Raw genomic sequence first — 55,585 nt, 5'->3', positions numbered from 1 at the left:
GTCAACGGCCGCGACCAGGAAGTCTATTTCGCGCGTCCGACCCTGCGTCTGGTCATCAACCAGCCGTTCGGGATCACCGATCGTGCCGGCCAGTATGACATCATCGCCACCGTCAAGGGCGGCGGTCTGTCGGGCCAGGCCGGCGCGGTGCTGCACGGCATCGCCCAGGCGCTGTCGCGCTACGAGCCGATCCTGCGCACCACGGTAAAGCGGGCCGGTTTCCTGACCCGCGATTCGCGCGTCGTCGAGCGCAAGAAGTACGGCAAGGCGAAGGCCCGCCGCAGCTTCCAGTTCTCGAAGCGCTAAGCGTCTCCCATCCTCATGCCGGAAAGGGCGTCCCGTTCGCGCGGGGCGCCCTTTTCTTTTGGTGGCGTCAGCGCTCGGCCTTGGCCCAGCGCTCCTGCAGGGCCGGATATTCGTCGCTGCGGGTCTCCGGCAGACCTTCGGTGTTGAGCCAGGGGCGGTGTATGCTCTCGGCACCGAAGTGATAGTGCGGCGTGAAGACGCTCGGGTCGTCGAACGAGGCGACGGTCAGGTCCATCTTCTCAGGCGAATCGATGTAGCGAAATCCGAGGCTGGTGCCGCAGGTGGCGCAGAACGGACGCTCGGCGATGGCGCTGCTGCGGTACCAGTCGGGCTCGCCGTCCCATTTGATCGTCGCGGTGGGGAGGACGACCATCGCGATGCTGACGTTGCCGGTGGCGCGCTGGCACAGTCGGCAATGGCAGAGATAGGCCTTTTCCTCGCCCACCTCGGCCGTGAAGCGTTTAGCACCGCACAGGCAGCCGCCGGTCATGGTTGTCATCTCTTGCTCCTTCCGACGAGCGACAGCGTGGCCAGCGCCAGGATGTTGCCGGCCAAGGCCAGCGCCATATCCTTTTGCGCGTCGAAGCCGTCGCCCTGCTGGCCATTGTAAGCCTCGGCGGACTCAGGTGCCATGAGGAGAGCGAGGCTCCACTCGAATATCTCGTAGACGGCGCTGACCGATTGCACGGCAAGGAAAGCGAACAGCAGCGCCTTTCCCGCCAAATAGCCGGCATGGCGCCGCGCAGCCTCGGCCAGTGGTAACGTCCACAGCAGACCGAACAGGAAATGGATCAACCGGTCGAAGTGGTTGCGCCCCTCCTCCGCCAGCCCAAGCCATTCGCGATAGGGCACGAAACTGTAGCTCCACCGCGCCGCCAGCAGGTGGAGGCCGATGAACAGCGCCAGGCAAGCCACCGAGGCTGTCGACAATGGCCAGCGCCGCAACGCCGCCCAAGCAGCCGGCAGGAACAAGGCGACCGGCCCGACCTGCAGCCAAGTGTTCTGGGGATAGAGCGCTCCCCAGGCGCTCAGCGGAATGCCGAGCGCGAGAAGAGCCAGTAACGCTTGCTGAGAACGCGGGAGGGTCAGGCTCAGCCCTTCTGCAGGTGCTTGCGGCCCAGCAGCTCGGCGATCTGCACCGCGTTCAGCGCGGCACCTTTGCGCAGGTTGTCGCTGACGCACCACAGGTTGAGGCCGTTCTCGACCGTCGGATCCTCGCGGACGCGGGACACGAACGTGGCATAGTCGCCGACGCACTCGACCGGGGTGATGTAGCCGCCGGGCTCGCGCTTATCGATCACCATGACGCCGGGCGATTCGCGCAGGATGTCCTGCGCTTCCTGGGCGCCGATCTCGCGCTCGAACTCGATGTTGATGCTTTCCGAGTGCCCGACGAACACCGGGACACGGACGCAGGTCGCCGTGACCTTGATCCTGGGATCGAGGATCTTCTTGGTTTCGACCACCATCTTCCATTCCTCCTTGGTCGACCCGTCATCGAGGAAATCGTCGATGTGGGGGATGACGTTGAAGGCGATCTGCTTGGGATAGAAGGCGGACTCGGCGCTGTCGCCGACGAAGATGTTGCGCGACTGGTTGAACAGCTCGTCCATGCCCTGCTTGCCGCTGCCCGACACCGATTGGTAGGTCGAGACGACCACCCGCTTGATCCCGGCAGCATCGTGCAGCGGCTTCAGGGCCACCACCATCTGCGCGGTGGAGCAATTGGGATTGGCGATGATGTTGCGGGCCTTGTAGCCGGCCAGCGCCTCGGGGTTCACCTCGGGCACGATCAGCGGGACGTCGGGGTCCATCCGGTAGAGCGAGCTGTTGTCGATCACCGTGCAGCCCGCCGCCGCTGCACGCGGAGCATGGGCCTTGCTGGCAGCCGATCCGGCGGCGAACAGGGCGATGTCCCAACCGGTGAAGTCGAAGTTGTCGATGTTGACGACCTTCAGCTCCTCGCCGCTGTCGCCGAAATCGATGATGTCGCCCTGGCTACGGCTGGAGGCGACGGCCGCGACCTCGTCCAGCGGGAATTGCCGCTCGGACAGGATCTGCAGCATTTCGCGCCCGACATTGCCCGTCGCGCCGACCACGACGACCCGATAACCCATGCTTGTTCTCCTTGGGGGCGGCCTTATCCTGAGCGCTGGCATGTGGCGAGGGGTGACGGATGCGCAAGATCTGGTTGCTGGCGCTGATCGTCACCGGATTGCTGCTGGGGATGGCGGCGACCCGCTGGCTGAGCCTCCCGCCTCCGCTCCGCACCGAAGCCGCCGCCGGCCAGTTCGACGCGGTGCGGGCAAAGGCGCGGCTGGCGCGGGTGCTGGGGAACGAAGCGCCCCACCCCGCCGACAGCGCCGCGAGCGACGGCGTCCGTGAGCGGCTGGCCGCCGAGATCCGCGCGCTGGGGCTGGAGCCGAGGGTCGCCGACCGGTTCGCCTGTAACAATCTCCAGAAGTCGAGCGGCGTATCCTGTTCCAGGGTGCGCAACGTCCTGGTGACGATCGGCGGTGGGCTTCCAGGCAAGCACCTGCTGGTCAACTCGCATTACGACAGCTCGACGGTCGGCCCGGGCGCAAGCGATGCCGGGCTCGGGGTCGCCTCGATGCTGGAGGTGGCGGCGCTGCTGAAGGACCGCCCGCTGCGGCGCCCGGTCACCTTTCTCTTCAACGAGGGCGAGGAACTCGGGTTGATCGGTGCCCGTGCCTTTCTCGATGCCGATCCGCTGAGCCGCAACGTCGATACCCTGATCAACCTCGAAGCACGCGGCACCACCGGGCCGGTCAACATGTTCGAGACGTCGGAGCCCAATGCAGGGGCGGTGGCGCTGTACCGGAACGCCGTTCGGAGCCCCGTAGCCAACAGCCTGGCGGTCAGCGCCTATCGGCTGATCCCCAATTCGACCGACGTCAGCACCTTTGCCGAGGACCGGCAGTGGCTGACCCTGAACTTCGCCCCGATCGGCAACGAGACGCGCTATCATTCGCCTGGCGACGACCTGGCGGCGATGGATCCGGCGACGTTGCAGCACATGGGGGACCAGGTGCTGCAGGTCGCGAGCGCGGTGGCGGGACAGGATGGCGTCGACATGAGGAAACGAGACGGTGAGCGTCTCTTCATGAACGTCGGCACGCGTTGGCTGATCAGCTTTGCGCCGCCATCCTTGTTCAGCCTCGCGGCGCTGGTCCTGCTGGTCGCCAGCACCTCCCTGCCGGGGCGCGGGGAGAATGGCCGCGGGGTGCTGCGCGGTGTGTTGACCGCCCTTCCGCTGCTGCTGATCGCGCCGCTCGCCGGCGCGGCGGTCGCCTGGATCGGCGTGACATTGGTCGGAAGCGTCCGCGAGGGACAGTTCTGGCGGGCCCACCAGCCGCTGAGCGAGCTGGCGATCTACGCCGGGGTCATCGCCGCCGGAATCGCCCTGCTTGCAGCCATGCGCGGCTGGACGGTGCCGCAGCTGCGCCGAGCCTGGTGGCTGCTGTTCGTCCTCGTCGGAATCCTGTTCAGTGTGTTTGCGCCGGGGGCGATGGTCTATTTCATCATCCCGCCCGTGATCTTCTCGCTCGGAAGCCTGCTCGGTCGTCGCTGGCCCGGGGTCGAGACTGGGGTGGCCGTGCTCGCCGCGCTGGCCCTGTTCGTGACGATGGGCGCCGCGCTGGGACTGATCCAGGATCTGGTCAACTCGGGACCGCTGTGGATCCTCGCGCTGTTCGGCGGGATGGTGCTGATGCCGTGGCTGATCGAGGCGAAGCCGTTGCTCGGAAGCGCGCGCTGGTCGCGGGTGGCGGCCGTGGCGGCCGCTTTTGCCGCGCTGGCGTGGTTGCCGGCAGCGCTTGCTCCTGCCTACAGCGCCGACCGGCAGCAGCAATGGACGCTGCAATATGTCGTCGGCGCCGGGCCGGACCAGCCGTTCTGGTCGGTGGTCAACGACCGTAAGCCCTTGCCCGAAGCGTGGAGAGAATTTGGCCAATGGCGGCTCGGCACGCTGCCACTCGGCACGCGCCAGCGCTGGCTGTCCCCGGCTCGGCCAGTCGAGGGATTTGTCCCGGCTCGCGCGCTGCCCGCGGAAGCGGTGGCGCGACCGGGTGGGCGGCGGGTGCGGCTGCGGCTTCAGGCCAACGGTGCCGACAGCATCGTCCTGCTCGCGCCCGAGGGGGCGGCGATCGCCGGGCTCGGCATTCCAGGACAGGTCCGCGCAATCGACTCCAAGGGCACCAAGGGCCCTTACACCCTCAGTTGCACCGGTCGTTCCTGCGACGGCCAGGTGGTCGAGCTGCTGGTCGGGCCGCAGCCCGTGAAGCTGCAGGTGACGGGCACGCGCTGGGCGCTGCCCGCCGCCGCTGCGCCGCTGATGGCCGCGCGGCCAGCCCACGCCCGGCCGCAATATCAACCGGATGCCACCATCACCATCGAACGCATCCGGATCTGACGCGCACAAGAAAAAGGGCCCGGCCATGCGGCCGAGCCCCTGTTTCTTGCCTTGAGCGGCGCCTTACTCGGCGGCTTCGGCAGCCTTCTTGGCCGGACGCGGATCGCGGCGCTCGGCGATACGGGCCGACTTACCGGTGCGGCCACGCAGGTAGTAAAGCTTGGCGCGGCGCACGACACCGCGGCGAACGACGGCGATCTCTTCGATCGACGGCGAGTAGAGCGGGAACACGCGCTCGACACCTTCGCCGAAGCTGATCTTGCGAACGGTGAAGTTGGAGCCGATGCCCTTGTTCGAACGGGCGATGCAGACGCCCTCGTAGTTCTGGACGCGGGTGCGCTCGCCTTCGACGACGCGGACGCCGACGCGGAGCGTGTCGCCCGGGCGGAATTCCGGAATGGCGCGCTTGGCGGTGAGCTCGTCGATCTGCTCACGCTCGAGGGTCTGAATAAGGTTCACTTCGATCTACCTTCGTCTCGTTGCCGCGCACCAGAGGGCGACGCCTGCGAGACGCCCCCATGGCGCTCGTACAGGTCCGGCCGCCGTAGCCGTGTATCCTCGATTGCCCGGGCCTTACGCCATGCGGCAATCTTCGCATGATCCCCCGATCGCAGCACTTCGGGGATCGTGCGCCCTTCCCACTCTTGCGGTCGGGTATAATGCGGATGTTCGAGCAGCCCCGTTTCGAAGCTCTCGTCCACACCGCTGTCGGGGGCGCCCATTACGCCGGGAAGCAGCCGAACGCAAGCATCGAGCAGCACCATCGCGCCGAGTTCGCCGCCCGACAGGATGTAGTCGCCGATCGAGACGGGTTCGACGGCACGGGCCTCGAAGATGCGCTCGTCGAAGCCTTCGAACCGCCCGCACAGGATGATCGCGCCTTCGCCCGCCACGAAGTCACGGACGCGGCCTTGCGTCAGCGGGGCGCCGCGCGGGCTCATCGCGAGGATCGGGCGGCCGTCTGCCACGCTGTCGATCGCGGCCGCGAGCACGTCGCAGCGCAGCACCATCCCCGCCCCGCCGCCGGCCGGCGTGTCATCGACGGTGCGATGCTTGTCGATCGCGAAGTCGCGGATGTTGGTGGTGTCGAGGCTCCACTTGCCCGTGTCCAGCGCGCGGCCGGCAAGGCTGGTCCCGAGCGGCCCGGGAAACATGTCGGGGTAGAGGGTGAGGACCGAGGCGCGGAAGGTCACCGGCGAATCCCTGCGACGACCAGCGACGCCGATATTGCCCCCGCGATAAGCGTGAAGGCGGTGCCGAGCAGGCCGACTGTCAGCAAAACGGCCTCGAGCAGCGAATCGTCCCAAGGCGAAACCAGGAGCAACGTCGTCGTCGCGATCGCGCAGAGGAGCGGGAGCGGCAGGGTGGCGGCAAGAACCAGGCGTTTGGCCGACCAGCCCGCCCGCCTGCGCTCCATGAAGGCAGCGAGCAGGCCCGCGAGGATGACCGCAAGCGCGACCACAGTCAGGCCGAACGGATGCGTCAGAAAGAGGCGGATGGGCTCGATCACGCGACGCTACTAGACATCGCCTAAGGAACCGCCAAGGCATGCCGCTCATTGCGGCGCTCATGGCATCCCAAGAACCTCACGACGTCCTGATCATCGGCGGCGGCCCGGCCGGTCTGACCGCCGCCATCTACCTTGCCCGCTTCCACCTCGACATCGTGGTGGTTGACGAGGGCAAGAGCCGGGCGAGCTGGATCCCCTGCTCCCACAACCATGCCGGCTATCCCGACGGGATCAACGGCAAGGAACTGCTCGAGCTGATGCGCACCCAGGCGCAGAAATATGGGACGAAGATCGAGACCGGGCGGGTGCACCGGCTGGACAAGGACGAGGACGGGCTGTTCACCGCCGATTGCGGCGGCGGGCCGCAACGGGCGCGCGCGGTTTTGCTGGCGACTGGGCTGACCAACCGCAAGCCGCCGATGGACCCCGAATTGCACGACGAGGCGATGGCCCGCGGCCTGATCCGCTATTGCCCGATCTGCGACGGCTTCGAGGTCACTGACAAGAAGGTCGGCGTGATCGGATCGGGCAAGGGCGGGGTTGGCGAGGCGATCTTCCTGCGTTCCTACACCGCCGACGTGACGTTGATCGCCCCCGACAAGAAGCTCGAGATCAGCGCCGAGGACCGCGACAAGCTCGAACAGGCCGGAGTGACCCTCGTCGACGGCCCGGCCGAAGCGATCGGCTGCATCGAGGAGTGCATCACGGTCGACACCGCCGAGGGGTTGCTGAGCTTCGACAGCATCTATCCGGCGCTGGGGTCCGACACCCATACCGGCCTGGCGGAAATGGTCGGGGCGAAGATCAACCCGGAGGATTGCTGCCTGGTATGTGACGAGAAGATGCGGACCAGCGTCGAGGGGCTGTATGCCGCCGGCGACGTGGTCCACGGTCTCGACCAGATCAGCCACGCGATGGGCGAAGGCGGGCAAGCCGCCACCACCATCCGCAACGACCTTGCCGCCAAGCGCCCCATGTTGCGCCAGCCGGTGGTGCCGGCCGACAGCGATACAAAGCGGGAAATGGCCGAAACCGGAGAGGGCTGACCGCCCTAGAAGGAAGCGCCGATCATCAGCACCGGGCTGTCGGCTGGCGAGATCTGCAACTTGCCGCCCGCTTCGCTGATCAGCGCATGGGCGAGCCACGCACCGGCGGCCCGCGGCTCGACCGTGCCGGCGGCCCCGCGCTCCAGCGTGGCGCGGAGGTTAGGGTCGAGCAGCAGGCGCGGGCCTTCGGCGCGGATCACGATCTCGGTCCCGCTGGCGCTCTTCTCGGCACCGATGTCGAGCTGACCGCCGCGGACCAGCGCATCGCCGGCGACCAGCGCAAGGTTGAGCAGCACCTTGACCGCTTCCTTGGGCAATTTGTCGGCGGCGACCATCCAGCCAAGTTCGATCTTCTTCTCGGCCCCGAACAGGCCTTCGAGCGCGGTGCGCGCCTCGCGGGTGTCAATCTCTTCTCCGAAGCCGCCCGCCGCACCGAAGGCGAGGCGGAAGAACTTGAGCTTCGAGGCGCTGGCCTTGGCGCTCTCCGCGAGCAGCTCGAGGCAACGTTCCCGCATCTCCGGGTCCTGCTCGTCGGCCATCAGCTCGAGGCCATTGTTGAGCGCCCCGACCGGACTGAGCAGATCGTGGCACAAGCGGGAGCAGAGCAGACTGGCGAGTTCGATCGCGTTCATGGGCGCGTGTCGTGGCTGATGACGGTCATTTGTTCAACCCAATGCGTGGCGACCTTGAAAGTAGCGGGGCGGTTCCTAATTTATCCTATCCAATGACCGGGGGGTCCGACATCATCGACGTGGCGCTGGACGCCGGACACGCGGGCTGGCGCCTCGACCGCGCGCTTGCCGACGCCCTTCCGACGATGAGCCGCGAGCGACTGAAAAGCCTGGTCAAGGCTGGCGCGCTCGACCGTGGCGGGGCCCTGGTTCGCGATCCCGCGCTCAAGGTCGACGGCTCCGAACAGTTTCGCCTGACCGTGCCCCAGCCTGAACAGGCGAGCGCTCCGGCGCAGGACATTCCGCTGGTCATCGTCCACGAGGACGATCACCTGCTGGTGGTCGACAAGCCCGCCGGGCTGGTGGTGCACCCTGCCGCCGGCAATCTCGACGGGACGTTGGTCAATGCCCTCCTTCACCATTGCGCCGGCCGGCTCAGCGGCATCGGCGGGGTGGCGCGGCCGGGGATCGTCCACCGCATCGACAAGGATACGACCGGCCTCCTGGTAGTGGCGAAGACCGATGTCGCCCACGAGGGGCTGGCGCGGCAATTCCAGGCGCACACCATCGACCGGCGCTACCTGGCCGCGGTCGGCGGCCGTCCGGCCAGGATGGAAGGCAGCGTCGATGCCGCCCTCGCCCGCTCGCCGCATGACCGCAAGAAGATGGCAATCGTCGATGCGGATCGCGGCAAGCGCGCGGTGACCCACTATAAGGTCCTGGGGGTGAACAACGTCGCGGCGAGGATCGAATGCCGGCTGGAAACCGGGCGGACGCACCAGGTGCGCGTCCACATGGCCAGTATCGGCCATCCGCTGCTCGGCGATCCGGTCTACGGCCGCGCCCCGGCGCAGAAGCTGCGTGAATTATTGAACAGGCTCAACTTCCGGCGCCAGGCGTTGCACGCTGCACGGCTTGGCTTCGTTCACCCGGTGACGAAGGACCGTCTGTCGTTCGAGAGCGCCGTTCCGCAGGATATGCAGGAACTGTTCAGAGCGCTTGGGGTATAGGATTTCAGGTGTCAGAGTGGTGGGGAAAGCCGCTCCGACAGGCAAGGACGTGATTTCAAGATGGCACAAGCAAAGGCATTATCGATCCCAGCGGGCGCCGGCGAAGTCGGACTCAACCGCTATCTGTCTGAGATCAAGAAATTTCCGATCCTTGCCCCGGAAGAAGAATATATGCTCGCCAAGCGCTGGCGGGAGCATAACGACACCGACGCCGCGGCCAAGCTGGTGAACAGCCACCTGCGACTCGTGGCCAAGATCGCCATGGGCTATCGCGGCTACGGCCTGCCGGTCAGCGAACTGATCAGCGAGGGCAACATCGGCCTGATGCAGGGCGTCAAGAAGTTCGAGCCCGACCGGGGCTTCCGCCTGGCGACCTACGCCATGTGGTGGATCCGCGCGAGCATCCAGGAATTCATCCTGCGCTCGTGGTCCCTGGTGAAGATGGGCACCACCGCCGCGCAGAAGAAATTGTTCTTCAACCTGCGCCGGATGAAGAACCAGATCGACGCGTTCGAGGAGGGCGACCTCAAGCCTGCCGACGTGACCAAGATCGCGACCGATCTCGGAGTCACCGAGGAAGAGGTCATCTCGATGAACCGCCGCATGTCGATGGGCGGCGACACCAGCCTCAACGCGCCGCTCAAGGGCGACGAGGGTGCCGAGAGCCAGTGGCAGGACTTCCTGGTCGACAACGGCCCGCTGCAGGACGAGCTGGTCGCCGACGAAGAGGAAAAGCAGGTCCGGCACATGCTGCTGACCAATGCGATGGAATCGCTCAACGAACGCGAGAAGTTCATCCTCACCGAACGCCGTCTGGCCGACGATCCCAAGACGCTGGAGGAATTGAGCCAGGTCTATGGCGTCAGCCGCGAGCGGATTCGCCAGATCGAGGTCCGGGCGTTCGAGAAGCTGCAGGCCGCGCTGATGAAGAGCGCGACCGAGCAGCGGCTGCTTCCCGCCGAATAGTCACCACTCGCTAACCATGATGGAGTAGTGGAGCGCCTCATGGGCATCCACACTCCGTTCTGCCGCTTTCTCTACACGCTGGAAGTGCCGCGCCTCGGCGGCAAGCCGGCCCAGGCCGGTGCGCTGTGCTGGCGCCGCCACGAAGGGCGGCTCGAAGTCCTGCTGGTCAAGGCCAAGTCGTCGGGGCGATGGGTCCTCCCGGCGGGCTGGGCCCTGCGTGGCCGACCCCTTGCCGCCACCGCGGAACGTGAGGCCTGGGAGGAGGCCGGGGTCAGCGGCACCGTCGCCAACACCGTCCTGACGGTGGTCCCCAAGCGCAAGCGCTACCGGCTGGCGGGCGAGATCGAGTGGCAGATGGCGGTGTTTCCGCTGCGTGTCGAAAGCGTGGCCGAGGATTATCCCGAAGCCGACGAACGGCAGCGCGGCTGGTTCGCGCCCGAGGAAGCCGCCAAGCTGGTCCATCCCTCCTCGCTCGGCCCCGTCCTGCGCGACATCGCCGCGGGGCGCTAGCGGCGGTTCAGCAGCGCAAGTCCGGCAGCGGTCACCAGCAGCAGCGCACCGGCCTTTTCCGACCCGCGCTTCCTGAGGAACCCGAGGCCAAGCGTCGCCAGCCCCGAACTCAGCATCGAGATCCTGCGTGCGCCGGCCAGCTGTCCGGTGCGTGAGGCGAGGCGGCTGGCGAGATAGGGATGGCCCCTGTCGTCTTCCCGCTGCGGTGCAACGACTTCAATCGGGCGGGCGTCGACCGGCGGCCGCTCTTCATTTTCCTTCTGGACGACGTGATCGGCGCCAAAGGTCCCGCGCGCACCCGGCGATTGCTCGCCCGGTTTTGCGAATGTGTCTCTGGCGGTCTGGTGCTCGACCTCGCTGTTGAGCTCGGCACCGAAGATCAGGACATAGCTCGAGAGGTAGAGCCAGGTCAGCAGCACCACCACGCTCGACAGGGCGCCATAGGTCGCTCCGTAGCTGGCGAAGTTGCGGACGTAGAAACCGAACCCCAACGTGAGCAGCAGCCACACCACCGCAAAGAATAGCGAACCCGGGGTAAGCCAGGTCCAGCGGGCACGCTGGCGGCTCGGCCCGTAGCGATAGAGCGTCGCCGCGGCCGCCGCGGCCATGGCGCCCAGCATCGCATAAGTGACGGCCGAGAACAGGAAGCGCCCGACCGGTCCGGCGGCGGGAAGCAGCCTTTCGACCGCCGCCAGAATAGCGATCGCGACGCCGACCACCCCCACCATGATGATCGCGCCAAGCGTCATCGCCAGCGCCAGCATGGTCGATTTGACGATGCCGCGCTTCTCCTCCGCCCCGTAAGCAATGTTGAGGGCGGTGACGATCGCGCCCGCGGCGTTGCGCGCCCCCCAAAAGGCGACCGCGATGGCGAGGAGGAGGCCGAGGCCCTTCTTCTCTCCCGACGTCTCGACGACGTTCAGCATCTGCTCGCCGATCAGCTTGGCGGCTCCGCCCGGCAGGAAGGCGGTCAGCCCCTGCGCCTGTCGGACCACCGCCTCCGGCGTCGTGAACAATCCGTAGGTCAGCACCGTCGCGCCGAGCAGCGGGACCAGCGCCAGGAAGAAATAGAAGCCGACTCCCGCCGCGACGATCCCGACATTGTCCTTGCCGACCTGACTCCACGTCCGCTTGGCGATCTCGATCCAGCCCTGCGAGGGAATGTCGGTCGGCGATGTCGCGGATCGGCCCTTGTCGCGGGCTGCGGCGGCACTGGCCATGAGGGGCGGAACTCCGGGGGGTCAGAAACGAAAATACGATAATCGCCCAACCGCCGGTTTGCGGCGACCGTTCCCCTTGCCATCCATGTCCAACAGGCAGACCCTTGCCCTCCCCTGGCGCGTGAGGCGCCCACAGCGACTCAGCGCGCCGCAACCCGGACGCAAGGAGAGTTGCAACCATGCATGAGGCCATCACAGGCACGAGAGCCATCGCGCTGGTCGGTCCGGCGGGCGCAGGCAAGACCTGCCTTGCCGAGGCGATGCTGTACGCCAGCGGCACGATCGACCGGCAAGGCGACACCGCCGCCCGGAACAGCGTCGGCGACTGGAGCCCGGAAGCTCGGGCGCGGGGCGGATCGACCGAACTCAACCTGATGGGGTTCGACTGGCTGGGCGAGCATTTCGCGCTGATCGACGTACCGGGCGGAACCGGCTTCCAGGCCGATGGCGCCCGCGCACTGGCGCTGGCCGATCTGGCAGTGGTGGTGGTCGATCCCGATCCCGCCCGCGCACCGCTTGCAGCGCCGATGCTCCGGCTGCTCGACGAGCTTGGCCTGCCCCACCTCATCTTCGTCAACCGGATCGACGGCGCGCGGGCCTCGATCGGCGAGCTGCTGGAAGCGCTGCAGCCGCTGAGCGTGTCGCCGCTGATCGCTCGTCAGGTGCCGATCACCACCGGCGACAAGGTCACCGGTTTCATCGACGTCGCGCTGGAACGCGCCTTTCATTACCGCCCGGGCAAGCCGTCCGAGCCGATCCCGATGCCGGCCGAACTGGACGCGGTCGAGGCCCAGGCCCGCACCCGCCTGCTCGAACAGCTTGCCGACCATGACGATGCCCTGCTCGAGCAGGTGCTGATGGACGAGGTGCCGGAGCCTGCCCGCGTGTTGGACGACCTTGCCCGCGAAACCAGCGAAAACCTTGGCGTGTCGGTGCTGTTCGGGTCCGCCTCGAGCAGTTTCGGAGTGCGGCGGCTGATGAAGGCGCTGCGCCATGAGGCACCCGCTCCGTCGGCGACTGCCGACCGGTTGGGAGTGGATCGGCCCGCCGTCCATGCAGTCAAGGTCAGCCATGCCCACCAGCTTGGCCGGCTGGTCATCGGCCGGCTGCTCGGCGGCCCCTTGAGGGAGGGGCAGGAACTGGCCACCGCCGACGGCCGGACGCTCAAGGCAAGCGCGATGTTCGCGCTGCAGGGCGAGCGCAACCAGCGCCTGGGCGAAGCGCCCGAGGGCGCGGTCGTGGCGTTTGCCAAGGCCGACTCCCTGCACGCCGGCGACTGGGCCGGAACCGGGCCGCTGCCCCCTGCCCTCGATGTGCCGCTGCCCTCGCGCAACATGCGGGCCGCGATCCAGCCGGCCGACCGCAAGGACGACGTCAAGCTGTCGGGCGCACTCCACAAGCTGGCGGAGGAGGATCCCACCCTCCATGTCGACCATGACGAAGAGGATCACGCTTTGGTCCTGTCGGGGGTCAACGAGGAGCAGCTGGGCGTCGTCCTGGCCCGGCTCAAGCGGCGGCACGGGGTCGAGGTCACCCAACGCACGCCGCGGGTCCGTTACCGCGAATCGATCCGCCGCGGCGTGACCCAGCGCGGACGGCACAAGAAGCAGTCTGGTGGCCATGGTCAGTTCGGCGACGTGGTGATCGATCTGTCCCCCCGCCAGCGCGGCGAGGGCTTTGCCTTTGCCGAGCAAATCCACGGCGGCGCCATTCCCCGCCAATATGTCCCGGCGGTCGAGCAGGGTGTTCGCGACGCCTGCGGCAAGGGCCCGCTCGGCTTTCCGGTGGTCGACGTTGCGGTGACCCTGACCGACGGCAGCTATCATAGCGTGGATTCAAGCGAGCTCGCGTTCCGTACCGCCGGCAGGATCGCGATGCAGGAGGCGCTTTCCGCCGCCCAGCCGCATCTCCTCGAACCGGTGCACAAGGTGATCGTGACGACGCCCTCCACCGCCGCAAGCAAGGTCGGAAGCGCGCTTGCCGCGCGGCGCGGGCAATTGCTTGGCATGGTCCCGCGCGACGGCTGGTCCGGGTGGGACCGGATCGAGGCGCTGGTGCCCGAAGCTGAACTGCAGGGGCTCGAGGGCGAACTGCGCAGCCTAAGCCACGGCCTTGCCACCTATGAGGCGGGCTTCGATCATCTCGCGGAGCTCAACGGCCCGCTCGCCGAGAAAGTGGTCAGGAACGGGCAGGTCGAATTGGCCTGAGGTTCGAAGGCGGGGGCCCGGGACGAACCGCTCCGGGCTCCCGCACCGGCCTCAGCCCTTGCGTTCGCCAGCTTTGGGCTTCAATCCCGGGCCAACTGTCGTTGCAAGGACTTTCCCGCGTGGCCAAACGCCTGACCTGGTACATCCTCTTCGCCCTCGTTCTCGGCCTGATTACCGGCTGGGCGATCAATGCGGGGGTCGGCGACGCCACGCCCGAGGGCAAGGCGCAGCTTGAAGCGATCGCCGGCTACTTCGGGATCATCACCACCCTGTTCCTGCGCCTGATCAAGATGATCATCGCGCCGCTGGTGTTCGCAACGCTGGTCGCGGGCGTGGCGCATATGGGCGATACCGCGGCGCTTGGCCGGGTCGGGGCGCGGACCATGGCCTGGTTCATCACCGCCAGCCTGATTTCGCTGACGCTCGGCCTGATCCTGGTCAATACGCTGCAACCGGGCGTCGGGCTCAACCTGCCCTTGCCGCCGGTCAATGCGGCGAGCGGCGTCGACACCTCCAACTTCGACCTCGCCAAGTTCGTCACCCACGTGGTGCCGGCGTCGGGCATCGAGGCCATGGCCTCGAACGAGATCCTGCAGATCGTGGTCTTCTCGCTGTTCATCGGCGTCGCGATCACCGCGGTCGGCGAAAAGGCCAAGCCGCTGGTCCGCGCGGTCGAGGGCCTGGTCGAGGTCATGCTGGTCGTCACCGGCTATGTCATGCGCCTGGCCCCGTTCGCGGTGTTCGCCGCGGTCGCCGCCTCCATCGCCGAAAACGGACCGGGGGTGATCATCACCTTTGGCCAGTTCATCGGCAGCTTCTACCTTGGCCTGGTCATCCTGTGGCTGCTGCTGTTTGGCGTGGCGTTCGTCGCGGTTGGCAGCCGGGTCACCCATCTCGCGCGGTACATTCGCGATCCGCTGGTCCTGGCCTTTTCCACCGCCTCGTCGGAAGCCGCCTACCCGCGCACCTTGGAAGCGCTCGACAAGTTCGGCGTACCGCCGCGCATCGCGAGCTTCGTCCTGCCGCTGGGCTACTCGTTCAACCTCGACGGCTCGATGATGTACATGACCTTCGCGACGATCTTCATCGCGCAGGCCTATGGGATCGATCTGTCGATCGGACAGGAGATCCTTCTGCTGCTGACCCTGATGGTCACCAGCAAGGGCATCGCCGGGGTTCCGCGCGCGAGCCTGGTGGTGATCGCGGGCAGCCTGGCGATGTTCAACATCCCGGAGGCCGGCCTGCTGCTGATCCTGGCGGTCGACCATTTCCTCGACATGGGCCGCTCGGCTACCAACGTCGTCGGCAATGCCGTGGCGAGCGTGCTGGTCGCCAAGTGGGAAGGCCCGCTCGACGTCGAGGAATCGCCGATCATCGAGCATCCGGCGGCGCCGAGCCACATGCCGCCGCCACCACCCGAAACCTGACCGCCGGTGGACCTCAACGCGCTGCCGGACCGCTACCGGCTGATCCTGTGCGACCTGTGGGGCTGCGTCCATGACGGCTTCGCCATCTTCCCCGGCGTGGCAGACGTGCTGGCCGCATGGAAGCAGCAGGGACGGACGGTGCTGTTCGTCACCAATGCGCCGCGCAGCGCCGACGCGATCCGGGACCAGCTGCTCCGCCTCGGGCTCGATCCGGCGCGTAACGACGGAATCGTCACGGCGGGCGAAGCCGGACTTGCCGCGGTACGGGGGCGCCCGGTGGGATTTTGCGGGACGGCGGCCGATCTCGCCGACCTTACCGCGCGCGGGCTGGTCGTCGCCGATGGCGGATTCGCCGAACTGGCCTGTGCCGGCCTGGATGTCGGCGAAACGGTGGAGGATTATGCCGGCCGCCTTGCCGAATGGCGGGCGGCGGACGTCCTGATGCACTGCCTCAACCCCGACCGCATCGTGCATCACATGGGCGAGGTGATGGTCTGCGCCGGTGCGCTGGCAGACGCCTACGAGGCCTTGGGCGGGCGGGTGATCTGGTACGGCAAGCCCTATCCCGCCATCTACCAGCACGCGCTGAAGCTGGGCGGCGACCCTGACCGGGGCGCGGTGCTGGCCATCGGCGACGGGCTCCAGACCGACATGGCGGGCGCCGCGGCATTCGGGATCGACGCAATATTCATCGCGGGCGGCATCCATGCCGGCGAGGAAGCCCGCTTCGCCGATGGCTGGCGGCCGATCTCCACGGTGCCGAGCCTTGGAACCAGCACCCCCGGCGGCGCGTAGAGCAGCCTTCCCAATGGTCTCCCTTCATCACCCCTCCCCGCTCGGCTCCGGGCCCCGTCCCGGCGCGCGCGAGACGATCGCGCTGCTCGCCGCGCTGATGGCGCTCAATGCGGTGGCGATCGATTCGATGATCCCGGCGCTGGAGGATATCGCCAGCCACCTTGGCGTGACCGACGCGAACCGCCGCCAGCTGGTGCTGATCGTCTACACCTTCGGGTTCGGTGTCGGGCAGCTGTTCTGGGGCCCGCTCGCCGACCGCTTCGGGCGCAAGCCGATGCTGACCATCGGCATTTCAATCTACGTCGTCTTCGCCTTCCTCTGTTCGGCCGCGCCGACGTTCGAGATCCTGATCCTCGCCCGGGTGTTCCAGGGCGCCGCCGCGGCCGCCACGCGGGTGATCGTGCTCGCCATGGTCCGCGACCTGTTCGAAGGCGAGGCGATGGCCCGGGTGATGAGCCTGGTCGCGATGGTGTTCATGGTCATCCCCGTGCTTGCGCCGAGCATCGGGCAGCTGATCCTGACCGTCGGCCCGTGGCAGGCGATCTTCTGGGCGCTCGGGTTGTTCGGCATCGTCGTCGGGGTGTGGGCCTTCCTGCGCATCCCCGAGACGCTGAAGGACGAGCATCGCCGGACGCTTGGGCTCGGCGACCTGCTGGAGGGCGCCCGCGCGGTCGTCACCGATCGCCAGTCGCTTGGCTACACCCTGGCCCAGACCGCCCTCTTCTCGGGCCTGATCGCCTACATCGCTTCGATCCAGCAGATCGTCTTCGACGTCTTCCGTCGTCCCGAACTGATCGGCATCGTATTCGGCGCGGTCGCGGCCCCGATGGCACTGGCGAGCTTCACCAACAGCAAGCTGGTCGGCCGCTACGGGCTGCGGCGCGTGGCGCACACCGGCACGGTGGCCTTTTCCCTGTTCGCGCTCGGCCATGCCACGATCGCCACCTTCTACGGCGAGGACCTCACCGGCTTCGTGATCGGCCAGGCGCTGGTGCTGGCCAGCTTCTCCTTCTGCGCGGCGAACATGAACACGCTGGCGATGGAGCGAATGGCGCCGCAGGCGGGCATGGCTTCGTCGATCCAGGGGGTCGTCAGCACCGTGCTTGCCGCGCTTGCGGGCTTTGCCATCGGCCAGGCCTTCAACGGCACCCAGATCCCCTACCTGTGGGGACTGGCGATTTGCGGGGCGAGCGGGCTTACCCTTGTCCTGCTGACCGATCCGCGTCGTCTGTTCGAGCGGTTGCAGCCCGCGCGTGATCAAGCAGGGCGTGGCCCAGCCCATCAAGCTGGCTGAGGTCGCGCGGGCGTTCGAGGCTGAAGACCGGGACCGAGGCCGCGATGCGCGCCACGGCCTGCCAATGCCCCGCCGCGCCGCCGACCTGTTCGACATAAGCACCGCGATAAGTGTGGTCGAACAAGGCTCCGGCCGCGGCCGCGCCGCCCAGGCGGTGGATCGCGATGCCCGGCCCGTCGCTCAGGACATAGATGCACCCCAGCGGCAATTCGTCCGCTTCATGGTCGCTGAGCGGGACCGGCAGGTCCCACTTGTCGAAACCGGGATCGACGTAGCTAGGCTCAAGGCCCTCGCTGCCCAGCCCGAAGGTGTCGAGCGACTGGCGCCACAGGCGAACCCGCGGCGGCCCGGGCAGCGCGACCATTCCTTCGCCGGTCGGCTTGAGGGCGATCACGTCGTCCCCGACCAGCCCGAGCCCCTGCCGCGAGAACCAGGCGGCAAGGGTCGACTTGCCCGCCCCCGTCGCACCGGCGACCGCAATCGCCCGGCCGTCTAATGCCACGGCATTGGCGTGAAGCGGGAACAGCCCGCGCTGATGCAGCAGCAGCCCCATTGCGCTGCCAAGCAGGAACAGGCGCACGTTGCGCTCGGGAATGCCGGGCAGCGCATCGACGATGATCTCCCGCCCGGCGCGGACCACGAACGAGCCGGCCTCGGGGATGACGAGGTCGGCCTCGGCTCCGACCGAGCCGCGGCAGATGGTCACGTCGACCGCCGAGCCCTCGGGCGCGGCGACCAGCCCCGGTAGCGGCAGTTCGCTGGACAGGGTCAGTCCGAACAAGCGAACGAGACTTACCATGCACGGCCCCGGTGGCTTTCGCCCGCGCCGCCGCTAAGGACTGCGGCATGGAGCCGATGCTCGCCCTTCTTGCCGATTGCTGCCGCCCCGGGCTGAGCGATGCCGACCTTGCACTGCTCGGACCCCGGCTGGCCGCTGCGGACGGCGCCCGGCTGGCGACGCTCGCCAGGCGTCACCGTGTCGAAGGGCTGGTTTGGAAAACGCTGACCCGGGCAGGTATCGTGCCGCTGGGTGCCCAGCCGATCGGCGCTGCGGCGCGGCGGATCGCGGCGGACGGTTTCGCGATGGTGGTGGAGAGCGGGCGCGTTCATCACGCCTTCGCCAGCGCCTCGCTGCCGCATCTTTTCGTCAAGGGCCAGACGCTCGGCGCGCTGGCGTGGGGCGATCCCCTGATCAAGCAGCAGCTCGACATCGACCTGCTGGTGCCGCCAGGCGCCATTGGCAAGGCGGCCCGGCTGCTCGATGCGCTGGGCTACGTCCAGCAGGTGCCCGACCCCTCGGTCGATCCGGTCGACTGGCATCGCGCCCGCAAGGAAAGCCAGTGGCGCAGCGACGATGGAATCCTGCTCGACCTGCACAGCCGCCTCGGCGACCATCCGTCGCTGCTGCCGGGCGCGGTGGCGACGGTCACCCCGCGAATGGTGGAAGTGCGCGGCAGGCTCACGCTGCCGACCCTGCCCGAGCGGCTGCTGCTGCCCTATCTGGCGGTGCATGGCGCTTCCAGCGCCTGGTTCCGCCTCAAGTGGCTGGCCGACTTCGCCGCCCTGGCAGCGCGGACCCCGCCCGAACAGCTTGCGGCGATCGCCGACCAGGCTCCGCGCCTCGGCGCCGGTCGGACGGTGGCGGCCGGCCTGATCCTCGCCAATCGGCTGCTCGGGACCAGGCTTCCCGACGGGCTCGAGGGCGATGGCGCAACGCTGCGACTGGTTCGGATCGCGCTGGGGGCGATCACCAATCCCGGGGAGCCGACCGCACAGCGCTTCGGCACAATCCCGATCCATCGCTCGCAACTGCTGATGGTCCCGGGATCGCATTACTTCCTCAGCGAACTCACCCGCAAGTTCGGGCTCCTGCTTACCCGCTGAGAGGGCCATCGTCGTCCAGCGTCAGATGGCGGGGCGCACGGTCCTGCCCACGAGAGCGCGACCGGCTTTCGCTCGAATGGCTGCGCGGCTCCGCCATGAAGGCGAGCGACAGGGCAAACACCGCCTGGATCGCCGCATCGCGGAGCGGATAGTCAACCAGGCTGTGGGCCAGGATCGCGCCCGACGCGATGGTCGCCGCCAGCGCCGTGAGGTCGGGCTTGGGCGCCCGCCACAGGCGAAGCGCACGGGTCCCCCACCACAGCAAAAGCGCGCCGAGCAGAAGCGCCCCGAGCAGGCCGGTTTCGAGGATCCATTCCAGCGGATCGCTGTGGGCGTGGTTGATGAAGAAGGAATCCACCAGCGCCGGATTTTCGTACAGGCGATAATAAGTCTGGAAGCTGCCCAGCCCGGTCCCGGCCGGGAAGGTATCGCCGATCGCGGCAAGCGTGATGCGGTAGATGTCGGACCGGGTGGCAAGCGAGGTCGCATTGCTTCCGGCGTCCGTCAGGACCCCGATCCCGACCATCGCCGCCAGCATCAGCAGCAGCGCGACCCCGGCGAGCAGCCGCGGGACCTTGCCGGTGTTGGGCAAGGCGACCGCAAGGCTGGCGAGCCCCACCGGCAGCAGCAGGCCAAGCCCGGCCATCGACCCATTGAGGATGATGCCAAGGAGGATCACCGCCACCGCGCCCAGCGCGATCACGATCCGGCCAAGCGCCGCGGACTGGCGCTTGCGGCCCTCCTGCTGCTGCTGGCCGATCAGCGCGCCGAGGAACGGCAGGGTGGCGAGCAGGAGGGTCGCCTGGTGGTTGCTGTTGGCGAACAGCCCGGTTGCCCGCTCGGTATTGTAATTGTCGAACAGGTAGGGCCCGCCCTGGCTGAGCTGGACCGCGCCGAGCAGGACCGAGACACAGGTCCCGCTGACCAGCGCCGCCACTGCCCAGCGCGAACGATAGGCACCGAGCACGACCACCGCCGCGATCACGCCGAGGGGGACCGCAAGCAACGGGAGGGTCGACAACGTCTGGGCCGGAGCGAGCGACAGCGGAAGCCACGGCAAGGGCTCGCCGCGCAGCACGAAGCCTTCCACCGCCGGGGCGCGGCCCGGCAGCACGCTCCACCATTGCGGGGGAAGCGGTATGAGCTGGAGAAGGACCAGGGCGAACCATAATCCGCCCAGCCACAGCAGGAGGCGACCGGCGCTGGTCGGATGGCTCCGCCGGCTCGACAGCAGGGCCCAGGCGATCAGCGACAGGCCGCCGACCTGCAGGATCAGGTTACGCCAGATCCCCTGCGGACTGCCGCCAAGCAGCAGGCAGGCGATCAGGAACAGCGGCACCGCCAGGTGGCGAACGGTCATGCTCATGGCGTGGCCATCACCGGATTGAGGGCGACCCGGACAAGTTCTGCGGAGGTCGTGCGCGGGAATTCGCCGAGACGTCCCCACAATGCCACGCGCTGCGCCGGGCAATCGGCGGGAACGTCCAGAAGTTGTGCGCTCGCGGGCGCGGAGACCGGCCAGGTGGCAAGCGGGCGCGCGCCCTGCAGGCAGGTCACGCGCCATTCGAACGTGCCGGGCGGGGGCGTCCCGGCGAACTGGGCCTCGAAGCGATAGCGGCCAGCCGGCAGCAATAGCAGGTGGTCGGCAAGCGAAGCATCGGCCCGGCCATAGAAGACCAGCCGCAGCGGACCGCCCGAGACCGGCTCGACCACCCCGTCCGACGTCGCGGGCAGGCGCCAGGACAGCGGCCCGGCCTCGTCGCCGGCGGACCAGGGCGTGAGCGCCGTGCCGCCGCCGCGAACCCGCGCGGCGGCGAGCAAGGCGCGTGCCCCGCCGACGTTGCCACCCGCGAGTTGCCGCTCGAAGGCGTTCCGGAACCACTCCTCCCCGCTGTCCCCGCGCCCGGTCAGCAGGCGCAGCGAGGTGGCCGCGGAGGGGTCTTGCGAGAGGTTGATCATGACCGACTTGCGAAGCGCCGCATTGCCTTGCAGCATCGGGCGCACCTCGGCGATCTTCGAAGGATCGCGCAGGTAGATCGCAAGCGCCGCCGCGAACGGCTCGGCACCGCCGCCGCGGATCCGGCGGCCGAGCACCCCGACATGGACCAGCGCGTCGCCGACCCGCTGCTCGCGGACGTAGAGGTCGGCCAACAGGAAGTGGGCGGCGGACGAGCGCGGCTCGCGGTGGAGCGCGGCCTTCAACAGCTTTTCGCCCTCCTGCCGGTCGCCGGCAGCAAGACGCGCGGTCGCCGTCACCAGCAGCGGATCTACGGCAAGTGGATCGGCCCGCCCGACGCTGCGGATCTGCTCCAAAGCCTGCGCGTCCGGCGCCCGGCCTTCGCGGGCCGCGGCACCGATGCTGGCAAGGGCGAGGGTCGCTTGCGGCACGGGATGCGAGGGCCACACGGCGTGCGCCGCAGCCGGACGTCGCTCACCTTCGGCGGCGACGAACGCCGAACGGCCGGCCTGCACCGCAAGCAGCAGGACCGCTGCGAGCCCCAGCCATTCCAAACATGATCGCCGAGCCGACGCGGCCCCCTCTCCCCGCATCACCCTTCCTGATGATGGGGAATAAGGGCGATCCGCTCCCGCTTGTCGGCAAGCTCGCCGTAGCGATAATTATAGTAGCTGTAGTTGCCATTGGCCTCGCTGGCCTTGGTCAGCAGACCGCCCAGCAGGTGGGCGCCGGAAGCCTCGAGGTTGTTGAGCGCCTCGGCCGCCTGCCGGGTGCGGGTGCGGGCGCTTTCGACCACGAACAGCACATTGCGGCAGGTGTGGGCGATCAGCGGCGCATCGGCGAGGCCCATCACCGGCGGTGAATCGACCAGCACCATCTGGAAGTGCTGCAGCGCTTCCTCGATGATCATTCCGAACCGCGCGGTGGCGAGAAGGTCGGCCGGGTTGGGCGGCAGTGTTCCGCACGGCAGCAGCGACAGATTGTCGAACTGGGTCGGCGCGACGTGGCCGAGCAGTTCCTCCTCGTTGGTAAGGAGCTTGGTCAGCCCGATCTCGTCATTGGCGGCACGGAAGGCCGGCTTGCGAAGATCGGCATCGATCAGCAGCACGTTCACCCCGCGGCGGGCGAAGTTCTGCGCCAGCGCAAGCGCCGACGACGACTTGCCTTCGGCCGGCGAGGTCGACGTGACCATCATCACCCGCGGCGCGCCATGTTCGGTGGTAAAGCGAAGCGCCGCAGCAGTGGCGCTATAGGCTTCGGACACCAATGAACCCGGATCCTTGAGGTCCTCGACGAAATCGCCCTTGGTCTGGCGCTTGGGGATCTGGCCGATGCAGGCGAGCCCAAGCTTGGACCGCATGTCCTCACGGGTGCGGATGGTGTCGCGCAGGAGATCGAGGCCAACCGCTGCCCCAAGCCCGCCGATCAGGCCAAGCGCAAGGCCGGCCAGCAGGTTCTTGGGGAGGTTCGGCTTGAACGGCGAGCCTGCCGGCTCGGCCCGATCGACGATCGAGATCGGCGAGGTGCCGATGCCGCCGGCGACGCCGATTTCCTTGTAGCGGCCAAGCAGCGCATCATAGAGGCTGCGGTTGGTATCGACCTCGCGCTGCAGGATCCCGTAGCGGACGCTGCGGCCGCGCAGGTCGAGGACCTGGCCCTTCAAGGAATTGACCCGCGCCTGAAGTGCCCGCTCGGCGGCTGCCGCGCCGCGATATTCGGCCGCCAGCGTGTTGTTGACGCCGGCACTGGCCTGCGCGCCTTCGCGGGCAATCTGCTGGTTCAGTTCGGCGATCCGTTCGCGCAGGCTGATCATCTCGGGGTGATCGGGCTGAAGCGACGCGCGCTTTTCGCTATATTCCGCCTCGACCTGGGCGCGGCTGGCGCGGAGGGCCTGGGTCGAGGCCGTGACCGCGCTGCCCGGACCGGATGCCGCGGAGGCGCGATAGGCACCCTCGGCCGCTACCCGGCGTGCAGTCGCTTGCGCCAAAGCGGCGTTGATTGCGGCCAGGCTGTCCCCCTGCAACGAGTTGCCGGCCTCTGGCGAACCCGAACTGCCCTGCCCGCCGCCGCTGAGCGTGATGATCCCCTCCGCCTGCGCATAGCGGGCAAGCGACTGCTCGCTCCGCTCGAGGTCGCCGCGGGTCTTGGTGATCTGCCGCTCGAGGAACTGGCGAGCATAGGCCGAGCTTTCAAACCGGCGCTGGAGGCCGGCGTTGATGAAACTGTCGGCAACGCCATTGGCAATGGTCGCAGCAAGCTGCGGATCGGTCGAGGTGTAGGTGTAGCGGATCAGCGTGCCTTCTTCGGGCATGGTGACGTTGAGGCCGCCGGCCACCACGCTGGTGGCGCGGGCCAGTCGGTCCTGCAGCGAACCCTCGGTTCCGGCGACGGCCGGATTGGCCGCGAGGTTCAGGTCCTGCGCGGTGCGCTCGGCCACGGCGCGGCTTTGCAGCAGGCCGACCTGGGTCGCGATGAAGTCCCAGCTCTGGAAAGACTGGCTCTGCGAATCGTCCTTGTCGAGCACCTGCACCTGCGGCGGATTGACCTCCAGCGTCGCCACCGCCCGGTAGAGCGGCGTGGTCAGCATGGTGAGGATGATCCCGCCGGCCAGCCCGAGCACCATCGCGGCAAGGATCAGCCAGCGCCATTCGCGGACGATGCGAAGCAGGCTCGCCAGGTCCAGCTGGTTGTGATGCACGGCGGTGCGGGCGCGGTTGACCGGCGCCGCGGCGCCCGGCGGAAGGTCGCCAGGAGCCGCCGGAAGGCGCCCGTTGGGACTGAAGGCGAGATCACGATTCAAGATTGCTGTTCCTTTGCGGCAGCCCGACCCCGGTGGGTCAGAACGGCCGGAAAATGGAGAGGATCGGGATGTTATTGAGGATCCGCTTCTGCGTGTCCTTCACGCCCGACCCGTCGACCACCACGATATCGCCCGCATAGATGGGCGGATCGACCGCCTGTCCACGGCGGATCTGCTGGAGATCGAAGGCGGCCGCCTGACGCTGGCCCGACACGGTCCGGAACACCGCCACCCGGCGCAAATTGGCGTCTTCCGACGCTCCGCCGGAAAGGGCGATCGCCTGCAGCAGGGTCAGGGGGCCGTTGATCGGGTAGGAACCGCTGGACTTCACCGCGCCATCGACGGTGACAGCGCGCCGGGTCGACGACTTGACCCCGACCGCGACGTCCGGATTGACCAGATATTTCTTGGCGTAGGCGGCGGTGACCTTCTGGTCGAGCTGGGCGGTGGTAAGGTCCACTGCTTCGATCGATCCGATCAGCGGCATGCTGATCCGGCCGGTCAGATCGACCTCGTAATCGCCCGACAGGTCCTTCTGGCGGAACACGTTCACCGTCACCGTGTCGAGCGGCGCGATGCGATAATTCTCTTCCAGGCTGAGGGCGCGCGGCTGGTCCGGCGGCGCAAGCGTCACGTTGTACGGGATTGGGCCACCCGGCTTGTCGGCGCAGGCGCCGAGCGCCAGGGCAAGAGAGCCGGCCGCAAAGACGGGCAATTTCAACGTTGAACGCATGTTCGGACCTTTTTTACTCCAAACTCGCCATGACCTTAAAGCATCGGCCGGGCAAGCAACAGGCTCAATCCCGCTTCCCGGCCGCCTGCGCCAGGTACCAGGGTAACGCCTCGGCAAGGCCCGCAGCGATGTCATGGGTGGGGGCATAGCCGATAACCCGCGCCGCCTTGCCGATATCGGCTTCGCTGTGGCGGACGTCGCCCGCCCGGAACGGCCCGTAGCTCGCTTCGCCCAGCGCATTGCGGCCGTGCCGCGCTAGTCCGTCCGTCAGCAAGGCGAACAGCTGGTTGAGGCTGGTCCGCTCTCCGACGGCGACGTTGAAGACCTCGCCCTGCGCCTCGTCGGGGGCAAGCGCGGCAAGCAGGTTCGCCTGCACGGCATTCGCCACGAAGCAGAAATCGCGGCTCGTCTCGCCATCGCCATTGATCACGATCCCCTCCCCCAACAACAGGGAATCGACCCAGCGCGGGATCACCGCGGCATAGGGGCCATGGGGGTCCTGACGCGGACCGAAGACGTTGAAATAACGCAGGCCGGTCGCCTTGAAGCCGTAGCTGCGTGCATAGACGGCGGCGTACAGCTCGTTGACCAGCTTGGTCACCGCATAGGGTGACAAGGGGTTGCCGATCCGCTCCTCGCGCTTGGGCAGATTGGGCTCGTCGCCGTAGGTGCTGGACGAAGCGGCATAAACGAAGCGGGACACTCCGGCGTGGCGAGCGGCGTCGAGCATCTGGACGAAGCCGGTGACATTCACCTCGTGGCTGGTCAGCGGATCGGCGATCGAGCGCGGGACCGACCCCAGGGCGGCCTGGTGGAGCACCACCTCCGCCCCGGCACAGGCCTCGGCGCAGGTGCGCGCATCGCGGATGTCGCTGACCATCATGCGGAATCGCGCGGCCTGGTTCGGGCTGACCGCTCCCAGCAATTCGTCGAGATTGCGCTGGTGGCCAGTGGCGAAATTGTCGAGCCCGACGACCTCTTGGTCGAGCCGCAGCAACGCCTCGACGAGGTTGGAGCCGATGAACCCCGCCGCACCGGTGACCAGCCAGCGGCGCGGGCGGGCCCGCATCTCGGCCACGTGAGGCGCGAGGCCGGGGGCGGAAAACAGCGCGTCAAACAAGGCTCTTCTCCGTTTCGTGCAAGCCGTCCACCGTATCGATCAGCCAGCGCCGGTCGCCCTCGATGGCCAGCGCCGTCAGCCGACCGGTGGCATAGGCACCGGTGTCGATCCCGATCCGCGAACCGACGGCCTCGACCCGTTCGCTGATGGTGTGGCCGTGGACCACGACCATCCCATGGTCGCGGGTATCGGTAAGGAAAGGTTCGCGGATCCAGCGCAAGTCGCGCAGGCTTTGCTGTTCGGGCGGGACGCCTGGGCGGATGCCGGCGTGGACCAGCAGGAAGTCACCGAACCGCATCGAATCCGCCAGTTGCTCGAGGAAATGACGGTCCTGCCGCGGCACGGCCTCGGCGATCCGCCGCTGCGCGGCCGCCGGGCTGAGCGCTTCAAGCTCCTTCGCGTCGACGCCGTAGCTGAGCAAGGTTTCGGCCCCCCCGAACCGAAGCCAGCCCGCCACCTCGGTCGGGTCACCGGCGAGGATCTTGAGCAGCACTTCCTCGTGGTTGCCGGCCAGGCCGACCAGGCGGAAGTCGGGCCGGTCGAATTCCCGCAACCGCTTGAGTACACCGGCGGAATCGGGGCCACGGTCGATCAGGTCGCCAAGCAGGACGATCAGTCCTCGCGCGGGTCCACGCAGGGCATGATCCTCGGCGATGTCGGCCAGCAGCTTGTCGAGCAGATCGAGGCAGCCGTGCACGTCGCCGACGACGTACGCGCGCCAGCCGGACTGGCCACGCGCGGCGGCGCGGGGCGATTGGAAGAAACGGCGAAACATCGCCGCGCCCCCTAGCGACCTTTTCCTGTCAAGGCGATGACTGCGCTTCGATAAGCGTCGATCACCAGCCGCTCGTCATATTCCCGCTCGGCGATTTCGCGTGAGCGCAGCGCCCACGACCGGCGCTGTTCGGGCCCGGCGGTAATGAAGCGCTCGATTGCCGAAGCGAGCGCTTCTTCCGAACGAACCTCGAACAGCAGGCCATTGTCGCCGTCCCGGACGATCTCCCGGCAACCGGGCACGTCTGAGGCCAGCAGGGGCCGGGACATCGCCGCCGCCTCAAGCAGGGCGCGGGGCATACCTTCGCGGTAGGAGGGCAGGATTACGGCATCCGCGGCGGCGATGAACGGACGAACGTCGTCGGTGCGGCCGGCATGGGTCAGAAGCCCCTCACCCACCCAGCCGTCCAGCTCCTGCCGCGAGACGGCGGTTCGATTGGCCGCTCCGAGTTCGCCCACCAGGGTCAGCGAGAGGCCGGGATAGCCCGGCTTCAGGCGCCGCATGGCCCCGGCCAGCTCCCGCACGCCCTTGTCGCCGAGCAACCGGCCGACGAAGACGAGCTTCAGCCTGCCGTCGCTGCGCGGCTTTGGCGGCGGAGCGGTGAAGGCGCGGCAATCGACTCCCGAGCCCGGGATCAGCGCCACCTGACGGCGGGTGACCAGCCCCATTTTCTCGAACAGGGCGGCATCGTCCCGGTTCTGGAAGAAAACGGTGGGAAGCCCGCGAAACGCCTCGCGATAAAGGGCGGCCTGGATCTTCAATAACAAGCCGCCGCGGATGAAGCCGGTACCCAGTCCCGAAACATTGGGCAGGAACGGCCGCCGTGTGGCCCGGGCCGCCAGGCCGGCATAGATGTTGCCCTTGGGCGTGAAGCCGAGGACGATCCCCGGGCGGACCTGGCGAAACAGCGCGATCAGCGCCACCAGGCTCTTCAGCTCGGCGCGCGGGGCGGTACCGTCGGCGACCAGGGGCACCTGATAGGTCGGGAGCGAGCCTACCGGCGGATCCCCCAGCGGCACCACCGCCTCGAGCGGCCAGCGGCCCTCCGCCTGGAATGCGCGGATCAGCCCGCCGCGCTGGTGCGAGAGATTCCAGCTGCTGTTGGCGACAAGGAGAATGGGGGGAGTGTCGGTCACGGTGGCCAAGCCGCTTAACCATGCAGCCGTGACATTCAAGTCACGCTCCCCGCCAGACTTCTTAATCTCGCCGATGCAGGGGAAAGGATGCAACTGCCGTGGGCGAAGCGCGTTCTGTCGGGTGATTGCTCCCAGTAGCTTTACCGGGGCCGCGCGTGCGTCGAGGGGATACTCGCATGATTTCTAGTCGTTCCAAGTTCGTCGCAGCCTTCTGCAGCCTGAGCCTGCTGGCCGCGGCACCCGCCTCCGCCGCTGCCCAGGCGACCGCAGCCGTCGATTACAGCCCGTGGGCTGCACTCAGTGCCTTCGCCGCTCCGTCGTCGAGCCAAGCCCTGTGCGGCTCGGCCGCCGCCGCCGCTGCCGGTGCCGCCGTTCAGGGCGCTTCGGGCTGCGTGTTCCCGACTCTCGACGCGCCGGTCGCCCCGCCGGTTGCCGACGCCGCTCCGATCGCCACGCCTGCAGCCGTTGCGGCTGGCGGCGGGGTTGGAATCCTTCCCCTGCTCGTCGGCCTTGCCGCGCTGGGTGGCCTTGCCGCCCTCCTGCTGGCGGATGGCAACAACACTCCCGACCAGATTTCCGTCAGCCCCTGAACGGATTGAAGCGTCGCAACGAAAAAGGTCGGCCTGTCACGCGACGAGCCGGCCTTTTTCTTGTTCGTCGATGGCTCAGTCGTGGGCGGCGATGAACCGCTCGACCACCGGCGCGATCTTCTCGCGCCATTTGCGGCCGTTGAAGATGCCATAATGGCCCGCGCCTTCCGCGAGGTGATATTTCTTGTTCGCGGCGGGCAGCTTGGTGGCGAGCTTCAGCGCCGCCTTGGTCTGCCCCACGCCCGAGATATCGTCGCGCTCGCCTTCGATCGCCAGTAGCGCGGTCCGGGTGATGGCCGCCGGGTCGACCCGCTGGCCGCGGTGCATCATCTCGCCCTTGGGCAGCAGGTGGCGCTGGAATACCACGTCGACCGTCTGGAGGTAGAATTCGGCGGTCATGTCGCAGACCGAGCGATATTCGTCGTAGAAGTCGCGGGTCGCATCGGCCCCTTCCTCGTCGCCGTCGACCAGATGCTTGAACATCTCCCAATGGCTGACGAGGTGGCTGCCGAGGTTCATGGTCATGAAGCCGGCGAGCTGCAGGAAGCCCGGATAGACCTTGCGGCCACCGCCCGGATACATGGCCGGAACGGTACACACGACGTTCTGCTGGAACCAGGCATGCGGACGCTCGGTCGCGAGCGTGTTGACCGCGGTCGGCGCTTCGCGGGTGTCGACCGGGCCACCCATCATCGTCAGGGTGCGCGGCGTGGCCGGATGGTTGTCGGCATTCATCAGCGCAGTCGCGGCATAGGCCGGGACGCTCGGCTGGCACACGGCCAGCATGTGCGCGCCCGGGCCAATCTTGCCGAGCCAGCCAATCAGCGTGTCGACATAATCGTCGAGGTCGAACGTGCCCTCACTGAGCGGCACCATCCGCGCGTCGCGCCAGTCGGTGATGTAGACCTCATGGCCGGGCAACAGCCGCTCCACCGTGCCGCGAAGCAGCGTCGCATAGTGGCCGGACATGGGGGCAACGATCAGCAGCCGCGGCTGTCCTTCGGGGGCGCCTTCGCGAACGAAGTGCTTCAGCTGCCCGAACGGCATCCGGTCGACGATCTCTTCGCGGACCGGCAGCGACTTGCCGTCGATGGTGACGGTGTCGAGCCCGAAAGCCGGCTTTCCGCGCGTCGCGGCGGCATGGGCGAAGACGTCGAGGCTGGCCGACACGATCCCGCTCATCCCGTGATAGCTCAACGGGTTGGCACTGTTGCTCAGCCAATTGGAGGAGAGGTTCGCAAGCTGTCCTGCACCGGCCAGCCAGCTGCGCTGCACTTCATACGCGTCGTAAAGCATCCACTCTCACTTATGATCTTTCGCCCACCAACCGGTGTGGAACCGAAAGGGTCCGCTGGCAAGATAGGCGAGGGCTGTCCCACGCCGGGGCTTTGTGTCCGCCGTTGCCCCTGCTAACCGCTGCCCTCATGGCGAGCGGGTCCGACGACAAGGAAAACATCAAAACCGGCCGGAGCATCGGCAACCTGAAGCTCGTCTTCAAGGCTGCCGGCAAATATCCGGCACGGATCCTCGCGGCGCTATTCTTCCTCGGCGTGAGTTCGGCCGCGACGCTGGCAATCCCCTATGGCTTCAAGCAGGTCATCGACCGTGGGTTCGCCGGCGGGTCGGTGAGCGGCGACGCGGTCAGCCAGGCTTTCCAATACCTGCTGATGATCGTGATCGTGCTGGCGCTCGCGACCGGCTTCCGCTTCTACTTCGTCTCGTGGCTGGGCGAGCGCACGGTCGCCGACCTGCGCCGTCAGGTGCAGCGCAATCTCCTCACCCTGCCCCCGCGCTTCTTCGAGGAAAACCGCCCGAGCGAGATCGCCTCCCGCCTCACCGCCGATACCGCGGTGCTAGAACAGGTGGTCGGTACTTCCGTGTCCTTTGCGCTGCGCAATCTCGTCACCGGGATCGGCGGGATCATCTACCTGTTCGCGCTCAGCCCCAAGCTCGCCGGGCTGCTGCTGATCGCCATCCCCCTGCTGTTCGGTCCGATCATCCTGTTCGGCCGCAAGGTCCGCGCACTATCGCGCGCCAGCCAGGACCGGATCGCCGACGTCGGGGCCAATGTCAGCGAGGTCCTGGGCGCGATGAAGATCGTTCAGGCTTTCGGGCAGGAGCGCCGCGAAGAAGCGCGCTTCGCCGAGGTGGTCGAAAACGCCTTCACCACCGCGCGCACCCGCATGCGCCTGCGCGCCATCATGACCGTGGTGCTGATCGCCCTGATGTTCGGCGCCATCGTGATGGTCATCTGGGAAGGTGCGATCGACGTTGCCGCCGGCCGCATGACCGGGGGCGAGATCGCCGCCTTTGTCTTCACCGGCGTACTGGTCGGCGGCGCTTTCGCCGCCTTGAGCGAAGTCTATGGCGACCTGCTGCGCGGATCGGGTGCCGCCGGGCGCCTTGCCGAACTGATCGCAGCCAAGGCCGAGATCAGCGCTCCCGCCGTCACCAAGGCGCTGCCCGAACCGGCGACCGGAGCGCTCGCGTTCGATGGCGTCGACTTCCGCTACCCGACCAGGCCCGACACCAAGGCGCTGGATGGGCTGACCATCAGCGTCGCGCCGGGCGAGACCGTCGCGGTGGTGGGACCCTCGGGCGCGGGCAAGTCGACCCTCTTCCAGCTCGCGCTGCGCTTCTACGACCCCCAGGCCGGCGCCGTGTCGTTCGACGGTGTCGATGTGCGCGACCTCGATCCTGCCGACCTTCGCCGCCACATCGCGCTCGTGCCGCAGGAAACGGTGATCTTCGCCGCCAGCGCCCGCGACAACCTCCGCTACGGTCGGTGGGACGCGAGCGAAGCCGAGATCGAGGCCGCTGCCCGCGCCGCCAATGCGCATCAGTTCCTGTCCGCGCTGCCGGACGGCTACGACACCTTCCTTGGCGAAAGTGGCGCGCGCTTGTCGGGCGGCCAGCGGCAGCGGATTGCCATCGCCCGCGCGCTGCTGCGCGATGCGCCGCTGCTGCTGCTCGACGAGGCGACCAGCGCGCTCGACGCCGAAAGCGAGGCGGCCGTTCAGGAAGCGCTCGAACGCCTGATGGAAAGCCGCACCACCGTGGTCATCGCCCACCGCCTGGCCACCGTCCGTGCGGCCGACCGGATCATCGTCATGGACGAGGGGCGGATCGTCGAAGAAGGCACCCACGCCACGCTGACGGCCCGCGGCGGCCTCTATGCGCGTCTCGCCCGCCTGCAGTTCGACGTCGCCGCATGAGCGAGCCGATGAACGTGGAGAGCCAACTCTGCACGTCCTGCGGCCTGTGCTGCACCGGCGCGTTGCACGACGGTGCCAAGCTCGAACCGGACGAGGTCGAACCCGCCATCGCCGTCGGCCTTCCCGTTCTCGAAGGAACGGCGCCGACCTTGTTCGCCCTGCCCTGCCCGAAGCTCGAGGGAGCGACCTGCACCATCTATGGTTCGCGCCCTAGGGTGTGCGCCGCTTACGCCTGCCGCCTGCTCGAGGAAGTGCGCGGCGGTCGGCATCTCGACTCCGCGTTGCCGCTGGTGGCGGAGGCGCGGCGGCTCGCCGGGGAACTGCAGGCGGCGCTCGCCCCCGGGGCGACGTTTCCCGACAGCCGGACCGAGCGCCGCGCGGGAAGCGGGTCGGCCGAGGTGCTGATGCGATCCTTTGCACTCGACCATTATCTCGACCGTCATTTCCGCAACCGGAGTGAAGGTCCCATTCTCAGTTCGGAGTCCGCGTCATGAGCGCCACTTATCGTCGTACCGCCGCCACCATGTCGACCGACGTCGGCGACGACGTGGTCGCGCTGCAGGCCGACCGGGGGTTCGCCTATGGCATGGAGGAAGTCACGGCGACGGTCTGGCGCCTGCTGGAAGAGCCGCGCGGCATCGACGACCTCGTGGCCCGGCTGACCTCGGAATATGAGGTGGACGACGCCCAATGCCGGGCCGAGGTCGTCGCGCTGCTGGAGCAGATGACGAGCGAAGGGCTGGTGGAGGAGGTCCGGTGAGCGAACCGGCCATCCTCTATGCCGAGAAGGATGGCGTCGCGCGGATCACCCTGAACCGTCCCGATCGCCTCAACAGTTTCACGGCCGCGATGCACGCCGAACTGCGCGACGCGCTGGACCGCGCGGCGGAAAGCGCGCGGGTCATCGTCCTGACCGGCGCCGGGCGCGGTTTCTGCGCGGGGCAGGACCTCAACGACCGCGCGGTCGCCCCCGGCCAGGCGGTCGACCTTGGCGAGACGGTCGAAGGGAGCTGGAATCCCCTGGTTCGCCGACTCGCCAGCCTCGATCAGCCGGTCATCGCCCGGGTTCAGGGCGTCGCGGCCGGTGCGGGCGCGAACATCGCGCTTGCCTGCGACCTGGTGGTTGCGGGCCGCTCCGCCAAGTTCATCCAGAGCTTCGCCAATCTCGGCCTCATCCCCGACAGCGGCGGCAGCTGGCACCTGCCCCGGCTGGTCGGCCAGGCCCGCGCGCTCGGCCTCGCACTGACCGCCGAGCCTCTGCCGGCGGAAAAGGCCGCCGATTGGGGCCTGATCTGGAAGTGCGTCGAAGACGACGAACTCGACGGCCAGGTCGATGCGCTGGCAACCAGGCTGGCCGGTCTTCCGCCGCTCGGTCTCGCCGCGATCAAGCGGCTGATCCGCACGTCGGGCGAGCGCACGCTCGATGCGGAGCTTGATCTCCAGCGCGACGAAATGCGGCGCCTCGGCTTCACCGAAGATTATCGCGAAGGCGTTGCGGCGTTCCTCGAAAAGCGTCCGGCGGTCTACCGGGGGCGCTAGGCACCGCGGCCGCGCTTGGCCTCGGCACTGACCCTGCCTAGGGTGTGCCCATGAAAACCCAGCAGCTTTTGAACTACGCCCGCGGTGAATGGACGCCGGGCGACGCCGGCAGCCTGACCGAGCTTCCAAGCGCCCTCGACGGGTCGCCGGTGGCGCTTACCGGCTCGGGCGGGATCGATTTCGGTGGCATGGCGCGCTTCGCCCGCGAGGTCGGCGGCCCGGCGCTTCGGGCGCTGACCTTTCACCAGCGCGCCCGGATGCTGAAGGCGCTCGGCCTCGCCATCCTCGCCCGCAAGGAAGAATTGTACGAGCTCAACTACGCCACCGGTGCGACGCGCAAGGATGGCTGGATCGACATCGAAGGCGGCGCGGGCACGCTGCTGTCCTTTTCCAGCAAGGGCCGGCGCGAGCTGCCCGATGCGCACGTGCTGCTCGACGGCCAGCTCGAACCGCTAAGCAAGTCGCCTTTGTTCCAGGGCCAGCACATCTATACGTCGCTGCAGGGCGTCGCGGTCCACATCAACGCGTTCAATTTTCCCGTCTGGGGAATGCTCGAAAAGCTTGCCCCGGCGCTGCTCGCGGGCGTTCCAGCGGTCGTGAAGCCCGCCAGCGCCACCGCCTGGCTGGCCGAGGCGGCATTCCGGGTGATGATCGAAGCCGGCGTGCTGCCGGACGGCGCGGTGCAATTGGTGGTGGGCGGGGTCGGCGACCTGTTCGATCACCTGACCGGGCAGGACGTGGTCAGCTTCACCGGCTCGGCCCAGACCGCGCTCAAGCTCAGGACCCATCCCGTCATCCAGCGCGAGAGCGTCAAATTCATCGCCGAGCAGGACAGCCTCAACGCCTCGGTCCTCGGCCCCGATGCCGCCCCCGGCACCCCCGAGTTCGAATTGTTCGTGGCCGAGGTGGTCAACGAGATGACGGTCAAGGCCGGGCAGAAGTGCACCGCGATCCGCCGCGCGATGGTTCCTGCGGCGTTCCTCGGCGCGGTGGAGGAGGCGCTCGCCGCAAGGCTCTCGGCGCTCGCGGTGGGCGATCCGCGTGACAAGGCGACCGGCATGGGTGCGCTCGTCAGCCGGGCCCAGCGCGACAGTGTGCGGGAAGCGGTCGCCGCCATCACGGCTGACGGCGCGCGCGTCGGATGGGGCGATCCCGGCGCCGCAACCGGCCCCGACGGGGGCGCCTTCATGTCACCCGTGCTGCTGTGCGCCGACGATCCTTGGGCCTGCGAGGCGGCGCACGACGTCGAGCCATTCGGCCCGGTCGCGACCCTGATGCCCTACACGGACCTTGCCGACGCGGTCCGGCTCGCCAACCGCGGCAAGGGCAGCCTCGCGCTGTCGCTGTTCACCCATTCCGGCGATGTGGCGCGCGACTTCGTCCTCGGCGCCGGGGCGTTTCACGGCCGGATGCTGGTGATCGACCGCACCAACGCCGCCTTCTCGACCGGGCATGGCAGCCCCTTGCCTGTCCTCGTCCACGGCGGGCCGGGCCGGGCCGGCGGCGGCGAAGAGATGGGCGGCATCCGCGGCGTCACCCACTACATGCAGCGCACCGCGCTCCAGGGCTCGCCCGAAATGATCGCGGCGATCACCTCGCAATATAGTCCCGGCGGTCCCAAGCACGTCGTCCAAACCCATCCCTTCCGCAAACGGATGAGCGAGCTCCATATCGGCGATACGCTCAAGACTGGCAGCCGGACGGTAAGCGTCGAGGATATCGAGCATTTCGCCCATTTCACCGGCGACACCTTCTACGCCCACATGGACGAGGAAGCGGCCAAGGCCTCGCCCATCTTCGAGGGCCGGGTCGCCCACGGCTACCTGATCCTGAGCTTCGCCGCCGGCCTGTTCGTCGATCCCGATCCGGGCCCCGTCCTCGCCAACACCGGTCTGGAAAATCTCCGCTTTCTGACCCCGCTCTATCCGGGCGATTCGATGCGGGTCGAGCTCACCGTCCGTTCCAAGTCGCTGAAGAGCGAGGAAACCGGCGTTGTCCGCTGGGCGGTCGAGATCTTCAACCAAAAGGATGAACTGGTCGCGACCTACGACTTGCTGACGGAGAACGTCCCTTGATGCAGTCGATGTCGGTCCTGACGCTGGCCACCGACGATCTCGATCGGTCGAAGGCCTTTTACCGTGACGGCTTCGGCTGGACCCCGGTGTTTGAGAATGACGAGATCGCCTTTTACCAGATGAATGGCTTCGTCCTCGCCACCTGGAGCAAGGCGGGGCTGGAGGAAGACAGCAATCGCAAGGGACTTGCGAGCCCGGGCGCCTTCGCCCTCGGCCACAATGTCGGGAGCGAGGAAGAAGTCCGGCAGGTCATCGCCCGACTCGTCGCTGCCGGCGGCCACCTCCTGCGCCCCGCCGATGCCCCGCCCCACGGCGGCTTCCGCGGCTATGTCGAGGACCCCGACGGCCACGCATGGGAGATCGCCTTCAATCCGGCCTGGCCGATCGACGCGAATGGCCACGTGACCTTCGGGGTGTAGGAGGGTCGCGCATCTGTCCCGCCCTACGCTCCGCGAAGATGCCCCCCACCGCGTTCTGATATTCCAGATGGCGATGGGTACGGGACTCGGATGCACGAACGGTCGCAACGCATCGAGCAAGGACGGCTACCAGGTGTGACCCCCAACCGATCGACGATCTTGTGGTGCCGGCGGAGCTGAAGGATCGACCTGCAGGAGCGCATTGCCGCCCGCGGCAAACAGCTCACGCGTATGGGTCGCTCGCCACTGGCTGAACTGAGGACCCGGACTCCATATGCGGTAGTCCGCCGACGTCGTGACGATGAATCGCCCGCCGTTGGATTTTGGCGCGTGGTCGAGGCTGTAGAGGGGCCGTCCGCTCAGCAGGACTATCGGCATTGAGGTTTCAAGGGCAAGCGCCTCGATACGCGCGCTCGGAGGCAGATTGGCGACCATTTGCGCCTGCTTCCTCTGGAACATGAAGTCGAGCCCCATAGCTTGGTGAGGAGCAGCATAGCGGGGACTCATGCCCATGAACTGATAGGCTAGAATGCTGCTGTCACTGACTATCAGGGCCCTGACGTTGCTTGCGAGCGACCCGACGAACGCGAACGCTACCAAGAGGTGCAGCATTGTCCGGGGTTGGCGCTTTTGCTGGCTGTTGACCCAGTCGAGCAGGACAAGGATGCCGCCGGTCCACAGGCATGCTGTCGCGGGCCACAGGTAGCGCAGGTGGGGGATGGGCGCTCGCACCAACCATGCGAGCGCCATTACTCCTCCGACGGCGATCAGCAGCGCGGCGAGATCGTTGGCGCGGACACCTTCATCGCTCCGGGGATTGGTGCGGCGGAACAGCCAGACCAGGGCAATTCCCCCTGCAAGAAGGAAGGGAAAATGCTGGTTTGCGACTTCAAAGGTTTCCAGCAGGTACGGCAGGTTGCGGACGGTGCGTGCGCCAGTCGCGGCACCGAGTAGTGCGGCCTCTCGCTCGCCCAGCCCGCCGCCACCAAACCAGTAGTGAAGCGCGGTCATCGCTCCATTCACAACAAGGGCGACCACCAGTGCTAGGGCAGCACGGCGCAGCTTGGCCCAGTCACCCGGGTGAAATACCGCCACGAACAGCAGAAAGGCGCCGAGCCCCGCGAGGAGGTTGATCCGGGTCGCGCAGGCAAGGCTGAAGAGAAGGCCCGTGACCAGCGCCGCCGAGGCCGAGTTGCGGCCACGCCAGGTCCAATGTGCGGCGGACGCCAGAAGCAGCGCGAAAGCCATGACTTCGCCCAGGGCGAGACTTGCCTGGAGCAGGATGCCTGGCGTCGCGGCCAGTAGCACCGTCCCGGCAAGCGCCAGGCCATGATCGTTGCCCGCCGCGCGGAAGATGCGAAAACCAAGGAAGAGCAACGCTATGCTGGCAGCAATCGTGATCATGCGATGCGCGAGAACGTCGAGGCTGAGCAGCGCCAGAATGCCGTGGGTGATCAGGTGCAGTCCGCCGGTGGTAATGGTCGGAAGGCCCGTCGCGATGGTTCGGGGAACTTGGACACCCCAGGTTTCAGCCGTGCTGAGGAGTATCCACGCCTCGTCGGGCTCGACCGTCAGCCGCATGCTTGCGGCGACCCAGCTCCCCACCAAAACGGCAAGGGCGGCGACGTGCATATGGGTGAAGCCAATCCTCCCGTCGGAATCTACGGCGGACTGCCTGGCGGAGTCGCCATTGCCGCCAGATTCACTGGCTGCCCTCACCACGTCCACGCTTGTACTCCCCCCGGTGTCAAACCTTTATCCAAAGTCCCCCGCACCGGCGCAAGGGCGTCTGACGTCATCATTGTTTTAACCGAGTTGCTTCTATAGCCCTCGCCAGTGGGGGAGTAGAGGAATGCCGCAGAGTTCCAGCATGCGATTGCAGTTCAACCGCTTGCCTGTCGAGGAACCGCACGCAGTGGTGGCTCCGCATGACGCGTCCATCCCCTTCAACCGCCCTTCGATCGTCGGCCGGGAGCTCGACAACATCGTGCAGGCGATCCGGCGCGGTCAGCTGTCGGGGGATGGCCACTTCACCGCCGAGTGCAACGCCATCATCGCACGGCTGACCGGCTCCGCTTCCGCGCTTCTGACGCACAGCGGTACAGCGGCGCTCGAAATGGCCGCCATCCTGTGCGACCTCAAGCCCGGCGACGAGGTCATCCTCCCGTCCTTCACATTCGTGTCGACCGCCAATGCGGTGGTGCTTCGCGGCGCGACCCCGGTGTTCGTCGACATTGATCCCGTCACCCTCAACCTCGATCCCGCCAAGGTCGCGGACGCAGTCAGCCCGCGAACACGGGCGATCTTCGCCGTCCATTATGCTGGATTCCCGGCAGATATGGATGCGCTCGCCGCCATTGCCGACGCGCACGGATTGCTGCTTGTCGAGGATGCCGCTCAAGCGCTTGGTTCAACTTATAAAGGCCGGCCAGCCGGCAGTCTTGGCGACATGGGCGCCTTCAGCTTCCACGAAACCAAGAACATCCTCAGCGGCGAAGGCGGTGCGCTCACCCTCAATGCTCCCCAACTCGCTGACCGCGCCCGGATCATCCGCGAGAAGGGAACCAATCGCAGCCAATTCATCGACGGCCTGGTCGACAAATACACTTGGGTGGATCTTGGCTCCTCCTATCTTCCAGGGGAGCTGATCGCCGCCTTCCTGCACGGCCAGCTGGAGCATGTCGGCGAGATCACCCGGCGGCGGCGGCGACTGTTCGACCGGTATCTCGAAGGCCTCGCAGCCCTCCCGGAGAGATACGGCATCGGCCTTCCGCGCTGGAACCCGGCGGTGCGCGGCAACGGGCACATGTTCTACCTCCTGCTGCGGAACGCGGCGCAGCGGAGTGCCTTCATCGCGGCCATGCGTGAGGCAGGGGTTGGCACGCCGTTCCACTATGTTCCGCTCCATTCTTCTCCGGGCGGCCAGCATTTTGGGCGCACTGCCGGAGAGATGGAGCATACCGACCGGACTGCCGAGCGGTTGGTCCGGCTGCCGATGTTCTTCGACCTGGAGGACGGGATCGAGCGGGTGATCGATACCTGCCTGCAGGTAGTGACAAGGCTGGACGGATCTCGCGCCTCATGCTGATCAGCGTCGTTTCTCCCGTCTACAATTGCACCAACTGCCTACCGGCGATCGTTCGGCGAGTGCGCGAGACCCTCGACGGGCACGACATCCGCTGGGAGGTCCTGTTCGTGGATGATCGCGGGCCGGGCGAGCCGTGGCCGGTGATCGAGGCGCTGGCAGCCGCGGACGAGCGGGTGCGCGGGGTGCGACTGATGCGCAATCACGGCCAGCACCTCGCCATCTGGGCCGGGCTGGCGCACGCCCGTGGCGATTGGGTAGCGGTCATTGACTGCGACCTGCAGGACGATCCAACCATGTTGATGCGGATGGTGGACGTGGCGCGAGAAGGTAACTGCGACGCGGTCATTGTCGATCGGGGCGAATGGCGCGACACCTTGTGGCGCCGGGCCGCTTCGCGCCTGTTCACCGCCCTTCTCCGCGCAATAACGGGCATGAAGGTCGGAGTGAACGCCGGCAATTTTGGCCTCTACAGCGAGCGCATGGTCAACAATCTGCTGGCGTACCGCGACAAAGAGGTTTTCCTTCCCGCAATGACCGTGATGACGGGTCTGGAGCGGCGGTCACTGGTGGTCCCGCGCGCGTCGCGGGCAGAGGGGCGTTCATCCTACGGTTTCCGCCAGCTGCTGCGCCTGGCCGTCGCGCTGATCATCCGCTTCTCAGACCGGCCGCTGAAGCTCAGCGTTGTTGCGGGCTTGGCCCTGTCGGGCCTGTCAGCAGGTGTCGCGCTGGTCGTTTTCGTCGCGTGGGCATCCGGGGTGATCAAGGTCGCCGGCTGGACCAGCCTGATGCTATCGATCTGGTTCGTGGGCGGGCTGATCCTGTCAGCGCTCGGGGTGCACGGTTTCTACATCGGTCGCATCTTCACCGAAGTGCAGGACCGCCCCCGGATCCGTGTTATGCAAACGACGGCAAATCTGACTGCGACGAAGCAACCGCTGTGACGCTCGATTGGATGAGTGAGTCAGTCCGTGCCGCTGATAAACTGGTGCTCAAGATCGAGCAGATCGCGCCTTCGCGATTTTAGTCGCCGTGCCGGTACCCCCGAATAAATCATCCAGGGTTCCGTCGATTTGGTCACCATCGATGCTGCGCCGACAGCGGTTCCCTCGGCAAGGGTTACACCGGGCAAGATGATCGAAGAGGTCCCGACAATGCTGTGTCGGTCGATGAGCACTGCCTTGCGCGTCTCATTCTTGAATCGGTTCGGAACCGTAGGGTTGGTCATGGTTCGTCCGCTGTAATCGTCACTTTGCGAAAAGACGTGGCATCCGTACGCAAGGCCCGCGAAATCCATAATTGTCACGCCCTCGGTGCCGCCTGCGACGTTGCAGAAGACAGCGACGTGTACGTTGCGACCGATCGTAACCTTTCCCGAGACTACGCAAAAGTCGTCAATCCGGCTGTAGTCGCCGATCGAGATCAACTCGCAATTATAGAGCGATGCCTTGTCACTGATCCGAACACCCTGACCGAGATGCCGAAAACCGAGAGCCTCGAGCTCAAGTTGCGAAAGGAACGGCATATGGCGAGCTTGCCTATAGCGGTAACGGATCTTTGACTAGCCAGGTGACGGTTCGGCCTAGGTTTCAAACCTGAAGCTATGCAGCGGTCCGCTTTCCACCCATTGCAGACATCTCAGCGCCACGAAAAAGGCCGCCGGATCGCTCCAGCGGCCTGAATTTCGCTTGCCGTGATTACGCTTAGCGGATGCCAGCGATGGCCTGGTCGATCAGGGCCTTGTCGCTGGCGCCGTCGTGGCGGTCGGCGATGATCTTGGCCGCTGCCTTGGACGCCGCATCGGCGGCGGTGGCGCGGAGCTGCTGAAGCGCGGCGCGCTCTTCCGCAGCGATCTTGTCCTCGGCCATGCGGGTGCGGCGCTCAACCAGAAGGGCGGCGTCGTTCTCGGCCTTGGCGCGGATCGATTCGGCCTCGTGACGCGCCCGCTCGAGCATGGCCGCAGCCTCGCCTTCGGACGCGGCCGCCTTGGCCTCATACTCGGCCTTGATCTTCTCGGCCTCGGCACGCAGCGCGGCGGCTTCGTCGAGCTGGGCACGGATGCCCGCGATCTTGCCGTCGAGCGCCTTGCCGATCGCTGCCGGTACCTTCTTCCAAAGGAGAAGGATGACGACGACCGCCATCGACAGGCCGACCAGCATGGTCGCGTCAAAGCCCAGCGCCACCGGATCGGTGTGCACTTCGGACCCGGCCTCGACTTCGGTGTGAAGTTCCTGCTGCACGTTGTCAGCCACGGACCAGCTCCTGCTTCACGGCCGCGCGGGCCGCGTCTTCGTCAACGGTCAGGCCGGCGACCCGGGCGACCATCGCCGCAGCCGCGTCGGCGGCCACCGCCTCGACTTCGGCCTCGGCCGACAGGCGCGCTTCGGCAATCCGCCGCATCGCGTCTTCGATCCGAGTTCCGGCCGCGGCATCGGCTGCCTTGACCCGGGTTTCGGTGGCCTGCGCAGCAGCGGCCTTGGCCTCCGCCGCGACAGCCGCCGCTTCCGACCGGCTCTTGTCGAGCGCGGCGCGGTGCTCCGCTTCAAGTCGGTCCGCGGTTTCGCGGGCGCTTGCAGCGGTCGCGAGGTCGGCTGCGATCCGCGCATCGCGGGCGTCCACCGTGCCCTGGATCTTGGGCACCATGCCCAGACCCACGACAAAGAAGATCAATCCGAAGCTGATCGTCAGCCAGAACAGCTGCGATGCGAAGATCTCCGAGATTTGTGCGATTTGCGGCACAGGCCGACCTCAGTTCTGCAGTGTTGTTAGGCGACGAACAGCAGGATCATCGCAACGACGAACGCCAGCAGGCCGAGAAGTTCGGCGGCGGCGAAGCCGATGAAGAGACGGCCCTGCTGGCTGTCGGCGGCAGCCGGGTTGCGCAGCGCGCTCGCGAGGAACGAGCCGAAGACGTTACCCACGCCGAGGGCGGCCATGCCAACGCCGATGGCGGCGAGACCGGCACCGAGCAGCTTTGCGGCTTCTGCGTCCATGTTCAAACTCCCTTTGGTATCTTGTTGTGAAGGTTAGTGAAGGTTGATTGCGTCGTTGAGATACAGGCTCGTCAGCAGCGCGAAGACGTAGGCCTGGATCGCGGCCACCAGCAGCTCAAGCGCGCTGATGCCGATCATCAGGATCAGGCTCGGCAGGCTGACCACCGGGGCGACCCAGAAAGCTTCGGCGTTGAGGCCGTTGATCACGAAGCCCGCCAGCACCTTCAAGAGGATGTGGCCGGCGGTCATCGCCACGAACAGTCGCAGCGCCAGGCTGAATGGGCGGACCATGAACGACACGAATTCGACCGGGATCAGGATAGGGAGCATCCACCACGGCGCGCCGTGCGGCACGAACAGGCTGAAGAAGTGCAGGCCATGCTTGGCAAAGCCAACCGCGAGCACGATCCCGAAGGAGACGATCGCCAGCACGGCGGTGATCGTCAGATGGCTGGTGACGGTGAAGGGATGGACGCCGGGGATGATGCCGACCGGAAGCAGGCCGAGCATGTTGGCGAACAGGATGAACATGAACAGCGAGAAGACGTAAGGCACGAACTTGCGGCCGGCTGGCCCGACGTTCGTTTCCATCATGTTGGAGATGAAGCCGGTGACCCCTTCGACCGCGGCCTGCCAGCGACCGGGCACGAGCTCGCGCTTCATTCCGCCAAGCATGAACAGCCACACCGCGACGAGGGTGATCAGCATCCACAGCGAACTGTTGGTGAAGGCGATCGAATGGCCCGCGACGGTCCAGTCCTGGCCGAACAGGGGTTCGACCTGGAACTGATGCATCGGATCGATCTTGCCCGATTCGGCGGCCACTAAAGGTCCCTCTTCGTCTTCGTGTTCGAAAGCTTGATGATGCTCCAAAACCCGCTGGCGGTGCCAAGCACCATCAGCGTGATAAAGAGCGTCGGCCACGTTCCCAGCAGCTTGTCGAGAAGCCAGCCGATGAGCGTGCCGCCGAGCAGTCCGCCGATCAGGAGGCTAAGCACCTTCTGCCCCATCTGCTCATTGGCATCCGAGGCCGGCGCCGTGCCGGTCCTGACCGCTTCCTTCCGTTGCGCTTCGGCCACTCTTCTTTCGAGGTGGTCGAGACGAGTGTCGGCGGGAAGCCTGTCGTCCTGCCCCGGACCTTCTTCCACCATGCTCAACTCCTTCATGTGCGTGGCGAAGCTCCGGAGGGGAGCGGCTCACGCGGTTCAGGCAAGGAACATGGCGGCGTCAGAGCCCGCCAAGGCGCGGCCCCTTTAGCAGGGCAGGTGACGAGGTCAACCGTTGCGGAGACACACTTGCGCCCGAACCGCCACGTTCATAGCTCGGGACGATGCCGATCCTTGCCGCCCTGCTGCTCGCCGCCGCGCCCGTCGCCATCACCAGCGACACCAGCGACCTCGACTTCACCTACGCCTGGCCGGCCGAGGCCGAAGCCATCCCTGCCCTGTCCCGCCGCTTCCGGGCCGATGCCGGCGTCCGGCGGACCGAGATGCTGCGCATGGCCGCGGCCGAAAAGGCGTTCCGGACCAAGGAAAAGATGGACTGGAACGGGCTTCAGTTCAGCCGGAAGTGGGAAACCGCCGGGCAGAGCCGACAATTGCTGTCGCTCGTCAGCACCACGTCGGCCTACACCGGCGGTGCGCACCCCAACACCAATACCAAATCGCTGCTCTGGGATCGCCGTTCGGGCCGGGAGATCGGTCTTGACGCGCTGCTGCTGACCGGAAAGAGCTGGGACGGCGCGATTCGCCAGCCATTCTGCATCCTTCTCAACCGCGAGCGCGCCAAGCGGCGGGGAGAGCCGATCACGCGCAAGGACTGGCCGAGCCAGTGTCCTGCCTTGAAGGAGCTTTCGCTGGTGCTGGCCGACCGGGACAAGGACGGTCGCTTCGATCATGTCGACGTCACTGCGGACGCCTATGTCGCCGGCCCCTACGCCGAGGGCGCGTATGAGATAAGCCTGCCGCTGACCGCTACCATGCTGACGCGGCTGAGGCCCGCCTATCGCGCCGGTTTCGAGCCTCAGCCCCCGGTGCAATAATCCGGCACGGGCGCGGGCTGGCCCGCCGAACGCCGCCGCCATTGCCCGTCCGCCAGCATGTAGCTTTCGCCCACGGCGACCCGGCCAAGCAGGGTGCAGCCCGCGGTGATCCCGACTTCCGAAGGGCTTGCGCCACGGCGCTGGGCGAGATCCGAATAGAGCGCGCGGCGGCGAATGTTGATGGTCTCGGTCTGGGCCCGCGCCCGTGGGCTCGGCTGGACCTGCGTATAGCCGAGATAGCCGTCGAAGCGTTCGCCCACCTGCCCTGCCGCGCGCGCGTCGAAATAAGCGCCCTGCGCCACCGCCGCTCCGGCGACCGCGGCCAGCAATAACCCCGCCCAGCGAATCATCGCTGCCTCGTGGCGCCCGGAGTCGTGCCCGCGGGAGGCTGCGGAAAGGCTTCCGGATTCTGGTTGATCAAGGTGTCGACGTCGCGCTGCATCCGCACCAGCACTTCCTGCCGGATGGCGACGTTGAGATTGATCTCGATCGGCTTCTCGGGCGTGCGGACGTTGACGCAGCCGGTCAGCGCGGCGCCAAGCGGGACGGCGATCAGAATAAGCCTTCTCATGGGCGGCTACCTTGTTCTTCGACGGGGGTCTGGGTCTGGGTGGAATCTTCCTCGCGGCGACGAACCTCGGTGACGATGCCGGGGATGTTGCCGAGCGGGCGGTCGAGGGTGGTGTCGATCAGGGTGCGCGGATCGCGCAGCGACTTGGCGGTCCCGATCAGGGCGCGGAAGGGCCCGCGGATCGAGACGTTGAACTTCAGCGGGATGCGCCCGACGAAGCGGCTGATCAGCTTTTGAGTGCCGTTGGTTCCGGCAAGGCCGACGCCATCGATCACCAGGGTCGTTCCGAATTCGCCCGCAAGGTCGCCATCGAGGCGAATAATCATCGAGCGGAAGCGCAGGTCGCGCAGGGCGTTGAAGGCGAGATTGCCGGCGGTGCCGAGGTTCGCCTTGTTCACCGCGCCGGTGTACGACAGGCGGCCGCCGGGGGCGCGGCTGTCGAGACGGCCACCGACGATGCGCCCGCCATTGTCGTCGAAGATCATCGGCAGCACGCCGTCGAAGCGTCCTTCGGCCTTGATGTCGTTGAATCCGAAGCTGCTCACGAACATGTTGGCGTCGAGCCCGCGGACCTCGAAGGTCAGGCGCTTGGGGCTTGGCCGCCCGAGATTGAGCACGGTTTCCCGCAGGATCAGCTCGCCGCCCATGAAGGGCCAGCGCCCGGCCTGAATGCGGACCAGCTGGCCGGGCAGCAGCTGGTAGGTGACGACCCCGTTCTCGACCAGGATACCGGGATTGATCGTGGCGACGCTGACGGTCTGCCCCGGTGCCGTCTCGAGCCCGAGCAGGTCGGTGAAGCGGATGGTGCCCGACAGGCCCGTGATGGGGCCGAACGCGGCTGCGAGGTCGGTATTGGCGGTCGAGAATTCCCCGGTCGAAGTGACCTCGCCGGAGCCGTTCCAGGCGATCCGCCCCTGCCCCGTCACCGTTCCGTTGACGAGTGCGATGACGCCTTCGGTCAGGCGGGTGATCATTTCCGGCTGCAAGCCATTCTGGGCGAAGCGAAGGCCGGGCACGTCCAGCAGTGCTTCGCCGGTGCCCCGTCCGAGATCGTGCCGGATCGCCACGTTGGTGACCAGCGCGCCCGTTCCCGGATGGCGAAGCGAGCCGCCGGCGCGAATGTCGTTGCCCTGCAGCGAGAAGCTGAGGTCCGTCGAGCGAAGCGGGTAGAAGCGCGGTTCGGGCGAGCCGATGTCGCTGGCCGTTGCAGCGCCGTTCACCGTCAGGCGATTGCGGTAATAGAGCCAGTCGCCGCCGGCCTCGGTCAGCTTGATCGGCACGCGGCCGATGGTCGCATCGGCGCCCGCGAAGGTGCCGCTGATGCCGCTTCCCTTGAAGGTGCCTGCAAGCCGCCCGGCATTGAGCAGGATCGGCGCCTCCGGGTTGCCGAGGCGAGCGGCGACCGTGGTGAAGTCGAACCCGCGCGACCCGACCAGGGCGCCGCGCACCGCCCGCGCGGAAAAGGGCGATGATCCAAGCCGCCCGTTGAGCGCGAGATCACGGGTGAAGGCCCGCACCGCGATGTCGCCGTCGGGCTGGCGGAACACCACGGCCTGCCCGACCGCGCAGACTGGCAACTGGGTCCGTCCAAGCTGCAGCGCGCCGAGGCGCAGGCTTGCAAAGGCCAGCGGCACGCAGCCTTGCCCGAAGGCGAGGCGCTGACCCGGACCGACCGTTCCGCTGACCGGCACGCGGAGGCCGGTGATCCTGCCCCCCGACAGCGGCCCGTCGAGCAGGGCGACCGTCTCGATCCGGGTTGCGCCGCTTTCCAGGGCGGCGAAGCGCACCGGATCGAGCGCCAGCCTGGCCCCTCCGGCGGTATAGGGCTGCATCACCAGCCGTCCGCTCATCGGTCCTCCGCCGCGGGGCATCGACAACGCGAGGTCGGCGGTCGGCAGGCCGCCGCCAGCGGTGCGCACGCGGCCATCTACTCGCAAGCGGTTGGTCGGCCAGTAATAGGTGATCCCGTCGCCCCCGCCGCCGACCAGCACCCGGGCACCAGAGGCGCTGCGGACGTCGGCCGTTTCGACCCGAACCGCGCCGCCGCCCGCGACATTGACCAGGCGCAGCTTGCCCGCGGCGCTCATGGCGCGGGTGGCGCGGTCGAAGCTGTCGCGAAGGGCTGCGGTGATCGGCTCCAGCGGCGTGCCCGCGGCGCCGCCGAGCGCCCCGGTGAGCGGCCGGGTGAGGCTGGGGTCGAGGTCCACACCGTCGGCGCCATAGTCGGCGACGAGCGTGATCTGCCCGCGGGCGGCGTTGAGCAGGTAGCTTCCGTCGAGGCGGGTACGGGCGGCGGTCAGCTGCGCCATGCGTGCGCCCGCGGCGCTGAGCTTCACCGTGCCGAACAATTGCGTCGGCTGGCCTCCGAAGGTCAGGTCGGCGTTGAAGCGATCGAGCCTGTTGACCCCCGCCGCCAGCGCCATCGCGCTCATCCGCCCGCGCCCGGTGAACCGACCAAAGCCCTCCGAAAAGCGGCTGTCGATGTCGAACCGGGGCTGCGCGATCGCGATGTTGCTCGCCGGGCAGGCGAAATTCGACGCACTCAGCGGTCCGCTCACCTGCGGGCGGCGGGCGGCGACCGAGACGGCGAGCGCGGCGCGCATCCCGGTGAGCGTGCATCGCCCGGCGTCGAGGCTCGGCGAGGCTGCCGCAAGCCGACCCTTGAACCCGCCGGTGAGCTTGCCCGCCCCTTCGACCGCGACCCCGATCGGCCCATAGGGCGTGGCGACTGCGATCGACGTGTCGGCAAGATCGACGCTGATGTCGGGAAGCGAGAAGGGCTTGCCCGACGGCGGCGGGAGCAGCCGGTCGACCTGTCCCCAGCTGACCCGGTTGCCGACCACCCGTCCGTGCAGCCGCACGCCGCGCGCCACCACCCGGTAGAATTCGACCTGCCCGTTCCACTTGATCCGCATCTGTATCTGCGCCAGCCGCGCGGTCAGGTCGGGCCGCCGCGGGTCGCCGATCACCAGGTTGGAGACCTGCTGGGTGCGGAGCCCGATCCGGTCGAGCGTGAAACTCGCCTGCACGCCGCGGCGCTCCAGCTCCCGGCTGAGTATATTGGTGGCGATCGGACGGCGCTGGCTCCACAGCACGATGGCGGCGACCACCAGCAGGACCAGCAGGGCGACCAGGACAATGCCGATAAAGCGAGGCACGCGACGGCGGCGGCGTCCGGCGATCGGCCCCGCTCCTTCCCCGTCGCTACTGGCCGTCGCTTCGTTCGTCACAGACCCGTTCTAACCTTCCGTGTCGCAGCTCGTTCCGCAAGCGACATGTTGCAAGACGAACCGTGCCGGCATAGCCTGTCGTTCATGGGCGACAAGCCGAATGGCGCCGACGGGCATCGCGCGCGCCTTCGGCATCGGCTGCTGGACGGCGGCGGCGACGCATTGCTCGACCACGAGCTGGTTGAATATCTGCTGACTCTGGCGATCCCGCGCCGCGACACCAAGCCTTTGGCAAAGCAGCTGATTTCCGCGTTCGGTGGGCTTGGCCCACTGCTCGAGGCACCACCAGAGGTCCTCCGCCGCGAGGGGCTGACCGACGGCGTCATCGGCGCGCTGGCGATTGCCCGGGCAACCGCGCTGCGGCTGCTCGAGACCAGGACCGAGGGTCGTCCGCTCCTGTCCAGCTGGGACGCGCTCGGCGACTATCTCCAGGCCGCGATGAGCCATTCGCAGGTCGAGGGAGTCCGCGTGCTCTTCCTCAATGCCAAGAACGTGCTGATCGCGAACGAGGCGATGTGGCGCGGCTCGGTGGACGAAGCGGCGGTCCACGTCCGCGAGGTGATCGCCCGCGCCATTGCGCTCGGCGCCACCGCGATCATCCTTGTCCACAACCATCCCAGCGGCGATCCCACCCCGAGCCAGCAGGACATCCGCCTCACCCGCGATATCGTCGACGCCGGGCGGCACATGAAGATCGCGGTCCACGACCATGTCATCGTCGGCGCACAGGGCCGCAGCAGCATGCGGGCCATGGGGTTGATGTGAGCCTTGCCCCGCCCCCTCGACGGATCATGATCGTCGGCCAGCCGGGGAGCGGAAAAAGCAGGCTCGCCAAGGAGATCGGAGACGTCACCGGCCTGCCGGTGATCCACATCGACCGCATCCACTGGCAGCCCGGCTGGGTCGAGCGGACTCGGGCCGAAAAGACGCGCCTCTGCCTTGAAGCCGGAGCCGGCGAGCGCTGGGTCTTCGAGGGCGGCCACAGCCGCACCTGGCCGAGCCGGCTGGCGCGGGCCGACCTCCTGATCTGGCTCGACCGGTCGACGAGCGTGCGGCTGTGGCGGGTCGTGCGCCGCTCCGTCACCCAGCATGGCAGGTCCCGGCCCGACATGGCCGACGACTGCCCCGAGCGGTTCCGCAACCTGCCGGGCTTCCTCACCTACATCCTGACGACGGCCCGGTCCCACCGCGCAGCCACCGCGCGACTGGCGGCGTCGGCCGGTTGCCCGGTGGAGCGGCTGCGCAGCGACGAGAAGGCGGCCGCGCTGGTCGAGCGCCTCCGCCTCGCCTTTGCCACACAATCGGTGTAGGCGCGCGTCATGCTGACCATCAATGGAATCACGGTGCGCCTTGGCGGGCGGACGATCCTCGACCGCGCCACGGCGACCATTCGCCCGAAGAGCCGGGTCGGGCTGATCGGCCGCAACGGCGCTGGCAAGTCGACGCTGATGAAGGTCATGATCGGCCAGCTCGAAGCCGACGACGGCGAGATCGAGATGCCCAAGCGCACCCGGCTCGGCTACATCGCGCAGGAAGCGCCGAGCGGCGATGCGACGCCGTTCGACACGGTGCTTGCAGCCGACACCGAGCGCGCCGAACTGATGCTTGCGGCCGAGGACTACAGCGACATGGACCGGCTTGGCGAGGTCCATGAGCGGCTGCTGGCGATCGACGCCTATGGCGCGCCGTCGCGGGCGGCGCGGATCCTGCTCGGTCTCGGCTTCGACGAGGAGATGCAGGGCCGCCCGCTCGACAGTTTCTCGGGCGGCTGGAAGATGCGCGTGGCGCTTGCCGCGCTGCTTTTCTCCGAGCCCGACATCCTGCTGCTCGACGAGCCGTCGAACCACCTCGATCTCGAAGCGACCCTGTGGCTCGAGAACTTCCTCAAGGATTACAGCGGCACGCTGGTGGTGATCAGCCACGAGCGCGACCTCCTCAACAACGTCGTGGACACGATCCTTCACGTCGAGGGAGGCCGGCTGACGCAATATGCCGGCGGCTATGACGATTTCGAGCGGCAACGGGCTGAGCGCGCGGCGCAGCTGGCGGCGGCCAAGGCCAGCCAGGACGCGCAGCGCGCTCGGCTGCAGGATTATATCGCTCGCAACTCGGCCCGCGCCTCGACCGCCAAGCAGGCGCAGAGCCGCGCCAAGATGCTGGCCAAGATGCAGCCGATCGCGGCGATGGCGGACGATCCGTCGCTGAGCTTCGCCTTCCCTTCCCCAAGCGAACTCAAGCCGCCGCTGATCACGCTGGAGATGGCAGCGGTCGGCTACAGCGAGACGCCGATCCTTCGGAAGCTGAACCTCCGCATCGATCCCGACGACCGGATCGCGCTGCTTGGCCGCAACGGCAACGGCAAGACCACGCTGGCGCGCCTCCTGGCCGCGCAGCTAACGCCGATGGAGGGCGGGATGACCGCCACCGGCAAGATGCGGGTCGGCTATTTCACGCAATATCAGGTGGAGGAGCTGCACGGCGACGAAACCCCGCTAGTCCACATGAGCCGGGCGATGGAGGGACTCTCGCCCGCCGCCGTCCGCGCGCAGCTCGGCCGGTTCGGCTTCTCGGGCGACAAGGCGACGACGCGGACCAGCAAGCTGTCGGGCGGCGAGCGCGCCCGGCTGGCCCTGGCGCTGATCACCCGCGAGGCGCCGCACCTCCTGATCCTCGACGAGCCGACCAACCACCTCGACGTCGATGCGCGCGAGGCGCTGGTCCAGGCCCTCAACGACTATGACGGCGCCGTCATCCTGATCAGCCACGACCGCCACATGGTCGAGCTCACCGCCGACCGGCTGGTGCTGGTCGATGACGGACGTGCGGTCGACTATGCCGGCAGCATCGAGGATTACATCGACTTCGTCCTCGGCCGGAACCAGCCCAAGACCGAAACCAAGCCCAAGGCAGCCAAGCGCTCCAAGGCCCGCGAGGATGCCAAGGCGCTCAGGAAAGCGACCGACGAGGCCGAAAAGGAAAGCCTGCGCCTCGCCGAACAGCGCTCGGAACTGGACCGCGCGATGTTCAATCCGGCCGGCGCCGATCCGCAATACGCCCGCCTGTCGATGAGCGAGCTGTCGCAACGCCGGGCCAAGGTCGCGGCCGCGCTGGAGGAAGCCGAGGCGCGCTGGATGGCGCTTGCCGAAAAGCTGGAACGCGAAGCGGCCTGATTGCCGCCTCGGCCCGCCCCTGCTAGCGGGCGCGGCCATGGTTCCTCGCTACTCACGCCCCGCTATGACCGCCATCTGGGCGGCCGAAAACCGCTTCCGCATCTGGTGGGACATCGAAGTCTTCGCCGCCGAGGCGATGGGCCAAATCGGAATGATCTCGCGCGAGGATGCGGCGAAGATCGTCGACGCCCACGGTCGCGGTGTGATCGATCCGGTCGACGTGCCGGCGATCGACGCGATCGAAGCGGTCACCAAGCATGACGTTATCGCCTTCCTGACCTGGGCCGGCGAGAAGCTGGGCGACGAGCGCCGCTGGCTGCACCAGGGCATGACCAGCAGCGACGTGCTCGACACCGCGCTTGCGGTTCAGCTGGCGCAGGCGAGCGACATCCTGATCGAGGACCTGAAGCAGCTACTGGCGGTGCTGGAACGGCGGGCGTTCGAGCATAAGCTCACCCCGACCATCGGCCGCAGCCACGGCATCCATGCCGAGCCGGTCACCTTCGGCCTCAAGCTCGCGCAGGCCCATGCGGAGTTTGCGCGCAACCTGAAGCGGCTCGAAGCGGCGCGCGAGGAGATCGCTACCTGCGCCATCTCGGGCGCGGTCGGTACCTTCGCCAACATCGATCCACGGGTCGAGGAGCATGTCGCCAGGCGCCTCGGCCTGACCCCTGAGCCGACCTCGACCCAGGTCATCCCGCGCGACCGTCACGCCATGTTCTTCGCGACGCTCGGCGTGATCGCGTCGAGCATCGAGCGGCTAGCGACCGAGGTGCGGCATCTGCAGCGGACCGAGGTGCTGGAGGCCGAGGAATATTTCTCGCCCGGCCAGAAGGGGTCGAGCGCCATGCCGCACAAGCGCAACCCGGTGCTGACCGAGAACCTGACCGGCCTCGCCCGGCTGGTCCGCAGCGCGGTGACCCCGGCGATGGAGAATGTCGCGCTGTGGCATGAACGCGACATCAGCCATTCGAGCGTCGAGCGGTTCATCGGACCGGACGCGACCATCACCCTCGACTTCGCGCTGGCGCGGCTGACCGGCGTGATCGACAAATTGCTGGTCTATCCCGAGCGGATGCGGAAGAACCTCGACCGGATGGGCGGGCTGGTCCACTCGCAGCGGGTGCTGCTGGCGCTGACCCAGGCCGGGCTGAGCCGCGAGGACGCCTATGCCAAGGTCCAGCGCAACGCGATGAAGGTGTGGGAATCGGATGGCGCGCTGTCGCTGCTCGACCTCCTCAAGGCCGATCCCGAGGTCACCGCGGTGCTACCGCCCGCGAAGCTCGAGGAGAGCTTCGACCTCGGCTATCATTTCCGCCAGGTCGACACGATCTTCACCCGCGTCTTCGGCCGCTCCGCCTAGCGCTTGCGGGCGGGCTGGAGCTTGGGCTTCAGCTCGTCGTACATCGTCTCGACGAACCGGTCGGGCTTGATGAAGCCGGTGGTCGAGACCTTGCCGTCATAGGGCGCGGTCGGCCTGGACGCGATCACCTGCGCCTTGGTCCGCCCGGCGCGGATCCCCGCGGCGACCTTGGCACGGACGTCGACCAGCATCGCATGATAGGCCTGCAAATCCTCGCGGGTCGCGATCGGACCGTGGCCGGGAATGACCTTGCCGCCCGGCTTGACGATGCCCAGCCCGGTCTTTGCCGCGGCAATCATCCCGTCGATCGACCCGCCGCTCTCCCGGTCGATGAAGGGATAGGTCGCCTTGAAGAAGAAGGTGTCGCCCATGTGGAGGACGTTGGCGCGGGTCCAGTAGACCAGCGCGTCGCCGTCGGTGTGGGCGTTGTCGACGTGGGTAACCTGCAGCATGTCGCCGTTGAGGTGGAAGTTGACCCCGCGCGAGAAAGTGACCACCGGCAGCGCCGCCTTGGGCGAGGCCTTGATGGTCTCGTTCATCTGCTTGGAAAAGACATCGGCGCTCATCCGGCGGCGGACATTGTCGTGCGCGACGATCACCGCACCGGCCTTGCCGAACGCTTCGTTGCCGCCGGTGTGATCGCCATGCCAATGCGTGTTGATGACGAAGCGGACCGGGTCGGGATCGACCGCCTTCACCGCCGCCGCGATCCGCGGCGCCAGCGGCGCATATTGATCGTCGATGATGACATTGCCGTCCTCACCGTAGCTGAGGCCGATATTCCCCCCCGCACCGAACAGCACCGCAACCCCGGGCGTCACCCGCTCGACCTTGATCTCGACCCTGGACATGTCCTGCTGCGCAGCGGCAGGAGTGGCGATGACGGTGGCAAGCAGAACGAGAGCGCGTCGCATGGTCATTCTTCCCTTCGGATAGACAGTAGCCGAGCAGATGCTGTCCGAAAGCATCATCCAAAGCAGGTATCGCGCTGCCTGGCCCGGATCGAGCTTTTAGCCTCGCCGCTTCAATTCGCGAAGAAATCCCTTGATGGGCTCGACGACTTCCATGCGGGCAAAAAGCTCGGGAATTGCCTCGTCAGCCAGATGCGTTCGTCCGATCCGGCGGGGATTGCTGAGGCGGTTGAGCCCGCCGACTTCGGCAACGCTTTGCAATCCCTGCTCGCGTGCGATCCTGGCAGTGGCGGGGCCATGATGCCCGAACGGATAGGCCAGCGAAGACGTCATCGGGAAGCGGCCAGAAAGGACGCGCTGGGCTTCGCCAATCTCATGCGCCTGCTCCTGCTCGGTGAGGCGTTCGAGATTGGGGTGGGTCATGGTGTGATTGCCGAACGTGATGTGGTGAGCGGCCATCTCGTTGATCTCGCCTGCCGTGAGATAAAGCGGGCCATCCTCAATATCGGCACTGTCGATCGCTCGCAGATGCTGCAGGAGATCGGCGATCATCCCGGGATCGAAATTGAGGCGACAATGATCGACGATTGACGCTGCCGAGCTGTCGTCGGGCAATCCCAGCCTTTGCGCCGCTTCCTTCACGGCTTGCGGACCAGTCATCCGCAACCGCCAGTTGAGTTCGTTGACCCAGACCAGCGATCGATCGTCGATCACATCTGCGATCAGGTAGATCGTCGCCGGGATGCCGCGTTGTTTCAACGCTGGAAAAGCGCCGGTGAATACCGAGCGGTAGCCATCATCGAAGGTGATCGCGACTGCGCCCCGTGGAGCCCGTCCGACAACGATATCCTCGATCGAGACGATGGTGTGATGCGCCGCCAGATAGTCGAGGTGCTGAGCGAAAACGGTTGGCGGCGTGGTGCAATTGAGGTCTGCGGTGAACGCCGTCTCGGCATCTGCACAGTCGTGATAGAGCAGCACCCGGGGATGATTGCGGCCAAGCCAGCGGACCACTGCAGCAAGGCGCAAATGGTACAGCGCCAGGCCCAGCAGCAGCAGGCTCCTCGTCAGAATTCTTCCCGGCACTCGGCCACTCCCCCCTTCAAGAGGCCGTCGCCAAGCCGGCGCCGCAAGGTCCGCTCCGCGCCCATGCTACGCTGCACCGAACGATATTCCTTGCCGCTTGCCAGATCCTGCTCGAGCGGTTTCGTTTCGCCGCGCGCTTCGCGCCGCGCCGCAGACGCGAGCAATTCCGCGCCCAGCTTGACGCCCTTGGCGAAAATCGTCGGCTCATCGTCTCCTGCTTCGATCCGAGGTCGCCCACGGGCAAGGATGGCTCCAGCGTCGACGGCTGGCACCAGCCGGTGCACCGTCACCCCGGCATAGTCGGGCTCTCCATTATGGAGGGCCCAGAACATCGTGTCGGAGCCGCGGTAGAGAGGTGACCACCCGGTATGGAGGTTGATCGGGCGCGCGCATGCCGCGATCGTCTTGGCGCTGATGATCAGCGTCCCGTACACCAGCACCACATCTGCGCCGAGCCGCGCCAGCAGCTGCCGGCATTCATCACTATTGTGTGAGGCGATCCGGTGCAGGACCGGGCCGCCGGGCATTCGCCCATCCTCGCCATCCGGAAACAGGACGCGGGTCAAGGCCTCCTGCCGCAGAACGTCTCCGCCACTCAGCCGGCGATGGAGACGAACGGCGATGCGCGATGCGATCTGTGCCGCGGAATAGCGCTTGCACCATGCGACGAGCCGTTGGCGCACAGGCTTCCGGATGCCGGTTGCAACGATGATTCCAACCAGGTCGCCTCCGAATTCACGCAGAAGATGCGTGGCGACGAACCGGTGCTGGACCTCGCCCTCCTCGGAGTGCGCCGTGAGGAGGACGACCCGCATTCTTACTCCGCCTGTCTTGACCCGCCGTGATCCTGGCCCGGTCTAGACGCTCTCGATCCATTCGAGAAGCTTGCAACCAGACACGTCGGGATCAGCGAGTGTCCACCGGACCTTAGCCCAGCGCGTCCTTGATCCGGGAGAAGAAGCTCTTCGCGTTGGGGCATTCCTCGCCGGTTTCGGTTTCGCGGAACTGGCCGAGGATTTCCTTTTGCTTGGCCGACAGGCGGGTCGGGGTTTCGACCAGGATGCAGGCGACGAGGTCGCCGCGGCCGCGGCCGTTGAGGACCGCCATGCCCTTGCCACGGAGGCGCAGGGTTTCGCCCGACTGGATGCCGGCGGGAATCTTCACCTCGATCTTCTCGCCATCGATGCCGGGAACGGTGATCGACCCGCCCAGCGCCGCAGTGGTGAAGCTGACCGGGCAATCGGCAACAAGGGTCGTGCCTTCGCGGCTGTAGATCGAATGCCGCTTCAGGTGCACGAACAGGTACAGGTCGCCGTTGGGCGCGCCGCGCACACCCGCCTCGCCTTCGCCGGCAACGCGGATGCGAGTGCCTTCGTCGACCCCGGCCGGCACCTGAATGGTCAGCGTGCGGCGCTTGAGCGTACGGCCTTCACCCTGACATTCGGGGCACGGGTCGGCGATGGTGACGCCGTGGCCGTGACAGGTCGGGCAGCTGCGC

The 55,585-nt window shown here is 67.3% G+C and carries 56 protein-coding genes (2 of these 56 cut by a window edge); 25 read left to right on the top strand and 31 right to left on the bottom strand.

What is annotated here, in order from left to right; all coding sequences use genetic code 11:
* Positions 1-306, top strand: the 3' portion of a protein-coding gene (gene rpsI, locus GGQ97_RS09810; RefSeq protein WP_168069153.1) for a 30S ribosomal protein S9. 276 nt of this gene lie to the left of the window's left edge; only the last 306 of its 582 coding nucleotides appear in the window; its start codon lies beyond the left edge, outside the window; it ends in the stop codon at positions 304-306.
* A 67-nt stretch (positions 307-373) separates the two neighbouring features.
* Here rpsI and GGQ97_RS09805 read toward each other — a convergent pair whose 3' ends face one another.
* Genes GGQ97_RS09805 through GGQ97_RS09795 form a run of 3 tightly spaced genes read right to left on the bottom strand, consistent with a single transcriptional unit; the run spans position 374 to position 2,423 of the window.
* Positions 374-805, bottom strand: a complete 432-nt coding sequence (locus GGQ97_RS09805; protein WP_168069151.1) for a GFA family protein — start codon at positions 803-805, stop codon at positions 374-376.
* The gene (locus tag GGQ97_RS09800; protein ID WP_483414526.1) at positions 802-1,488 is read right to left on the bottom strand and encodes a DUF2238 domain-containing protein; all 687 of its coding nucleotides are present in this window, start codon (positions 1,486-1,488) and stop codon (positions 802-804) included. Before GGQ97_RS09800 ends, GGQ97_RS09805 begins: the two co-directional genes overlap by 4 nt.
* On the bottom strand, positions 1,398-2,423 hold the full coding sequence (locus GGQ97_RS09795) for an aspartate-semialdehyde dehydrogenase (protein WP_168069149.1): 1,026 nt from the start codon (positions 2,421-2,423) through the stop codon (positions 1,398-1,400). Before GGQ97_RS09795 ends, GGQ97_RS09800 begins: the two co-directional genes overlap by 91 nt.
* 59 nt (positions 2,424-2,482) lie before the next feature.
* On the opposite strand from GGQ97_RS09795, the gene GGQ97_RS09790 reads away from it, so the two are divergent.
* Positions 2,483-4,738: a M20/M25/M40 family metallo-hydrolase gene (locus tag GGQ97_RS09790; RefSeq protein ID WP_168069142.1), complete on the top strand. Its 2,256-nt coding sequence runs from the start codon at positions 2,483-2,485 to the stop codon at positions 4,736-4,738.
* Between the two features lie 63 nt (positions 4,739-4,801).
* Here the strand turns inward: GGQ97_RS09790 and rplS are convergent, their stop codons facing one another.
* From rplS to GGQ97_RS14380, 3 genes are read right to left on the bottom strand one after another with little or no spacing between them, the layout of a single operon-like run.
* A complete protein-coding gene (rplS, locus tag GGQ97_RS09785) occupies positions 4,802-5,197 on the bottom strand; it encodes a 50S ribosomal protein L19 (protein WP_168069141.1) in 396 nt (131 codons plus the stop codon).
* Entirely contained in the window at positions 5,194-5,931 is a 738-nt protein-coding gene (gene trmD / locus GGQ97_RS14385; protein ID WP_168069140.1) for a tRNA (guanosine(37)-N1)-methyltransferase TrmD, read from the bottom strand. The genes rplS and trmD overlap by 4 nt, the downstream gene beginning before the upstream one ends.
* Complete coding sequence (locus GGQ97_RS14380) at positions 5,928-6,248, bottom strand: hypothetical protein (protein ID WP_168069139.1); 321 nt, start codon at positions 6,246-6,248, stop codon at positions 5,928-5,930. The genes trmD and GGQ97_RS14380 overlap by 4 nt, the downstream gene beginning before the upstream one ends.
* Positions 6,249-6,307: 59 nt before the next feature.
* Between GGQ97_RS14380 and GGQ97_RS09770 the strand changes: the two genes are divergently transcribed.
* On the top strand, positions 6,308-7,294 hold the full coding sequence (locus tag GGQ97_RS09770) for an NAD(P)/FAD-dependent oxidoreductase (protein ID WP_168069138.1): 987 nt from the start codon (positions 6,308-6,310) through the stop codon (positions 7,292-7,294).
* 5 nt (positions 7,295-7,299) lie between these two features.
* Here GGQ97_RS09770 and GGQ97_RS09765 read toward each other — a convergent pair whose 3' ends face one another.
* Positions 7,300-7,926 carry a histidine phosphotransferase family protein gene (locus GGQ97_RS09765; RefSeq protein WP_168069137.1) on the bottom strand — a complete coding sequence of 209 codons (627 nt, stop codon included), beginning with the start codon at positions 7,924-7,926 and terminating at the stop codon, positions 7,300-7,302.
* 92 nt (positions 7,927-8,018) lie between these two features.
* Between GGQ97_RS09765 and GGQ97_RS09760 the strand changes: the two genes are divergently transcribed.
* Genes GGQ97_RS09760 through GGQ97_RS09750 form a run of 3 tightly spaced genes read left to right on the top strand, consistent with a single transcriptional unit; the run spans position 8,019 to position 10,451 of the window.
* The gene (locus GGQ97_RS09760; RefSeq protein ID WP_168069136.1) at positions 8,019-8,975 is read left to right on the top strand and encodes an RluA family pseudouridine synthase; all 957 of its coding nucleotides are present in this window, start codon (positions 8,019-8,021) and stop codon (positions 8,973-8,975) included.
* Between the two features lie 60 nt (positions 8,976-9,035).
* Positions 9,036-9,941: an RNA polymerase sigma factor RpoH gene (gene rpoH, locus GGQ97_RS09755; protein WP_168069135.1), complete on the top strand. Its 906-nt coding sequence runs from the start codon at positions 9,036-9,038 to the stop codon at positions 9,939-9,941.
* Between the two features lie 39 nt (positions 9,942-9,980).
* The gene (locus tag GGQ97_RS09750; protein WP_168069134.1) at positions 9,981-10,451 is read left to right on the top strand and encodes an NUDIX hydrolase; all 471 of its coding nucleotides are present in this window, start codon (positions 9,981-9,983) and stop codon (positions 10,449-10,451) included.
* On the opposite strand, the gene GGQ97_RS09745 is transcribed toward GGQ97_RS09750, so the two are convergent.
* Positions 10,448-11,671 carry a YihY/virulence factor BrkB family protein gene (locus GGQ97_RS09745; RefSeq protein WP_168069133.1) on the bottom strand — a complete coding sequence of 408 codons (1,224 nt, stop codon included), beginning with the start codon at positions 11,669-11,671 and terminating at the stop codon, positions 10,448-10,450. The genes GGQ97_RS09750 and GGQ97_RS09745 overlap by 4 nt on opposite strands.
* A 179-nt stretch (positions 11,672-11,850) precedes the next feature.
* On the opposite strand from GGQ97_RS09745, the gene GGQ97_RS09740 reads away from it, so the two are divergent.
* From GGQ97_RS09740 to GGQ97_RS09725, 4 genes are all read left to right on the top strand, one after another.
* Entirely contained in the window at positions 11,851-13,878 is a 2,028-nt protein-coding gene (locus GGQ97_RS09740; RefSeq protein WP_168069132.1) for an elongation factor G, read from the top strand.
* Positions 13,879-13,997: 119 nt separating this feature from the next.
* Positions 13,998-15,305 (top strand): cation:dicarboxylate symporter family transporter, encoded by a 1,308-nt coding sequence (locus GGQ97_RS09735; RefSeq protein WP_168069131.1) that lies wholly within the window; start codon positions 13,998-14,000, stop codon positions 15,303-15,305.
* 6 nt (positions 15,306-15,311) lie between these two features.
* Positions 15,312-16,100 (top strand): HAD hydrolase-like protein, encoded by a 789-nt coding sequence (locus GGQ97_RS09730; RefSeq protein WP_168069130.1) that lies wholly within the window; start codon positions 15,312-15,314, stop codon positions 16,098-16,100.
* Between the two features lie 13 nt (positions 16,101-16,113).
* Positions 16,114-17,394 carry a multidrug effflux MFS transporter gene (locus GGQ97_RS09725; RefSeq protein ID WP_168069129.1) on the top strand — a complete coding sequence of 427 codons (1,281 nt, stop codon included), beginning with the start codon at positions 16,114-16,116 and terminating at the stop codon, positions 17,392-17,394.
* On the opposite strand, the gene GGQ97_RS09720 is transcribed toward GGQ97_RS09725, so the two are convergent.
* Positions 17,297-18,193, bottom strand: coding sequence for a hypothetical protein (locus GGQ97_RS09720; RefSeq protein WP_168069128.1), 897 nt, complete (start codon positions 18,191-18,193; stop codon positions 17,297-17,299). The two genes, GGQ97_RS09725 and GGQ97_RS09720, sit on opposite strands and share 98 nt — an antisense overlap.
* A gap of 47 nt (positions 18,194-18,240) precedes the next feature.
* Here GGQ97_RS09720 and GGQ97_RS09715 point away from each other — a divergent pair, with 47 nt between their 5' ends.
* Positions 18,241-19,278, top strand: coding sequence for a nucleotidyltransferase family protein (locus tag GGQ97_RS09715; protein WP_168069127.1), 1,038 nt, complete (start codon positions 18,241-18,243; stop codon positions 19,276-19,278).
* On the opposite strand, the gene GGQ97_RS09710 is transcribed toward GGQ97_RS09715, so the two are convergent.
* The 7 genes from GGQ97_RS09710 to GGQ97_RS09680 all read right to left on the bottom strand — a co-directional run bounded on the left by GGQ97_RS09710 (position 19,268) and on the right by GGQ97_RS09680 (position 27,799).
* Complete coding sequence (locus GGQ97_RS09710; protein ID WP_168069126.1) at positions 19,268-20,644, bottom strand: O-antigen ligase family protein; 1,377 nt, start codon at positions 20,642-20,644, stop codon at positions 19,268-19,270. The two genes, GGQ97_RS09715 and GGQ97_RS09710, sit on opposite strands and share 11 nt — an antisense overlap.
* Positions 20,641-21,789, bottom strand: a complete 1,149-nt coding sequence (locus GGQ97_RS09705) for a tetratricopeptide repeat protein (protein WP_168069124.1) — start codon at positions 21,787-21,789, stop codon at positions 20,641-20,643. The genes GGQ97_RS09710 and GGQ97_RS09705 overlap by 4 nt, the downstream gene beginning before the upstream one ends.
* 38 nt (positions 21,790-21,827) lie before the next feature.
* Positions 21,828-24,035, bottom strand: coding sequence for a GumC family protein (locus tag GGQ97_RS09700; RefSeq protein ID WP_168069123.1), 2,208 nt, complete (start codon positions 24,033-24,035; stop codon positions 21,828-21,830).
* A gap of 37 nt (positions 24,036-24,072) precedes the next feature.
* A complete protein-coding gene (locus GGQ97_RS09695) occupies positions 24,073-24,768 on the bottom strand; it encodes a polysaccharide biosynthesis/export family protein (RefSeq protein WP_168069121.1) in 696 nt (231 codons plus the stop codon).
* A gap of 64 nt (positions 24,769-24,832) precedes the next feature.
* On the bottom strand, positions 24,833-25,888 hold the full coding sequence (locus GGQ97_RS09690; RefSeq protein ID WP_280740503.1) for an SDR family oxidoreductase: 1,056 nt from the start codon (positions 25,886-25,888) through the stop codon (positions 24,833-24,835).
* Complete coding sequence (locus GGQ97_RS09685; protein WP_168069119.1) at positions 25,881-26,663, bottom strand: metallophosphoesterase; 783 nt, start codon at positions 26,661-26,663, stop codon at positions 25,881-25,883. Before GGQ97_RS09685 ends, GGQ97_RS09690 begins: the two co-directional genes overlap by 8 nt.
* Before the next feature lie 11 nt (positions 26,664-26,674).
* Complete coding sequence (locus GGQ97_RS09680; protein WP_168069117.1) at positions 26,675-27,799, bottom strand: glycosyltransferase; 1,125 nt, start codon at positions 27,797-27,799, stop codon at positions 26,675-26,677.
* 176 nt (positions 27,800-27,975) lie between these two features.
* On the opposite strand from GGQ97_RS09680, the gene GGQ97_RS09675 reads away from it, so the two are divergent.
* Positions 27,976-28,389, top strand: coding sequence for a hypothetical protein (locus GGQ97_RS09675; RefSeq protein WP_168069115.1), 414 nt, complete (start codon positions 27,976-27,978; stop codon positions 28,387-28,389).
* A 75-nt stretch (positions 28,390-28,464) separates the two neighbouring features.
* Here the strand turns inward: GGQ97_RS09675 and GGQ97_RS09670 are convergent, their stop codons facing one another.
* Positions 28,465-29,685, bottom strand: coding sequence for a polyhydroxyalkanoate depolymerase (locus tag GGQ97_RS09670; RefSeq protein ID WP_168069113.1), 1,221 nt, complete (start codon positions 29,683-29,685; stop codon positions 28,465-28,467).
* 128 nt (positions 29,686-29,813) lie between these two features.
* Between GGQ97_RS09670 and GGQ97_RS09665 the strand changes: the two genes are divergently transcribed.
* From GGQ97_RS09665 to GGQ97_RS09640, 6 genes are read left to right on the top strand one after another with little or no spacing between them, the layout of a single operon-like run.
* A complete protein-coding gene (locus tag GGQ97_RS09665; protein ID WP_168069111.1) occupies positions 29,814-31,604 on the top strand; it encodes an ABC transporter transmembrane domain-containing protein in 1,791 nt (596 codons plus the stop codon).
* Between the two features lie 8 nt (positions 31,605-31,612).
* Entirely contained in the window at positions 31,613-32,098 is a 486-nt protein-coding gene (locus GGQ97_RS09660; RefSeq protein ID WP_168069110.1) for a YkgJ family cysteine cluster protein, read from the top strand.
* A complete protein-coding gene (locus GGQ97_RS09655) occupies positions 32,095-32,364 on the top strand; it encodes a PqqD family peptide modification chaperone (protein ID WP_168069108.1) in 270 nt (89 codons plus the stop codon). Before GGQ97_RS09660 ends, GGQ97_RS09655 begins: the two co-directional genes overlap by 4 nt.
* Positions 32,361-33,143 carry a 2-(1,2-epoxy-1,2-dihydrophenyl)acetyl-CoA isomerase PaaG gene (gene paaG / locus GGQ97_RS09650; protein ID WP_342448506.1) on the top strand — a complete coding sequence of 261 codons (783 nt, stop codon included), beginning with the start codon at positions 32,361-32,363 and terminating at the stop codon, positions 33,141-33,143. The genes GGQ97_RS09655 and paaG overlap by 4 nt, the downstream gene beginning before the upstream one ends.
* A 50-nt stretch (positions 33,144-33,193) precedes the next feature.
* Entirely contained in the window at positions 33,194-35,218 is a 2,025-nt protein-coding gene (paaZ, locus tag GGQ97_RS09645) for a phenylacetic acid degradation bifunctional protein PaaZ (protein ID WP_168069105.1), read from the top strand.
* A complete protein-coding gene (locus GGQ97_RS09640) occupies positions 35,218-35,637 on the top strand; it encodes a VOC family protein (protein WP_245197930.1) in 420 nt (139 codons plus the stop codon). Before paaZ ends, GGQ97_RS09640 begins: the two co-directional genes overlap by 1 nt.
* Positions 35,638-35,763: 126 nt before the next feature.
* Here GGQ97_RS09640 and GGQ97_RS09635 read toward each other — a convergent pair whose 3' ends face one another.
* A complete protein-coding gene (locus GGQ97_RS09635; RefSeq protein ID WP_168069101.1) occupies positions 35,764-37,269 on the bottom strand; it encodes a hypothetical protein in 1,506 nt (501 codons plus the stop codon).
* A 220-nt stretch (positions 37,270-37,489) separates the two neighbouring features.
* Between GGQ97_RS09635 and rffA the strand changes: the two genes are divergently transcribed.
* Entirely contained in the window at positions 37,490-38,725 is a 1,236-nt protein-coding gene (gene rffA / locus GGQ97_RS09630) for a dTDP-4-amino-4,6-dideoxygalactose transaminase (RefSeq protein WP_209022831.1), read from the top strand.
* Positions 38,719-39,666: a glycosyltransferase family 2 protein gene (locus tag GGQ97_RS09625; RefSeq protein ID WP_168069099.1), complete on the top strand. Its 948-nt coding sequence runs from the start codon at positions 38,719-38,721 to the stop codon at positions 39,664-39,666. The genes rffA and GGQ97_RS09625 overlap by 7 nt, the downstream gene beginning before the upstream one ends.
* A gap of 20 nt (positions 39,667-39,686) precedes the next feature.
* On the opposite strand, the gene GGQ97_RS09620 is transcribed toward GGQ97_RS09625, so the two are convergent.
* The 6 genes from GGQ97_RS09620 to GGQ97_RS09595 form a co-directional block, all read right to left on the bottom strand.
* A complete protein-coding gene (locus GGQ97_RS09620; protein WP_168069097.1) occupies positions 39,687-40,247 on the bottom strand; it encodes an acyltransferase in 561 nt (186 codons plus the stop codon).
* 178 nt (positions 40,248-40,425) lie between these two features.
* A complete protein-coding gene (locus tag GGQ97_RS09615) occupies positions 40,426-40,974 on the bottom strand; it encodes a F0F1 ATP synthase subunit B (RefSeq protein WP_342448505.1) in 549 nt (182 codons plus the stop codon).
* Positions 40,967-41,461, bottom strand: coding sequence for a F0F1 ATP synthase subunit B family protein (locus GGQ97_RS09610; protein ID WP_168069096.1), 495 nt, complete (start codon positions 41,459-41,461; stop codon positions 40,967-40,969). The genes GGQ97_RS09615 and GGQ97_RS09610 overlap by 8 nt, the downstream gene beginning before the upstream one ends.
* Before the next feature lie 26 nt (positions 41,462-41,487).
* Positions 41,488-41,715: a F0F1 ATP synthase subunit C gene (locus tag GGQ97_RS09605; RefSeq protein WP_168069094.1), complete on the bottom strand. Its 228-nt coding sequence runs from the start codon at positions 41,713-41,715 to the stop codon at positions 41,488-41,490.
* A gap of 33 nt (positions 41,716-41,748) precedes the next feature.
* Entirely contained in the window at positions 41,749-42,540 is a 792-nt protein-coding gene (locus GGQ97_RS09600; RefSeq protein WP_168069092.1) for a F0F1 ATP synthase subunit A, read from the bottom strand.
* Positions 42,540-42,881: an AtpZ/AtpI family protein gene (locus tag GGQ97_RS09595; RefSeq protein WP_168069090.1), complete on the bottom strand. Its 342-nt coding sequence runs from the start codon at positions 42,879-42,881 to the stop codon at positions 42,540-42,542. The genes GGQ97_RS09600 and GGQ97_RS09595 overlap by 1 nt, the downstream gene beginning before the upstream one ends.
* Positions 42,882-43,045: 164 nt before the next feature.
* On the opposite strand from GGQ97_RS09595, the gene GGQ97_RS09590 reads away from it, so the two are divergent.
* Positions 43,046-43,756, top strand: coding sequence for a PdaC/SigV domain-containing protein (locus GGQ97_RS09590; RefSeq protein WP_168069088.1), 711 nt, complete (start codon positions 43,046-43,048; stop codon positions 43,754-43,756).
* Here the strand turns inward: GGQ97_RS09590 and GGQ97_RS09585 are convergent.
* Genes GGQ97_RS09585 through GGQ97_RS14675 form a run of 3 tightly spaced genes read right to left on the bottom strand, consistent with a single transcriptional unit; the run spans position 43,738 to position 47,485 of the window.
* The gene (locus GGQ97_RS09585) at positions 43,738-44,106 is read right to left on the bottom strand and encodes a YdbL family probable chaperone protein (RefSeq protein WP_168069087.1); all 369 of its coding nucleotides are present in this window, start codon (positions 44,104-44,106) and stop codon (positions 43,738-43,740) included. The two genes, GGQ97_RS09590 and GGQ97_RS09585, sit on opposite strands and share 19 nt — an antisense overlap.
* Positions 44,103-44,327, bottom strand: a complete 225-nt coding sequence (locus tag GGQ97_RS09580) for a YnbE family lipoprotein (protein ID WP_168069085.1) — start codon at positions 44,325-44,327, stop codon at positions 44,103-44,105. Before GGQ97_RS09580 ends, GGQ97_RS09585 begins: the two co-directional genes overlap by 4 nt.
* On the bottom strand, positions 44,324-47,485 hold the full coding sequence (locus GGQ97_RS14675) for an intermembrane phospholipid transport protein YdbH family protein (protein ID WP_168069083.1): 3,162 nt from the start codon (positions 47,483-47,485) through the stop codon (positions 44,324-44,326). The genes GGQ97_RS09580 and GGQ97_RS14675 overlap by 4 nt, the downstream gene beginning before the upstream one ends.
* Before the next feature lie 156 nt (positions 47,486-47,641).
* Between GGQ97_RS14675 and radC the strand changes: the two genes are divergently transcribed.
* Genes radC through purB form a run of 4 tightly spaced genes read left to right on the top strand, consistent with a single transcriptional unit; the run spans position 47,642 to position 52,090 of the window.
* Positions 47,642-48,322 (top strand): RadC family protein, encoded by a 681-nt coding sequence (gene radC / locus GGQ97_RS09570; protein WP_168069081.1) that lies wholly within the window; start codon positions 47,642-47,644, stop codon positions 48,320-48,322.
* Positions 48,319-48,867 (top strand): P-loop NTPase family protein, encoded by a 549-nt coding sequence (locus tag GGQ97_RS09565; protein ID WP_209022830.1) that lies wholly within the window; start codon positions 48,319-48,321, stop codon positions 48,865-48,867. The genes radC and GGQ97_RS09565 overlap by 4 nt, the downstream gene beginning before the upstream one ends.
* A 9-nt stretch (positions 48,868-48,876) precedes the next feature.
* Positions 48,877-50,727 (top strand): ABC-F family ATP-binding cassette domain-containing protein, encoded by a 1,851-nt coding sequence (locus GGQ97_RS09560; RefSeq protein ID WP_168069080.1) that lies wholly within the window; start codon positions 48,877-48,879, stop codon positions 50,725-50,727.
* 37 nt (positions 50,728-50,764) lie between these two features.
* Complete coding sequence (gene purB / locus GGQ97_RS09555; protein ID WP_168069078.1) at positions 50,765-52,090, top strand: adenylosuccinate lyase; 1,326 nt, start codon at positions 50,765-50,767, stop codon at positions 52,088-52,090.
* On the opposite strand, the gene GGQ97_RS09550 is transcribed toward purB, so the two are convergent.
* From GGQ97_RS09550 to dnaJ, 4 genes are all read right to left on the bottom strand, one after another.
* Complete coding sequence (locus GGQ97_RS09550; RefSeq protein WP_209022829.1) at positions 52,087-53,004, bottom strand: MBL fold metallo-hydrolase; 918 nt, start codon at positions 53,002-53,004, stop codon at positions 52,087-52,089. The genes purB and GGQ97_RS09550 overlap by 4 nt on opposite strands.
* 96 nt (positions 53,005-53,100) lie before the next feature.
* The gene (locus tag GGQ97_RS09545) at positions 53,101-54,087 is read right to left on the bottom strand and encodes a polysaccharide deacetylase family protein (RefSeq protein WP_168069077.1); all 987 of its coding nucleotides are present in this window, start codon (positions 54,085-54,087) and stop codon (positions 53,101-53,103) included.
* Positions 54,069-54,902: a formyl transferase gene (locus GGQ97_RS09540; protein WP_168069076.1), complete on the bottom strand. Its 834-nt coding sequence runs from the start codon at positions 54,900-54,902 to the stop codon at positions 54,069-54,071. The genes GGQ97_RS09545 and GGQ97_RS09540 overlap by 19 nt, the downstream gene beginning before the upstream one ends.
* A 112-nt stretch (positions 54,903-55,014) precedes the next feature.
* A protein-coding gene (gene dnaJ / locus GGQ97_RS09535; protein WP_168069074.1) for a molecular chaperone DnaJ crosses the window boundary here: on the bottom strand, positions 55,015-55,585 show its 3' portion. It continues 551 nt past the right edge of the window; only the last 571 of its 1,122 coding nucleotides appear in the window; its start codon lies beyond the right edge, outside the window — the gene reads right to left on this strand; the stop codon is at positions 55,015-55,017.

The sequence above is a fragment of the Sphingomonas kaistensis genome (genome assembly GCF_011927725.1).
Lineage (GTDB): Bacteria > Pseudomonadota > Alphaproteobacteria > Sphingomonadales > Sphingomonadaceae > Sphingomicrobium > Sphingomicrobium kaistense.
Note: the sequence above shows the minus strand (reverse complement) of the source record. Positions and strands in the feature narration are given on the sequence as shown.

Bases quoted from the DNA above. Each gene is read 5' to 3' on its own strand.
- GGQ97_RS09805 (WP_168069151.1), bottom strand. From the start codon at position 805: ATGACAACCATGACCGGCGGCTGCCTGTGCGGTGCTAAACGCTTCACG.
- GGQ97_RS09795 (WP_168069149.1), bottom strand. From the start codon at position 2,423: ATGGGTTATCGGGTCGTCGTGGTCGGCGCGACGGGCAATGTCGGGCGC.
- GGQ97_RS09790 (WP_168069142.1), top strand. From the start codon at position 2,483: ATGCGCAAGATCTGGTTGCTGGCGCTGATCGTCACCGGATTGCTGCTG.
- GGQ97_RS09770 (WP_168069138.1), top strand. From the start codon at position 6,308: ATGGCATCCCAAGAACCTCACGACGTCCTGATCATCGGCGGCGGCCCG.
- GGQ97_RS09765 (WP_168069137.1), bottom strand. From the start codon at position 7,926: ATGAACGCGATCGAACTCGCCAGTCTGCTCTGCTCCCGCTTGTGCCAC.
- GGQ97_RS09760 (WP_168069136.1), top strand. From the start codon at position 8,019: ATGACCGGGGGGTCCGACATCATCGACGTGGCGCTGGACGCCGGACAC.
- rpoH (WP_168069135.1), top strand. From the start codon at position 9,036: ATGGCACAAGCAAAGGCATTATCGATCCCAGCGGGCGCCGGCGAAGTC.
- GGQ97_RS09750 (WP_168069134.1), top strand. From the start codon at position 9,981: ATGGGCATCCACACTCCGTTCTGCCGCTTTCTCTACACGCTGGAAGTG.
- GGQ97_RS09745 (WP_168069133.1), bottom strand. From the start codon at position 11,671: ATGGCCAGTGCCGCCGCAGCCCGCGACAAGGGCCGATCCGCGACATCG.
- GGQ97_RS09740 (WP_168069132.1), top strand. From the start codon at position 11,851: ATGCATGAGGCCATCACAGGCACGAGAGCCATCGCGCTGGTCGGTCCG.
- GGQ97_RS09725 (WP_168069129.1), top strand. From the start codon at position 16,114: ATGGTCTCCCTTCATCACCCCTCCCCGCTCGGCTCCGGGCCCCGTCCC.
- GGQ97_RS09720 (WP_168069128.1), bottom strand. From the start codon at position 18,193: ATGGTAAGTCTCGTTCGCTTGTTCGGACTGACCCTGTCCAGCGAACTG.
- GGQ97_RS09715 (WP_168069127.1), top strand. From the start codon at position 18,241: ATGGAGCCGATGCTCGCCCTTCTTGCCGATTGCTGCCGCCCCGGGCTG.
- GGQ97_RS09710 (WP_168069126.1), bottom strand. From the start codon at position 20,644: ATGAGCATGACCGTTCGCCACCTGGCGGTGCCGCTGTTCCTGATCGCC.
- GGQ97_RS09695 (WP_168069121.1), bottom strand. From the start codon at position 24,768: ATGCGTTCAACGTTGAAATTGCCCGTCTTTGCGGCCGGCTCTCTTGCC.
- GGQ97_RS09685 (WP_168069119.1), bottom strand. From the start codon at position 26,663: ATGTTTCGCCGTTTCTTCCAATCGCCCCGCGCCGCCGCGCGTGGCCAG.
- GGQ97_RS09675 (WP_168069115.1), top strand. From the start codon at position 27,976: ATGATTTCTAGTCGTTCCAAGTTCGTCGCAGCCTTCTGCAGCCTGAGC.
- GGQ97_RS09670 (WP_168069113.1), bottom strand. From the start codon at position 29,685: ATGCTTTACGACGCGTATGAAGTGCAGCGCAGCTGGCTGGCCGGTGCA.
- GGQ97_RS09665 (WP_168069111.1), top strand. From the start codon at position 29,814: ATGGCGAGCGGGTCCGACGACAAGGAAAACATCAAAACCGGCCGGAGC.
- GGQ97_RS09660 (WP_168069110.1), top strand. From the start codon at position 31,613: ATGAACGTGGAGAGCCAACTCTGCACGTCCTGCGGCCTGTGCTGCACC.
- GGQ97_RS09655 (WP_168069108.1), top strand. From the start codon at position 32,095: ATGAGCGCCACTTATCGTCGTACCGCCGCCACCATGTCGACCGACGTC.
- paaZ (WP_168069105.1), top strand. From the start codon at position 33,194: ATGAAAACCCAGCAGCTTTTGAACTACGCCCGCGGTGAATGGACGCCG.
- GGQ97_RS09640 (WP_245197930.1), top strand. From the start codon at position 35,218: ATGCAGTCGATGTCGGTCCTGACGCTGGCCACCGACGATCTCGATCGG.
- GGQ97_RS09635 (WP_168069101.1), bottom strand. From the start codon at position 37,269: ATGCACGTCGCCGCCCTTGCCGTTTTGGTGGGGAGCTGGGTCGCCGCA.
- rffA (WP_209022831.1), top strand. From the start codon at position 37,490: ATGCCGCAGAGTTCCAGCATGCGATTGCAGTTCAACCGCTTGCCTGTC.
- GGQ97_RS09625 (WP_168069099.1), top strand. From the start codon at position 38,719: ATGCTGATCAGCGTCGTTTCTCCCGTCTACAATTGCACCAACTGCCTA.
- GGQ97_RS09620 (WP_168069097.1), bottom strand. From the start codon at position 40,247: ATGCCGTTCCTTTCGCAACTTGAGCTCGAGGCTCTCGGTTTTCGGCAT.
- GGQ97_RS09605 (WP_168069094.1), bottom strand. From the start codon at position 41,715: ATGGACGCAGAAGCCGCAAAGCTGCTCGGTGCCGGTCTCGCCGCCATC.
- GGQ97_RS09595 (WP_168069090.1), bottom strand. From the start codon at position 42,881: ATGAAGGAGTTGAGCATGGTGGAAGAAGGTCCGGGGCAGGACGACAGG.
- GGQ97_RS09590 (WP_168069088.1), top strand. From the start codon at position 43,046: ATGCCGATCCTTGCCGCCCTGCTGCTCGCCGCCGCGCCCGTCGCCATC.
- GGQ97_RS09585 (WP_168069087.1), bottom strand. From the start codon at position 44,106: ATGATTCGCTGGGCGGGGTTATTGCTGGCCGCGGTCGCCGGAGCGGCG.
- GGQ97_RS09580 (WP_168069085.1), bottom strand. From the start codon at position 44,327: ATGAGAAGGCTTATTCTGATCGCCGTCCCGCTTGGCGCCGCGCTGACC.
- radC (WP_168069081.1), top strand. From the start codon at position 47,642: ATGGGCGACAAGCCGAATGGCGCCGACGGGCATCGCGCGCGCCTTCGG.
- GGQ97_RS09560 (WP_168069080.1), top strand. From the start codon at position 48,877: ATGCTGACCATCAATGGAATCACGGTGCGCCTTGGCGGGCGGACGATC.
- purB (WP_168069078.1), top strand. From the start codon at position 50,765: ATGGTTCCTCGCTACTCACGCCCCGCTATGACCGCCATCTGGGCGGCC.
- GGQ97_RS09550 (WP_209022829.1), bottom strand. From the start codon at position 53,004: ATGCGACGCGCTCTCGTTCTGCTTGCCACCGTCATCGCCACTCCTGCC.
- GGQ97_RS09540 (WP_168069076.1), bottom strand. From the start codon at position 54,902: ATGCGGGTCGTCCTCCTCACGGCGCACTCCGAGGAGGGCGAGGTCCAG.